Here is a 57,671-nt window from a genome sequence, read left to right on the forward strand (position 1 = left end):
ATTACGAATAGGTATTGAATCAGAACAGAAGTTTGAACAAGTAGTTCGTCGCGAAATAATTCAGATAGTTTCTACAGAATCAGATCTAGCTGATCTAGACTCAGAACATGCTAGATTAGAGCAGTTGTTGGAGTATCATTCTAATCGAAACAACAGAGAGACACTCCGAGATCAACTTAAAAGTAAATCCATTCAACTACAATTAATGGAACATGAGATTGAACAAACTAAGAAAGAGTTGTCTGTGATGACTTATAACGAGTTGATAGCGATCATTCAAAAGCGCAAGGATATGCTAGAGAGGATCAATTTCCTTGATACTTTTTTAAAGAATAGGAAAGAGGATTGGGAAGTTCTAGAGTCTAGAATAATAGTGTCTGATTCTTTGTTGGAAGGAGTAGTTCCGATCAGTACGTTTGATCCGCAGCAATTACCTGATAAAACTATTCTGTCAGAATCAGATTGGTCTGTAATTGTTAAGGAACCGCTCATTTATGTCTACCCTCAGTCTGGTCAAAGTCTTACACAAAGTACTATGACGTTTATTGATTTATATTTTTGTTTAAAACAAGAGTTTCAATTATTAAAAAAGTATCTGCCTATTGATTACCAGGCTCGTTTAGATGCTTTAGATAGGTTGAATAAGGAAATGTATCGACTGGAAAATGAAATCACTAAGTTAAATTCACTCATTAATGGACTACCGGAGCTCTTAGTGGAGGATGCGAATATATCTAGAGAAGATCTTTTAGAACAGATGGTGAGTTTATGGAAATTGACAGTGCAGCATAATTTGAAGGAAAGCCTTAGTATAAAAGGAAATCGAGTTCTGAAAAAGGACGATATGCAAAAAGCGTTGCAAGTGTTTGAGCAACTTATAGCACAAGGGGAGGAGTTACTTAAAAATAGTCGAAATAAAGTCATCTCTTTAAGTGGTGAGGTTAGAACAGCAATAAATATTTTAAGAAAAATCCCTCCACTGAGGGAGAGTATTGAACGTATATCCAAACAATCAGAGGTTCAGTTACTTGATTATCAAAGATTAATAAAAGAGCTAGAATTTTATTTGAAAGAAGGGCGCGGTGGTTTAGCGCGAAGTTCACCTCAGGTGCATCGTCAAATTGATGTTATTAAAAAACAATTAACCACTCCGGGGGCATTGAGAGAGGACGATACCACGTGGGTACGCAGCAGAAGTCTGCAAATCTGTATCGCTCAATATGCGGGGTTGATTGTACGAATTCAGGCGTTACTTGTTACCCATGATAATGATTCCGATCTAAGTCAATCCTTTTTCTGTACAGTCAAAGATGAATTACGAAAGATTGCTAAAAAGAGAAAACTGCTCAAGACTAATTTTGAGCGATATGTTGAAAACCAACTGTCGGAGAAGAAAATGGTGCAGTAACGGTAGGAGGGGTCAGTATGTTTAGGGAAAAAATGGACCTGCGAATCAAGACAATGCTCTTACCGTTTACTGAACTATCGTTTTATTGGCAGGATAGCATCAACGATTTGGCAAGAGGACATTCGACGATTGAATACCGCAATTGTCTGGAGAAACAGGTGTTACCAGCCGTTTATCCGATTCTTAACAAGACCAACCGAATTTACAACCTCGACGAGATCAAGCTGCTGATCCGTAAATTTTTCCCGCATGAGGAACTACAGCAACTCAGCTGTAGCGGTAGATTCATGTCACGCTTCTATTTCCGCTATCTGGCGAAGTTAAGCCAGTTTCTCTTGACTCATCGAAACGGCAAAGTTGCACTCAAGTATTGGGAGAGCGAGAGAGAGGCTGACTTGCTGGGACCGTATAAGGGAAGTAACAAGGTCGCGCTCTGGAGTTCTATGAACCGAATGTTCACCACGGATATTCTCGTGGTTTTGTATCTTCTACAAAACGGGATGGGCGAAGAGCAGTATCTGAAGAGCTATCATGGTTCGGTCAACCTGGCCGACACACAACTCGAACAGATTCTGAGCAAGGGCGTGGCGGAGACGCACTTGCATTTAAGCGCAGGTGAGAACTTTAACATGAATTGGCAACGGCTCATGTCACCAGAGTCCAATCATTACGATCCGACTTTGGATTGGTTGTTCGGGGACGAAGTCATGCGCAAGGAAGGTAAACTGCAAAAGTACGTACGGGCGATGGCAATCATTCGCATCCTGCTCGCTCATCATTTATCAACATCGGAACGGCGTTCCCAAGATGAGCGAGTGCTAACCTTGTTCCATCATTACCAACAAGACTCGGCCAAAGTCGCCAGCCTCTCTCCGATAGATATTCTCATGAGGGTTTATCATGGAAAGCGTCTGGAGCACTCAGAATTAGACTTTGACGGGATGTACCAATCCCTACTAATTCGATATCGCTTGGCTCCACAGGATTCCTGCCGTGAGGAAGATTGGAAAAGGGCGCTTGCCAAACAGGATGTCATTCATCGACTAACCAACCCTTCCGGCGAGGACGGCACGGTGGAACTCGTTTTCCTAATGAAGTGTATGCGCTATATGATGTCATCCGAGCCTGATGACTTTTTCAACCAGATTTTCTGGCAGTATTTACGTGTTAAAAATGAGATCTTCCAATTACACATTCAAGCAAATTCTACGCGAGGTTTGGAAAATTTCGTTTCCTATTTCGAAAGAGCTACCAAACAAGCGGATGTCGAATTGTCACTGCATCAGCAAATGGAGAACCCGTATTTGCGTAAACTGGAAGTCCGCATAGCTCCGGGGGGGCGGGACAGCGACGAGCGGAATATCAAGCAGGCTTTTGCCAAAAAGCTAAAAACACTCTTGAAGGCCTATCAGGAAAATATCTGCTCTCTGTATAACCGTGGGCAAATGATTCCGGAGATCGGCATCGTGGTACATTTCATCAAAAAAGAGGATGAGCATGATATCGAAAAATGCTGGCTCGATGCGAATCCCTTTACTCGGCAATTTGGTGAAACAGACCTCCATGTTGATTCCGCCAAGCTCTATTTTCGCAACTTACAAGAAAAATATATGGCGGAGATGAGAGTGGTGCGCGACCTACGTGAGGAGATTCCGGGCCTGTCTGATTATATCGTGGGCATCGATGCGGCAGGGGTGGAGTTTGCAACCGAGCCTTGGGTGTTCGCTCCAGTGTTTCGCGAGGCGCGTAACAGTGATACGCATCGGTCACTTCATCCGTCCGCACCGGACAAGCGGGTGCGCAACCTCGGATTAACGTATCATGCAGGGGAGGACTTCCGCCATTTGATGACTGGGGTTCGTAGGGTGCATGAAGTGGTGCAACATTTTCAGTTTCATGCGGGGGACCGCATTGGACACGGCATCGCCCTCGGGATTAACCCGAATCTGTGGATGCAGCGTAATCAGGTAGTCATGCTTCCGCGGATCGAACATCTGGAAAATTTGCTGTGGATCTGGGGGCTATACAAGGATGGGGTCGCTAAGGAAGTGGATTCTACGAACCTACAACAAGAGATCCTGACGTTGGCTAAGGAGATCTACGTGCAGATGGAAGGGATTACTGTTTTCTCCCTTTGGGAAGCGTACCAGAGCAAATTCAGAACTTTCGAGATGAGTAACTCGCTCCCTGGAAAGCGTGAAGCGAGTCGGGATACTTCGAGGCTTTTCTGCCACTACATAAACACGAATAACATTTGGACGGCTGAACGTTTGACCTTTGCGCAGCACTGTAAATGTTATCTCCACAAAATGGTGGAACCCATCCAAGTTGAGGTGCGGCGTGAAGATCTGAAAATGCTTAAGGAACTGCAGACGCTCATTCGGCAAAAGGTCAGTCGTGAAGGGATTGTCATCGAAACGAACCCGTCTTCCAACACAGCCATCGGCGAAGTCGAGAATATTTTTCAGCACTATATCCTTACATTGAACCAACGCGGATTTCAAGAGCAGCGGAACGTGGAGGACGGCGTGATGGTCACGATCAACTCAGATGATCCGATCGTCTTCAACACGAATATCAACAATGAGATAGCCTATTTGTTTTACTCCCTTTTGGAAAAGGGGCACGCAAGAGAAGACGTGCTCTCCTGGGTGGACAAAGTACGTGAGATAGGGGTTTACAGCAGTTTCATAGAGAGTCGAGGGATTCCGTTCCAACAACGAATGGAAGAAATATCAGAGATTTTGATTCAACTAGAATCATATTGTTAAAATTTTAAGGAGGAGAATGATGCTGTACTTTATTTCGGGTAGCAAGAGCAAGCAAAAAGAGATGGAACGATTGTGCGTATCACACGGAATTCAAATGGCTTCGACAAAAGTGGAGATTAACGAATTACAGACCAAAAACCTTGAGGAATTGGTTAGGGACAAAGTGAAGAAAGCGTTTGACACGTTGAAGCGGCCGCTGTTTGTCGAACATACTATGCTTCAATTGGAATTGGAAACTGGGGACATGAGCCACTTTCCTGGTGCGCTAACGAGTATCATCTGGGAGGAGCTAGGGGAAGTCCATTTTTCCGAATTGTTTGGTGGCAAGAAAGCGAAGGCGACTGCGATGATTGGCTATTGCGATGGAAAGAAGATCTATACATTCCAAGAATCGGTCTGCGGCTCGATCTCTCCAGTACCTCGAGGAGAAGGTGGGTTCGGATGGGATAGGATATTCGTCCCAAATGGCCAAGCAAGGAGGCAAGAGAGGACTTTTGCTGAGTTAGAGTTGGTAGGTAAGAAGGACGAATACTCAATGAGAAGTGCAGTATTGAAAAAGCTAGGGGAACATATTAAAAAGGAGCAGGTGCGAGAGCAGAAACAGGATTTTCGGGAACTGTGTAAGGCCATCAAAGACAGGCGCGTTATTCTCTTTGCGGGTGCTGGTGTTTCCATGAATTTAAAACTCCCTTCTTGGGGGAAATTGATCTCAACTATGGCCCAAGTGTGTTTCGCAACTGAAAAGTGCAGAGTATCGCGGCCATTTTGTGCATAGCACCGCCAACATCGAAATTCATGAATTTATGCTCGACAGAGCATGACGCAAGCGATAACTCTCGCCCGTAAAACTCAGGATGTGCGCGTGGTGAACTAAACGATCCACCAGCGCTTTCGTTAATCTAGTATCACCAAACACGCTGTTCCATTGCCCAAACTCCAGATTGGAGGTCACTATGAGACTTCGCTGCTCGTAGCATTCCGAGATAACGTGAAACAGAAGTTCAGCACCCGTTTGGTGAAACGGCACGAAGCCCACCTCATCCAAAATCAACAGATCGCACTTCATCAGTTCTTTTTGAAATCTCGTCAGCGTCCCGCTCGCATGTCTTTCCTGCAATTTGGCGACAAGCTCCGAGACGCGATAAAACCTCACATCAAGCCCCTGCCGACAGGCTTCCACCCCTAACGCAATTGCCAGATGGGTTTTCCCAGTTCCCACCTTTCCCAACATCAAGATGTTCTCTTTATGTTTCAGGAAGTTAAGCTCACGTAGAGACTGCTCCGTGCAATGATTCGGAAACGTGATCTCCTCAAAGTTGTATCCTTCGAACGTTTTCAATTGAGGGAATCCGGCGCGCTTCATCAATCTCTTCATTTTACTGGACTCACGTCCTTGGATCTCTGACTGCAGGATTGCCAGCAAGAAGTCAGTACGACTCTCGAACGGAACCGATTCGTAGTGGTTCATTACATGTGCCAGATGGAGCGTTTTGCACGCCTGCGCCAACATTTTTCGATTCATAATGTCACCCCCAACAGATCGTTGTAATTGGCCAAGTCACCTGGATGATAGCCTTGAATCTTCGATGGGGTGTGTACCTCTTGGAACGGTTCAGGATGAAACTCGGGATATCGTTGTTTGTACAAAGCGTGCTCCAACGCTGTTTCGACGCGAGAATCCCAAGGCATGAGTTCGTGCAGGCCTTTAGCGATCTCCCCCATCGTGTAGTTCTCCAACAAACGCCTCACAAGGGACAGGCGTGCCTTGCACGTCTCCGACTCAACTTCCCTCAGGAAGTGTTTCAGTGTTTCTGGCATCATCGACACAAAAGTCGAATATCTGACGGAGCGAGGGCGTCGCTTGAGTCCATCTAACACAGCTCTCCACTCGATCTCCATCGTCTTGTCCGTATAAGGCCGAGGGAACTCGAAGATTTTGCTGTACGACTCGTCCAATACCTCGATCAGATCCCACTTAATCTTGAGCAACACGCGCTGCTCTGCCTTGCATTGCGGGAGTGGGTACTTGATGTTCTCGAACGACAGTTCACGAAATTTGTTCAATCGACCTGTATCCAAACGAAATACCTCTAGCGGTTCAAGCGGCAGGGAATAGAGCATTTTCTGCTCCTGTCGCCATAGATCGTCCACTTTCTCCTTCTTCGAATAGTGAATGCGCTGACGATCCTCCAGTGCCTCCATTTCAAGATGTACTGCGAGTTCATCGAGCGATTGAATGACTGGGATCGGGACACACCAGTTCCGCCTTCCGTAACCAACCTTGTTCTCTACATTGCCTTTCTCGTTGCCTCTCGCCACATTACAAAAGACAGGCTCGAAGCAGTAATGAGCACAGAACCTTGTGAACGCATCAGTTTGCTTTCGTTCTCCGTTTTTCTCGATAGATGCAACCGCAGCCGCGAGGTTATCGAACCAGATGCGTCGCGGTACTCCGCCCATTTGTCCGAACAGCCGCTTCAAGGCTTCGAGAAAGCACTCGCCATTCTCAGATGGAACGGGGAAAGCGAAGGCCGCATTGCTAAATGGGAAGGACGCGGTAAGAATCTTACGTTCCACGAGCCTCCCGTTCTGCGCAACCTGTACGGTTCCAAAGTCTACCTGGGCTTCGCCACCTGGATGCTCCAGCCGTTCGTAGCTCTTCGCTCGGTCATGGGCGTAAGCCGCCCGCCATTTAGCCACGTACTCCTGTACCGTTCGTTCGCCACCAGTAAATTCATACTCCGCTTTGAGACGGTTAAAGATCCGCCGAGCGGTGTGGCGCTGTTTGCGGGGAAGAGCCTCGTCCTCCAATAGCCACGTATCTATGATTTCGAGAAACGGACCGAGAACTGGGTAACGACCGAATCGTTTTCCCACCGTCTCGTTCCAATCGTCTTTGTCCGCATATTTTTTGGCAGTTCGCCAATTCAAGTTCATTCGTTCTGCAATTTCGGTTATCGAACACCCTTCGTGTTCGCGCAAAAATTTGATATACTGTTGTTCAGGCACTTTCAACATCCTCTCGATCCCCCTTGGTCGTCGCAAACCGTAGGGTAAGTTAGTAGATCGATGTTGGCAAGTGCTTTTTTTATGCCAAAATGTCGCGGGCAAAGTCTGCACTTTTACGCCGCGACATTCTGCAATTTCATTATGCGATAAACACCCAAGAATTGGGCTATGATGAAAAGGTTTTTAACTCATACGGAGATTATCTGATGTTGGCCGAATACTATGTACTGAAAAAGGGGAAGGAGGAGCTGCAAAATTTGTTGGATGTGTTCCGTAAACCCCTAGAGGAAATGAGGGCAGGAGAGGTTCATGAATTGCTAGTCCAACTGCAGTTCCCGATCATTTATACTACTAATTACGATCACCTGTTAGAAAAAGCTCATGAGAAGTTTACTGGTGAAAAAACTCCTTCCATTGTGACGCTTAATGATATGTTGAAGGTTGGCAACAACATGAAGGTGCAGATCGTCAAATTCCACGGTGATCTCGACGATTTGGATTCAGTCGTACTGGATGAGACCAGCTACTTCGAACGGATGGATTTTGAGGCTGCGTTGGATATCAAGATGCGTGCCGACATGTTGGGACGTTCTGTTCTGTTTCTCGGTTATAGTTTAGGCGATTTCAATGTCCGCTACATGATGTACAAGTTGCATAAGCTATGGGATTCCGCTAAAGACCCACTGGCCAAGCCGAAGTCCTATATCTTCCTGACTACGCCGAATCCGTTGCTCAAGGAAGTATTGTTTGAGAAGCGAGGGATCACGACATTTACATCGGAGGTTTCTGACCATGGGGAAGGTTTGAAGAGGTTCTTACAAGCGTTGCTTAAGGGGGTCAATGATCTCGAGCCGCAGTGATAAATGTAGCAACCAATTGCTAAAAAAAAGATGACATCCATCTGAAATAACACTGAATGAGTTTCATTTTCAACTGTTGGATCTCGACCAGCTGTTTTTCACTCAGGCGGTGTAAGGACACCATGAAATTAGCGACCGAAATTTCATCCAGATCGTAAATCACATAATTCCCTTTTCGGGTGGATTTGACCAACCTGGATTCATACAAGGTTTGTTCTGTACCCACTGCATTTCAGGAACTTGTAGTTGTGTTTGTTCCTTCTGGAAAACCATTCGTGTAAGAACACAGGAAGAAGGCTAAGATTTCCGTTCGCCCAGCCAATCGTGTGCTGGCATGAGTCTTTGGTTCCGATCAAGATGTTCCGTTGGATGTGACGAAATGATCCGTATAAGTGCGACTCGCACAATTATACCCACAGGGGTATAATTGTGCTGAGGTGAAAGGACTCCCATGATACATGTGTCTGCTGATGCGATTGCAAAATTGAAGGAACTGATCGATGATCCCAGTCAAATAAAGATTCGACTTTATATCGCGGGGATGGGCTGAGGCGGCCCGAATTATGGATGGGCTCTGGAGGAGTCCACTGACGAGTTTGATCATCAAGTAGTGGTTGGCGATCTTGAATTCGTGTTTCTTGCTGCGCTAACGCCTTATCTGGAAGGGTTGAAAATTGAGTATCGAAATTCATGGTGGAGCAAGGGTTTTTTGTTAACGAGATAGCACCAAGACGATGAAGAAAGAGGTCGCTTACAGGGGTGACCTCTTTCTTCATACACGCGAGTAACGGAGTCGTGTGGGTGGAGAACACCAACCTCGTGCTCGGCTAAGATAACGGTTGGGACGGGCTGAGGACCGGTTTTACAGACGAAGCGGGTCTACTGCTTGGTCAACAATTTGACAAACAAATGGCGACGCGCGGATGCCCTGTTACTGGTCATAACGTTCGTTTGTGCTCAGGCTTCTGGCGTTTGTCCACACCATCGTGTGTTGTCAAACTAAGCACTGCTTCGTTCTCTACATTACGCTGATTAAATCCTGTCTTTCGAGGCGGTGTTAATGGTAAGATCATTCATCTGTTCCGGGGAGCTGTCGAGCGGCATGAAGGGAAATTGCTCAACAGTTTCTCGCATGTCATTCAGATCGTGGCACATAAAAACGCTAGCGAGAGGGAACAAAAAAATGAACTTTGATTTGATTGTAGATGCAACAAGACGGACTAGCCTGATGCCGATTGAAAAGCGAAGAGAGGCATCCACGCCCTGCAAACGGGTCAAGTGATGATACTGGAAATGACAGATAAAGGTACGATTTATGACTTCCAAGCGTGGGTCAAGTAAAAGAACGGCGAACTTGTCAACGTGGAAGCGGACAGCAGGTTGTTCCGCTTCTACGTGAAAAGCGTAATTTCGCATTCATTCCATGAGGAGGGCTGCTCGATGTTTCACTACACGGTAGAAACAACGAAAACAGTGGACGAAGCGGTACAAGCAATCGAAGCTAGTTTGAAAAACCACAAATTCGGTGTTCTTTGGCAACTAGATTTGCCAGCCAAACTTCAGGAAAAAGGCGTGGAATTCACCACGCCCTTCCGAGTCCTCGAAGTATGCAATCCAGTGGAGGCCAAGCGCGTTTTGGAGCAGAATCTGCTTGTGGGCTACTTCCTGCCGTGTAAGATCGTCATCTATCAGGAGGGCGGCACCACGAAAATCGGTTTGCCAAAACCAACTTCCCTGATGGGCGTGTTGCAAGACCCTGCGCTGGAGAGGATCGCTCAGGGCGTTGAACAGACGCTGATCGAAGCGATTGAAGCAGCAAAATAAGCAGTCAATCGGAACGCTCTGGAACGAGCAACACAGGTAGCAGCCATTCGAGGACGTGACAGAATGACAGGCTGGCAGTGGAAAACACGAGCGGACGATGAGGCGCTATCTGTCGCCTGGAGCAGGCATATCCACACCTTGAACATGATGGCGATGACCGTCATCTTCCGTCGTATAGAAATCGTAATAATGTACATGTCTGCCATTCCCAACCGGAATGGCCGTGCTGGAGTACGCACGGTAATGATGAGTATGGCCATCTTCGAACACCACATACCCCTCCGTGTAATGCACATGACTACCATCTGGCGTTGGGAGCGCCGGGTGCGTCACATCTAAACACTGATGGACGTGCCCATCCGCCAATCCTGTATAATCTACCGAACCATGCGTATGTCCGATGACCCGGCCATGTACAGCATCATCTTTGCCAATTGACATGCGTGGGGCCCCTTTCGTTTTTGTTATAGGGTATGGGCGATGACCCGGTTCGGTACCATCGACCTCGCATGCCGTTCTGGGTGGGAGGAAGCATTTTAACGACAAAAACGGAGTTGGACGCTGTATCGGTCCGACTCCGTTTTTCTATAGGAAGACTGGAACTCTGACTCCGTGCATGGAGCACCGTATCCCTTTGAATCGGTCGGTCGTAACTCAGATTGTCCATCCATTTGCTATCAGTGGTTAAATTTTACATCAACATCATGAGTTGTAATTTGTCATAACATTGTTGCGTTAAAGATTGGAAAGTGTTTCTATCAAGTGAGCATCTATAGAAATTTTATTTTTATATTAGTTCTTTTTCAGCTGATTTATAAAAAGGCCTGTTATTCCCTTATTGAACATGATAGAATTGTCAATGGTAAGTTTTTGCAAACTAATCCATTTTTAACTATGTAACCTCATAGTAAATAAAGGAGGCAGCAAGATGGATTCATCAAGCAAACAGAAGAGCTCACTCTGGAGCAACAAGATTTTTAACAAGATGTTCGTTTCTTACACCCTCTCCAGCGTCGGAGATTGGTTTGACATGATTGCCATCATGACTTTGTTCAGTTTTGTGTGGAAAGTGGAGCCGCTTTACGTTTCGCTCATTCCTTTGATGTACGCAATTCCGAGCATTTTCTTGGGGCAGATCGCTGGGGTGTTTGTGGACCGTTGGAACAAGGTCAATCTGATGATCATCACCGACGTCATCCGCGCCATCTTTACCGTAATGCTCATTTTTGCACCGAGCACCTGGTGGGTGTTGCCACTGCTGTTTTTCCGCGCCGCCGCAGGTACGTTTCACGCACCTGCTCAGCAAGCGCTCGTCCGCCACGTGGTGGACAAGGAACACCTGCTACAAGCTAGCACACTGATTGGTGTCGTCTTCCAGTTGGCCAAAGTGTTCGGACCTCTGGCTGGCGCGGCGTTGATCGCGTTCGGTTCGATTGAGCTCTGCTTGATCGTCAATGCGGTCAGCTATGGCATTTCGGCCATTTTGCTGCTGACGGTAGGCAAGGTCAAGGAACAGCAGGACGAGACGGAGCAGGACAAAGAGAAGCAAAGCTTCGCCGCTTCTTGGAAGGAAGGCTGGTCGGTCGTGTTGACCAATCGCCTCTTGTTCTCCAGTACCGTTTTCTTCTTGATCGGTTTCGCAGGTTTGCAGATCGTGGATGCGCAGCTCGGCGTTCTGTTGCGTGAAATTGACGCATCGCGCACCGAATTGCTCGGCTATATGATCGCGACGGTCGCTGTCGGCACGTTGTTGGTCGGTGCGACATTTGGCATTTTGAAGCGCACGGGGATCAGCTATGGCTGGCTGTTTGGCGGGGCGAGCGTGCTGATCGGGATCGCCTTCTACTTCATGGGCTCTTATGAAGCGGGAAGTTCGATCGCTTGGTTGCTCGTGCCTTCCTTTATCGGCGGCATGGGTGCAGGGGTTGCATTCATGGCCTACAACTATCTGCGGCAGGTTGAAACGCCCAAGGAAGCGATGGGGCGCGTGACGGGGATCACCAACTCGCTGACTAGCGTTGTGGTCGTGGTCGGGCCGCTTGGCGGCAGTTGGTTGGTGACCGCACTGGGCGTTTTCGATGCGTTTATCGTCGCCGGTTATGTGGTCGGTGCGATCGGTCTGTTCGGGATTCTGCTCCAACGCTTGATCTGGGGAGCGAAGCAGGCGTCAGGTAGCGATCAAGATTCTACCAACCGTCCGGCGGCCGTCTAATGCGGTCGCAGCTTGTATATTTCGGCTTTATATAACTTTGATTAGAAATGCAGTGGGGGGATACATGATGACACAGAATCAACGCTTGGCGATCAGTCACGGTCGCGAGTATGCAGTTGCTGATGGTTTTCCAAGCACGCTGGTTGAAGCGGTGCAACAGAGTGCTGCCCTGACGCCGAACAAAGGGGTCTTTCATATCAAAGCGGACGGTTCCGAATCGTTCCAATCCTATGCTGACTTGCTCCAGGAAGCGGAGCAAGTCTTAGCTGGGTTGCGTGCGCACGGGGGGCAAGCCGGGGACAAGGTCATGATCGAATTGAACGATTCGCGTGCTTTCCTCGCCGTTTTCTGGGGTTGCTTGCTCGGCGGTATGGTGGCCGTGCCGTTGCACGTGCCGGCCGCTTTTACTCCTGACGCCGAAGATTTTCGCAAGACGAAAAACGTCTGGGAACTGCTCGATCGGCCACTTCTGGTCGTCGAAAGCCATTTAGCTGACAAATACGACAAACTGAAGGAAACGGACGTTTTTGCCGAACTCCGCACGGTCACGGCAGACGATCTGCTCGCAAATGAGGCCGATCGCGCGCACTACCAGCCGAAGCAAAGCGACCTTGCCTTCATCCAGTTCTCTTCCGGCAGTACCGGCACGCCAAAAGGTGTGCAACTGACGCATGAGAACTTGGTGTGCAATGTCTGGCAGATCGCGGAAGGCACGGGGATCGACGAGCGCGACACCTACGTCAGTTGGATGCCCTATTTCCATGACATGGGCTTGATCGGCCTGCATTTGGTGCCTTTGTTCATTCGGATCAACCAGTGCAAAATGTCGCCGGAAACGTTCATTCGCAAGCCGGATTTGCTGTTGAAAAAAATCACCGAACACGGCGGCACCGTCACGGGCAGCCCGAACTTTGGTCTGGAGTGGATGACTTCGAAGATCAAAGACCGGGATCTCAAGGAGATCGACCTGTCTTCGTTGCGCATCCTTTACAACGGTGCAGAACCGATCTCGATCACGACGGCTGAGCAGTTCATGCAGCGCTTTGCGCCATGCGGCTTCCGTCGTCAAGCGATGTACTATGTCTACGGCATGGCGGAAGGATGCGTAGGTGTCACCATCCCGCCCAAGCACAGCGACCCGCTGGTGCACGAAGTCGATCAGGAGACGTTTACGACGTCTGGCATCGTGCAGGCGGTGGAATCGGAGGACGCTAAACGCTTGCTGATCGCCGACGAAGGTTATCCGGTCGTCGGGATGAGCCTGCGCATCGTCGATGATGCCGACCAAGTGCTGCCCGAGGGCCATGTCGGTCACATTCAGATGAAGGGACCGAACGTCACCCAAGGGTACTACAAGCTCCCAGAGGTCAACGCAACGTTGTTTGCTGACGGGTACTTGCGCACAGGTGACCTCGGGTTTATTAAGGACGGTCGTCTGACCATCACAGGCCGGAACAAGGACATCATTTTCATCAACGGTCAAAATTTCTACGCCCATGACATTGAAAGCCTCGTGACGCGCCGCACCGATGCCGAACTGGGCGGTGCGATCGCTTGCGGTTTGACCGATCCGGCGACCGGGCGTGAACAAGTCCTTATCTTCGTCAAATTTAAGCGAAAATTGCAAGATTTTCTCGCGCTCCACCAAGCGATCAAAACGACGATCAACAGCGAACTCGGCTTTGAGATCCATGCGGCGATCCCAGTTCCAGCCGTGCCGAAGACGACCAGCGGCAAATTGGCGCGCTTCAAAATGCGCGAACAATATCAGCAGGGTGCTTTCGACAGCCTATTGCAAGAGATCGACCAACTGCTCGCTCTGCAAGCGGAAACGCGCATCGACATCGTTCTGCCGCAGACCGAGACGGAGCGCAATTTGCATGACATCTGGGCGCGTCTCTTAAATCGTCCCGCGGAGCAGATCAGCATCCACGATCACTTTATGGAGCTGGGCGGCAACTCGCTTTCGGCGATCCAACTGCTACGCGAACTTGAATCGTGGTTTGGCTATGAAGGTTTCGACTTGACTCAACTTTTCGAGTACCAGACCATCGCACAGTTGGCCGCTTATATCGAGCATTTGAAAACGGAAATCGGTGGGCGCTTCGAAGTTGCCGCCACCAGCACACGCGACCGACTCCTAGTGACACCGCTGACCGAGCAGGACGACTACGATCTGGCCCGCGCACAAAATGGTCTCTGGTTCGATCAGCAAATGAATCCGGCCCAGACGGTCTACAATGAGCATTTCGCGTTCCACATGCATGGCGACGTGAACTTGGCTGCGCTCGAACAGGCCCTGCACACCGTCACGGCGCGCCATCAAGCACTGCGTACCGTCTTCATCGAACAAGACGGTGTGCCCAAGCAAGTTGTGCTTGCAGACAGCGCAGTCTTGCTACCCGTATACGACTTGAGCTCTTTGGCTCCGGAAGCACAGCAGGCGCAGTTGGCACACGCTGTTGACGAGGAGGTGTGCAAGCCGTTTGATCTGCAGAACGGACCGTTGGTTCGCTATCAACTGCACAAGTTGGGGGCGACCGACTATCATTTCCACATCGTCGGCCATCATATCGTCCTCGACGGAATGAGTTTCAGCGTGCTCTTCCAAGAAGTGTCCGCTCTTTACAGTGCGAGTGTCGAGGGCAAGACGGCAGATCTGCCGCAACTTCCCGTGCAGTTTGTCGATTTTGCCGCTTGGCAAAACCGCATTTTGCAAGAGGCGAAGGGCGCAGAGCTGGAAGCGTATTGGCTGAACCGTCTGGTCAAACCGTTGCCGTCTGTCGATCTGCCGAGCGATCATCTGCGCCCTGAGGTGCAGCACTATCGCGGCGCAGTCGCCCATTTCCCGTTCAGCGCAGAACGGATCGATCAACTGCGCGCGCTGTGCAAGCAGCACAAAGTTTCGCTGAACATGCTGATGCTGGCGGCGTACTTCACGTTCCTGCACCGTCTGACGCAGGAAGAGGACATCATCATCGGGGCGCCGCTCAGCGGCCGCACCACACCGGAAGTGGAAAACCTGATCGGCAACTTTGTCAATGTGATGCCGATCCGCGTCTCGTTTGCTGGTATCAACAGCTTTAGCGACCTGTTGCAACAGGTGAAAACTCGCGTGCTCGAAGCGCTGAACTATCAGGGCTATCCGTTTGACCTACTGGTCGAGAAACTCAACCCGAACCGAGAGCTCGGTCGTCCGATCCTGTTCTCGTCCGTTTTCAATATGCAGCCGGTGCCAAGCGTCAAACTGTCCAATCTGAAAGTCGAGTATGCGGAGATGACGAAGCACACCAGTCTCGTCGATCAGGCGTGGCTTTTGAAGGAGTACGACGAACGGCTGGTCCTGACCATCGAGTACAACACCGATCTGTTCAAGCGCGAGTCGGTGGAGCGCTTCGCGGCTCAGTATGCTCAAGTGGTAGCAACGGTGGCCGACAATCTACAGGCTGAGATTCAAGCCTTCGATCTGCTCACCGACGCTGACCTCGCCGTCTACCAAGCGAGCAATGATACGTTTGTGGACTACGACATGGAGCGGACGGTGCTCGAATCGTTCGTTCAAGTGGCGGAAGCGGAGCCGGAACGCGTCGCGGTGATCGACGGTGAGCGGACGATGACGTACGGCGAACTGCACGAACGTTCGAACCGACTGGCCCACTACCTGCGCGAACAAGGGGTGAGCCGAAACCAGCTCGTTGGCGTTCTGATGGAGCGCAGCGCGGAAGTGTATGTCGGGATCTACGCGATTCTCAAGGCTGGAGCAGCCTATGTACCGATCGATCCGGACTATCCGGAATGGCGCATCGAGTACATGCTGGCCGACTCGTCCGCCTCGGTGGTGCTGATCAAGGAACAGTGCCTGAGTATCTTGAACGGTCTCAAGGAACGTGGAAGTCTGGCGAGCATCGTCGTTTTGGATCGCGAAGAGGCGATCTTTGATGCGGTGGCTGGCCAAATCGTCCGCACTTGGAGCGACATCGCCGCCTACAGTGAGCAGATGCCAGCATGGATCAACGACCCGAGCGATCTGGCGTACATGATCTACACCTCCGGGTCCACCGGAAATCCGAAAGGTGTCAAAGTGGCACACCGCTCGCTTTTGAACAGCCTGTATTACACCGGGTCGATGCTTGGGTTCGGGAAGTCGGACGTCATCGCGCAGAAGACCTCGATCTGTTTTGACCCATCGATCTACGAGATCATCCTGCCGCAGTTCTGCGGTGCAAGCGCGGTGATCATTCCGAACGAAGTGGCCAAAGATCCGTATCGACTGCACCAGAGCTTCCAAGCGCATCGGGTCTCGTTCAGCATCCTCGTGCCGTCCTTGTTGACCGAATTCGTCTATGCGCTCGAAGCGATGGAGGAGCATGAACGCGCCCTGCCGCACCTGCGCTGGGTCATGCCGGGCGGTGAAGCGCTGCCCGTTCGCACGGTCAACCGCTGGTTCGAACTGCTGGGTGCGGACGCTTCGAAGATCGCTCATGAATACGGCCCGACCGAAGCGACGATCGGCGTAATCACGTCCGTTTTTGAAGGCAAGCAGGAGCGCATCGTGCTCGGCAAGCCGATCGCAAACGTCCAGATCTACATCCTCGACGAGACAGGACGCATCTGTCCCGTCGGCGTTGCAGGCGAACTGGTCATCGGCGGCATTCAAGTCGCAGAAGGCTACCACAACCTGCCGGAGAAAACGGCAGAAGTCTTCATTCCAAACCATCTGCCGGGCACGCCGGGCGACCGTCTCTACCGCTCTGGCGACTTGGCGCGCTTGCTTGCAGACGGCACGATCGAATACCTGGGCCGGATCGACAATCAGGTCAAGGTGCGCGGTTTCCGCATCGAGCTCGGTGAAGTCGAAGAGGCGCTCGGCCTGCATGAACAGGTGGGCGAGGCGGCAGTCATCGCCATTGCGAGCGCAAGCGGAGACAAGCAACTGGCCGCTTACTTCACATCGCGCCATGATGAACTGACCGCCAGCGACTTGCGCAACCATCTGCAGAAAAAACTGCCTGCCTATATGGTTCCGTCCTATTTTGTGCGCATGGACAAGATGCCGTTGTCGCCAAACGGCAAGATCGACCGCAAGAGCTTGCCGAGCGTAAGCGATGTCGATCGTCTGGAACTGCTCGACGACTACATCGCACCGCAAACGGCGACCGAAATCTGGACGGCCAACCTGTGGGCGGAAATCTTGCAGATCGACCGCGTCGGGCTGACGCACAACTTCTTCGATCTGGGCGGGCACTCGCTGATGGTCACCCGCATCGTCTCGCGCATCAAGAAGCAATATGGCTTGCAAGTTGTCGTGCGCGACCTGTTCGATCACCCGACCTTGCGCGAATTTGCGGCCCATCTCGATCAACTGCTCACAGGAAGTGCGGTCGCTTCGATGCAGGAGATCGTAGCGATCGGCAAGCAAGAGGCGTACGAGCTTTCGAACGAACAAAAGCGACTCTGGTTCCTGTACAAGCTCGAGCCGGAGAGCACGTTCTACAACATGTCCGGCACGATGATCTTCAAAGGGCCGATGGACATCGCCGCTTTCGAAGCGGCGTTGCAAAAGACGGTGGAGCGACACGCGATCTTGCGCACCCGCTTTATCGAGCGAGATGGCATTCCGCTACAGGTTGTGCAGGACGATGTGTCGGTCACACTGCCCTTCTATGATCTGACCGAGCTCGAGGAAACACAGCGTCTGGAGCAACTCGAAGCGATGATCGGGGCAGATCGTCAGCACGCCTTCGATCTTGCGCAAGCGCCGCTGTTGCGCACGATGATGATCAAGGTAGGCGAGCAGGAACACCATTTCTATCTGAACATGCACCACATTACGTCTGACGGTTGGAGTACCGGAATTTTTGCCAAAGAGATTTCCGATCTGTACTATGCGCTCTCGCATGGGAAGGATGCGGAACTCGCACCGCTCGACATTCAATATGTCGATTATGCCGCTTGGCAGAATGACCAATTGCAGTCCGGCCAATTTGATGAGCAGGAGCACTACTGGCTGAACACGCTCAGCAAGCCGTTGCCGGTGCTCAACCTGCCGACCGACTTCACGCGTCCGGAACGCCAATCGCTGCGTGGTAGCGAGTCCCGTTGGCAGATCGACAAGGCGCTGTATGCGCAGGTCACAGAACTTGCGAACAAGCTCGATGCGACCCCGTTCATGGTGCTGTTGTCGTCGTACGTCCTGATGCTGCACCGTCTGTCTGGTGATCAGGACATCATCGTGGGCACCCCGGTGGCGGGTCGGACCAGCGATACGCTCGAATCGCTGATCGGCTGTTTCTTGAACACGTTGTCGATCCGTACCAAATTTGATGGCGTGGCGACGTTCCGCGATTTGCTCAGCCAGATCAAGGAGCGCACGCTGGAAGCGTATGAGCATCAAGCGTATCCGTTCGACCTGCTCGTGGAAAAAGTCAATCCGGAACGCGACATGAGCCGTTCGGCGATCTTCTCGACCATGTTCGTCCTGCAAAACATGCCGTTCGAACTGCACTTCTCCGACCTTGAAGTGTCATTGGAAGAGGAAAAGCGCAGCACCAGCAAGTTCGATCTGACCGTCTATGCGATGGAGAACCAAGCTGGGCTTGAGCTCACCTTCGTCTACGGCACCGATCTGTTCAAGCTGGAAACGATCGAGTCGATGGCAGAGCAGTTCCAGAACATCCTCGCTGAAGTGAGTGTGAACGTTGACAGCAACCTCTATGCGGTCAATCTGCACACGGTCAAACAGCGCGCGATGTTGCGCGAATTGAACATTTTGCCAAGTGAAGAGGAGCGGGTGACCACTTCGGCGCTCGTCGAAGTTCCGTTCATTCACCGCGTCTTCGAATTGCAAGCGGAACAGACCCCCGATCTGACTGCGATCTCGCATCACGAACGTCAGGTGACGTACCGCGAACTGAACGAGCGGGCGAACCAACTGGCCCACTATCTCCGTGACAAGGGCATCGGTCGCGGGCAGCGCGTGGCGATCATGGTGAACCGCAGTGTCGCCATGCTCGAATCGATCCTCGGGATTCTCAAATCAGGTGCCGCCTTCGTGCCGCTCGACCCGAACTATCCACTCGAGCGTCTGGAGATGATCCTCTCCGAAGTGGAACCGACGTGGATCATCAGCCAAGCGTCCTATGCGCCCAAGCTGTCCGATCTATTGACGGCGGTGGGTGCGGCCGATTCCCAGCATCTGCTCTTCGTCGATCGTCCGGTCGCGGGGGAGTGGACGGCACACGCCTTTGCGGAAATTGAAAGTTTTGCGACCCGCAATCCTGAGCTGATCAGCGATCCGGATGACAATAACTACATCTATTACACGTCTGGTTCAACGGGACGACCAAAAGGGGTCATGGGTCGCCACCGCAGTCTCGTGCAATTTGTCCGTTGGGAGATCGAGACGTTTGCCATCGGAGCTGGTGATCGCGTCAGTCAGTTTGCGGCGCTGACCTTCGACCCGGCTCTGCGCGACATTTTCGTACCGCTGTGCTCGGGAGGCACCGTCTGCCTGCCAGATCAAGAGACGATTCTCGACCGCGAAGATATGGTGAAGTGGCTGATGAATCAGGACATCTCCGTCATTCACTGCGTGCCGAGCTTGTTCCGCCAGATTCTCGCGGAGGCGCAACATCTCGATCCTGCGCGCCGCGCCGAGCTTTTCCCGCACCTGCGCTACATTTTCCTCGGCGGTGAGGCGCTTGAGGTCAAATATGTAAAGCAATGGCGAGACATCTTTGGCGAGCGCATCCAACTTGTCAACTTCTACGGCCCGACCGAGACGACGATGGTCAAGCTGTTCAATGTCGTAAACGAACTGCCGACAGAAGGCAAAGTGATCCCGATCGGCAAAGGGATCGAGGCGGCGACCGCACTGCTGCTCAATCAAGAGCAAGCGCTGTGCGCAGTCGGTGAGATCGGTGAAATCTACATCCGTACCCCGTACCTGTCGCTCGGATACTTTAAGAACCCGGAATTGACGGCAGAAGTGTTTGTCAAAAATCCGCTCGATCCGCTCGACCCGGTACTCGTCTATCGCACGGGCGACCTTGGCCGCTACTTGGCGGACGGAAGGGTCCAATATGTTGGCCGTAAGGACTTCCAGATCAAGGTGCGCGGTTTCCGCGTCGAACTGAGCGAGATCGAAGCGGCGCTCAGCACGTTCCAAGGCATGCAGGAAGTGGCGGTCGTAGCGCGTGAAAACGCGGACGGTGACCACCAAGTCATCGCTTGCTTCACGGGGGATGACAACCTGAGTCTCGACGAGATTCAGACCTACCTGAAGCGCAAACTGCCGGAGTATATGGTTCCGTCTCAGATCAACTGGCTTGAGAAAATGCCGTTGAATCCGAACGGAAAGATCGACCGCAAAGCGTTGCGTGAAACGAGTGTCGCAAGCAAGCAACTGGTGAGCCAAGCCTATGTCGCCCCGGTCACCGCGACCGAGCAACAGCTGGCCGCGATCTGGTCTACCGTTTTGGGCGTCGAGCAGATCGGTCGCGCCGACAACTTCTTTGGCATCGGGGGCCACTCGCTCCTCGCGATGCAGGTGCTCGCCCGCATCAAAGAAGCGACGCACGCTAATGTCAAACTGAAGGATCTCTTCGCCTACCCGACCGTGCAGGAACTGGCCGCTTGCATCGACAGCCTGCTTTCTGCGGGTGAGACCGAAGCGGAAGCGACGATCCGACCGCTTCCGGCACAAGCGTCCTATGAACTCTCGCGCGTGCAGCAACGCACCTGGTTCCTGTATCGACTGGAGCCGGAAAACGTGGCCTACAGCATTCCGCAGAGCGTCACAATGAAGGGCGCAGTCAACCGCCAAGCGTTCGAACAAGCGCTGCAACTGATGATCGAGCGCCACGCGACCCTGCGCACCGTCTTCGTCGAGCACGAAGATCTGGCGAGACAGGTGATCCGCGACACGATCGACTTCGCGCTCCCCTTCTTCGACCTGCGGGAGCTGGAAGATTCGGAGCGTACTCACAAGTTGGAAGCCGCAATGTCTGAAGATGCGTTAACACCGTTCGATCTGACGCAAGGTCCGCTTCTGCGCGCGATGCTGTTCCAAGTGGCAGATGAGGAGTATCGTTTCTACCTGAACATGCACCACATCATCTCGGACGGTTGGAGTATGGGCGTCTTCGTCCGCGAGTTCGCTGAGTTCTACGCGGCGCTCTCGACCGGACAGAACATCGAGAAAGAAGCATTGCCGATCCAATATGTCAGCTATGCCGCGTGGCAGAACGAGCAGTTGGAATCGGGAGCTTTGGACAGCGAGGAGCAATACTGGCTGCAAACGCTGGCCAAGCCGTTGCCCGTGCTGGAACTGCCGCTCGATTCGGAGCGTCCCGCTTTGCAGACCTATGAAGGTCGTTCGCTGCGCTGGCAGCTCGATGCTGACCTGCTCAAGCGCACCCATGCGCTTGCCGAGCGTGAAGACACCAGTTTGTTCATGGTGCTGTTGGCCGCTTACAACTTGTTGTTGCACCGTCTCACAGGTGACGATGACATCATCGTCGGCACACCGATTGCGGGACGCACCAATTCCACGCTCGAATCGTTGATCGGCTACTTTGTCAACACGCTGGCGATCCGCACTCGATTCGAGGGGATGAGCAACTTCCACGAGCTGTTGCAACAAGTCAAGCAGCGCAGCCTCGAAGCGTTTGAGCACCAGTCCTATCCGTTCGACCTGCTGACCGAAAAGATCAACCCGGAGCGCGACCGGAGCCGCTCGCCGATCTTCTCGGCGATGTTCACCCTGCACAACGCGCCGCTCGACTTGCAGTTCCCGGGCCTCGACGTTGCGATCGATGAATTCGAACGCGGCACCAGCAAGTTCGACATGGAACTGGTCGTGGTAGAACATGAGCACGGTCTCGACCTGACCTATGAATACAACACCGGACTGTTGCGCGAAGAAACGGTGCGCAACTGGGCCGAGCAATATGAGATGGTGCTGAAGGCGGTCCTCGATGACGCCGAACAACATCTGTACAACATCAACATCATGACGGAGCGCGACCACCAAATTTTGGCGGGCGTGAACAACACAGACGTTGACTTCGACCTCAATCAACTTTTGCATGAAGCGTTTGTTAAGCAGGCGGAGGCTGATCCAGATCGCATCGCCCTGATCGACGGCGATCGGACGCTTACCTACCGCGAGATGAATGAACGCTCGAACCGATTGGCGCACTTCCTGCGCGCACAAGGTGTTCAGCGCAACCAACTGGTCGGCATCCAGATGGAGCGCAGTATCGAACTGCTCGTCGGGATGTATGGGATTCTCAAGGCGGGTGGCGCTTACGTGCCGATCGACCCGGAATATCCAGCGCAGCGCGTTCAGTACATGATGACCAACTCGGGAGCAGACGTCCTGCTCACCAAACAGGAGTACACGGAGCAGATCAAGGAGATCGCAGAAGGCATCGATCTAAAATGCGTCCTGTACATGGATGTCGAAGGTGACATCGAGCCGGTGCGCGAGGGAGTTCCGACGCACAGTTGGAGCGCACTCGATACCTATCCTGCGCACCTGCCAGAAAAGGTGAACGAGCCGAGCGACATCGCCTATACGATCTACACGTCCGGCTCGACAGGCAAACCGAAAGGCGTCGTGATCCGCCACAGCGCGATCATCAACCGCCTGCACTGGCACCAATCGGTGTTCGAGGCGACGCCGGAAGACTGCATGATTCAGCGGACGACGCACTGCTTCGACGACTCGATCATCGAGCTGTTCTGGCCGCTGCGCCACGGCGCAAAACTGCTGATTTTGCAACGCAACGTCTACGCAACGCCAGAACTGCTCGTCGAGCAGATGCTCGAGTACGACGTCACGTACATGCAGTTCGTCCCAGCTCTGTTCAGCATCTTTGTCGCCTATCTGCAGAGCTTGCCGGAAGCGGAGCGTCCGCAGTTGAAACTGCGCAACTTCATCGTCTCCGGGGAAGCGTTGCCGACCAAGCTCGTCAACCAGTGGTTTGAGATGTATCCGAATGGATCGCGCATCGGCAACCTCTATGGCCCGACCGAAGCGGCGGTCGATGTCACGGCCTTCTTGATCGAAGGCCCGATCGCCTACGTCCATATCGGTGGACCGATTTCCAATACGCAATGCTATGTCGTGGACCGTCACGGCAATCTCTGCCCGACGGGCGTGAAAGGCGAACTGCTCGTCGGCGGTGTTCAGCTTGCAGAAGGCTATCACAACCAGCCGGAAAAAACGGCAGAGGCGTTCATTCCCAATCACCTGCCAGGCACGCCTGGCGACCGACTCTACCGGACGGGCGACTTGGCGCGCATTCTGGCGGACGGCACGATCGATTACCTCGGCCGCATCGACAACCAAGTCAAAGTGCGCGGGTTCCGAATCGAGCTCGGTGAGATCGAGGAAGTATTCTCGCAACATCCGGATGTGGAGATGGCGATCGTCGTCGTGAAAAAGGCGGCAGACGGCAACAACATGCTGTTCGGCTTCTACACGTCACAATGTGACGATCTGGAACAATTTGAGCTCAAAGAGTTCATCGGACAGCAACTGACCGAGTACATGGTGCCGACGCGCATCGTCCGACTCCCAGAAATGCCGCTGACACCAAACGGCAAGGTCGATCGCAAAGCGCTAGAGCAATTGGCGGCGAGCGATGACTTTGAAGAGGCGCGCGAGTTTGTCGAGCCGTCCACAGCGCTTGAGCGGACGTTAGCCGACATTTGGGCATCGGTGCTCAACCGCGAGGCGGTCAGCGCGACCGACAACTTCTTTGACCTCGGTGGCCATTCGCTCTTGGCGATTCAAGTGCTCAACCGCATTCGCAAAGAACTGGCGACCAGCATGGAGCTCAAGGACCTGTTTGCCTACACGACCGTTCAAGACCTCGCCGCGCACATCGACCGACAGCTCGCGGCCGGTCAGACCACTGCGCACACCGAGATTGCCAAAGCACCGGAGCAGGAGCACTACCGCCTGTCCCATGCGCAAAACCGCCTGTGGTTCCTGTACAAATTGAACCCGACGAGCACCGTCTACAACATGCCGATGCACGCCAAGCTCAGTGGGCCGCTCGATCTCGCAGCGTTTGAACAAGCGTTGCAGATCCTGATTGAGCGTCACGACTCACTGCGCACCGTGTTCCGCGAAGTGGACGGCTTGCCGCGCCAAGTTGTACTGCCGACGAGCGATTTCCGCCTCGTCTACGAAGACCTGAGTGATCGTGCCGCGGCCGAGCAGCAAGCGTTCGTGCAAGCGAGCATCGACGAGAGCGGTGCGCTGCCATTCAATCTTGGCACCGGGCCATTGATGCGCGTCATGCTCTTCAAGCTCGGAGCGCAAGAGGCACAGTTGTACTTCAACATGCACCATATCATCTTTGACGGTTGGAGCAGCGGCGTCTTCCTGCGCGAATTCTCCGATCTCTATCGCACCCTGCACGCAGGAGCGCAACCGTCCCTCGCGCCGCTTTCGATCCAGTATACGGACTATGCGGAATGGCAAGCGGAGGGGATGGAAACCGAACGATTCCGCGAGAGTGAGAGCTACTGGCTGGAACAGCTCGCCAAACCGTTGCCGACGCTCGATCTGCCGACCGACTTCCCGCGTCCGGACGTGATGACGCACAGCGGGAACGCGGTGTGGACGCGGGTGCCGAAGGAGTTGACCGAACAGCTTCGCGCCTTGACCAAGCAAGAGGACGTTTCTTCCTTCATGCTGATGCTGTCCGCCTATACGATGCTCTTGCACAACTTGACGCACCAAGACGACCTCATCGTCGGTACGCCGATCGCCGGACGCACAGTCGAGTCGCTGGAGCCTTTGATCGGATTCTTCGTCAACACGCTCGCCATCCGCGTCCGTTTCGACGAGGTCGGTACGCTCAAAGACCTGCTGGGGCAAGTCAAGCAGCAAAGCCTCGATGCTTACCAGCACGAGTCGTACCCGTTCGATCTGCTCATTGAAAAATTGAACCCAGAGCGCGACACGAGCCGTTCCCCCGTCTTCTCGACCATGTTTGTCTACAACAAAGAAGGGGACGGAGCGCAAGACATCGCAGGTGGCGAAGGTCTGCACTTGCAGGCGCTGACCGATGCCAGCGAGCACACGGTCAGTAAATTTGACCTCACCGTCTCGATGAACGAAGGCGACGAGGACATCCAAGTGCGCTTCGAGTACAATACCGACCTGTTCCGCGAATCGACGATCCAGCACTTTGCGGCAAGCCTCGTGCAGACTTTGCAAGCGTTCGCGACCGCTCTCAACGACCCGATCGGCTCACTCGACCTGTTGAGCGAGATAGATCGCGCCGTCTATGCGAAGCTGAACGACACGGCGCTGCAGGCACCGACCGACCGCACGATCCACGAGCTGTTCTATGAAGTGGTGGCACGTCAGCCGGAACGGATCGCACTCAGCGATGACCGCGTACAGCTTACCTACCGTGAACTGAACGAGCGCTCGAACCAAGTCGCTCATCTCCTGCGCGGCCTGGGGGTGAAGGCGAACGATAACGTCGCCATCCTGATGGAGCGCGGCATCGAACCGATCATCGCCATGCTCGGCGTGCTCAAGGCGGGCGGTGCGTTCGTGCCGATCGATCCGGATTACCCGGAAGAGCGCAAAGGCTACATGCTTCAAGACAGCGCGGCGCAACTGATCCTGACCCAGCGCAGCCTTGGCGAGCAGATGTCTACGGGCGATGTGCAGACTCTGTTCATCGAAGAGATCCCAGCGGACACTTCGACTTCCGACCTTGCGAGCATCAACACGGCACAGGATCTCGCCTACATCATCTTCACGTCCGGCTCGACCGGGTTGCCCAAAGGGACGATGTTGCGTCACGTCGGCGTGCCGAACTTGGCACAGTGGAAGCATGAGCATTTCGATTACAACGAGCGAGACACCGTGCTGCAATTTGCATCGCTCAGCTTCGACGCATCGGTTGCAGAGATCTTCCCGGCCCTGCTCAACGGGGCTCGCCTGCACGTAGCTTCGAGCGGCGCGCGTCAGTCGTACGAAGAATTTGCGAACATGATCGCGACAGTCGGCGTGACGATCGCCGAACTGCCGACCGTCTTCTTCAAACTGCTCAGCACCTATCTGACCGACGAGCATGTCGGAAAACTGAAATCGTTGCAGACGATCTTCGTCGCTGGGGAAGCGTTGCAAGGAGAAGTCGTCCGCGCGTGGCATCGCCGATTTGGCACCGACATCACGATCATCAACGCCTACGGGCCGACCGAAGCGACCGTCTCCGCAACGGCGAACGCTATCGTCGGAGCATTGCCGTCCGATCAAGCCAACATCTCGATCGGACGACCGATGTCCAACGTGCAGATTTACATCGTGGATCGCAACCTGAAGCTCTGCCCGGTCAACGTCGTCGGGGAAATCTGCATCCAAAGCGTCGGGTTGGCAAAAGGCTACCTGAATCAGCCGGAGAAAACGGCGGAAGTGTTCGTCCCGAATCCGTTCAGCGACGAACCGGGGGCCCTGCTCTACAAAACGGGCGATCTGGCGCGCCTCTTGCCGAACGGCACGATCGAGTTTGTCGGACGCAACGACGCACAGGTCAAAATCCGGGGGTACCGGATCGAAATCGGCGAGATCGAAGACGTGCTGATCAAGTATCCGTCGATCGAAGTGGCGGCCGTTCTGCCGAAAAAAGACTCGGACGGCAACCAGATTCTCGTCGCGTACTACACGACGACCACAGCAACTGCCGAGATGGGAGACGTCAAATCCTTCCTCGCCGAAAAATTGCCTAACTACATGCTGCCGTCTGCGTACCACAATCTGGACAGCATGCCGCTCTCACCAAACGGCAAAGTGGATCGCAAGGCACTGGCCAAATTGGCCGAGCAAGCGGCGCACGCGGAGCAAACCTACGAAGCGCCGGCGACCTCGCTTGAAGAGACGATCGTCACGATCTGGGCAAGCGTCTTGCAAGTGGAACCGCAAAGCATCGGCATCCATGACAACTTCTTTGACATCGGTGGCCACTCGTTGTTGCTGGCCAAGGTGCATACCGAGTTGAAGCAGATCGGCATCGACATCCCGCTGACCGACCTGTTCAAATTCCCGACGGTCAAGATGCTGGCAGATGCGCTGGCCGCATCGCAACCCGAGGAGAAAAAGAAACCGACACCAGGCCGCAGAGCCAAGGTGCAGACGGACGAAGCGGAAGGGGTGGCGATCATCGGCATGGCGCTGCGCTTCCCGGATGCGAAGAACCCTTACGAATATTGGGAGAACCTGCGCACAGGTCACGAGTCGCTGCGTGAATTCCCGATCGAGGAGCTCGAACCGACGCCGTTCACGATGGACCCGGAAATTCGCGAACAATTGGTGCGCGTCGCAGGTCTGCTCGATAACATCGACATGTTCCAGCCCGACTTCTTCCAGATCACGGAGAAGGAAGCGACGCTGATGGACCCGCAGCACCGTTTGTTCCTCGAATGTGCGTGGGAAGCGATCGAGAACGCAGGTTACAACGTCGATACGATCGACCAGCCGGTTAGCGTTTACGGCGGTGCGGGCAGCAACATGTACATCCCGCCGAATATCTCCGTCGAATCGTTCTCGCGCGCCGATCTGTTCCAAGCGAGCTTGGCTTCGCAGCCGAAGTTCATGACCACCCGCGTCTCGTACAAGCTCAACCTCAAAGGGGAGAGCATGTACCTCGACACGGCCTGCTCGACATCGCTCGTCGCCGTGCACATGGCTTGTCAGTCCCTGTTGCAGGGACAGTCCGACTATGCGCTGGCAGGTGGGGTTTCGATCCAGATGCCGCAGAAGAAAGGCTACATCTACGAGCCTGGATTCATCAGTTCGCCAGACGGTCGTTGCCGCGCCTTTGACAAAGACGCCAACGGAACGGCGGTCGGCAGTGGTGTAGGCGTCGTCTTCCTGAAGCGCCTCTCCGACGCTGTTCGAGACGGCGACCCGATCTATGCGGTGCTCAAAGGGTCGGCGATCAACAACGATGGCAACCTGAAGATCGGCTACACCGCGCCAAGCCAGCAAGGTCAGACCGAAGTGGTCATGAAGGCGCTGGAAAATGCCGGACTGTCGCCAGATGACATTTCCTACATCGAGGCGCACGGCACTGGCACCAACCTCGGCGACCCGATCGAAGTCGCCGCGCTGACCGAAGCGTTCCGAGCAGGTACTGAACGCAAGCAATACTGCGGTCTGGGCTCGGTCAAGACCAACATGGGTCATCTCGACGCCGCAGCAGGCGTGGCCGGACTGATCAAAGTCGCACTCGCGCTGAAGAACCGCGAACTGCCGCCGAGCTTGCATTTCCATGAACCGAACCCGGCGATCGACTTTGATAACAGCCCGTTTTACGTCAACACCAAACTGAAAAAATGGACTTCAGAAAATGGAAAATTGCGCGCAGGCGTCAGTTCCTTTGGGATCGGCGGCACGAATGCGCACGTCATCCTCGAAGAAGCTCCGACTGACGAAGAATAAACGATTGATTATCGCCGCATCCGAGCGTGCTCGCGTTAGGATGCGGCTTTCTTCAAGCCAGAAAAGGAGGACCATGATGAGACTTGATGAGGACCGATTTGCTCAGGAACGCTCCTATCAACTGATCACCCTGTCGGCTCGCAGCAAACAGGCGGTGCGCCAAGCGGCTGCGCAACTCGCCGAGCATCTCGACCGGGAACCGAATCAAAAATTGGGGGACGTGGCGTACACCTTCCACATCGGACGTCGCCATTACGATCACCGTCTGACCTTGACCGCACAGAGCCGTGACCACCTGAAGGAGCTTAGCCTGCAGGCGGCCGCAAGCGAATGGCTGGAGGTCGAGGAGAGCGCAGGGGTTGGCTATTTTGACATAAGCGGAAAACAAGCGCCGAAAGTCGCCTTCATGTTTACGGGACAAGGCGCCCAATACTCCGGCATGGGGCAGGAACTCTACGCGAGTTCGAGCGTCTTTCGCGATGCGGTGGACGAGTGTGTCCACATCCTGAACCGCTATTTCCCAGTCCCGTTTCACGAATATCTCTTCAACGCATACTATCGAGCGGAGCTCGACCAGATCAACATCTGCACGCCAGCGACCTTCGTCCTCGAATATGCGGTCGCCAAGCTCTGGATGTCTTACGGCGTCCGTCCAGCGATGGTCATCGGGCACAGCCTCGGTGAATATGTCGCCGCTTGCATCGCCGGAGGGATTCGACTGGACGACGCACTTCCGCTCGTCGTCGAGCGGGGCCGTATCATGCATGAGCAGACGGAAAACGGCTCGATGATGTCGGTGCTGGCCAGCTTGGAAGCGGTGTCCGAACTGATCAAAGGCTTTGAGGCGGACGTTTCGATCGGCACCGTCAATGGCCCGCAGCAGATCGTCGTTAGCGGGCGCACCCATGCGATCGAGCAGATTGCAGCAAAACTGGCCGCTCAAGAGATCGTGCATAAAATTTTGCCGATCTCGATCGCGTCCCACTCTCCGCTGATGGAGCCGATCCTGCCCGAGTACAAGGCGTTTATGGGTCAGTTCCAATTTCAGCCGCTACACACACCGCTCGTTTCGAACCTGACGGGCGAGGTCATCCACAACCGCGTTCTCGACGCTGAGTATTGGTGCACACATCTGCGCGAAGCGGTGCAGTTCTCGCGGGGTCTGGAGACGCTGATGGCAGAAGGTGTCACCGCATTCCTAGAGATCAGTGCCCACCCGATCTTAAAGACGGCGGCCGAAGCGGTCGTGCCGACTGAGCACCTCACCTTGGCATCGCTCAACCGCAAGGAACCGCATTGGAAGACGATTCAAGAAAATCTTGGACAGCTCTGGTCGGCAGGCGCTGAGATCGATTGGCAGGCGTTCGACACCGATTACAAACGCCGCCGTGTCCATATGCCGACCTACCCCTTCGAGCGCAAATCCTACTGGTTGCAGGTTGAGCCGAACCAGACGACCGCTCAGGCTGTCATCACCGACCACGGGGGAGCAGGTGCGTCCGCTCAAGACGGGCAGACGGCGCAAAGCGAGCTTTCCACCGCCGAACTGGTCACCAAGTTCTGGAAAGATGTCCTCGGCAAAAGCGAGATTCAGCCCGAGGACACCTTCCTGCAACTGGGCGGCGAATCGCTGAACATGATCCAGGTGCAGACGCGCCTCAACAAAGCATTCCAGATCAAAACACAGCTCAAGGAACTGTTCGCCAGCCAAACTCTGCAAAAGACGATCGAGTACGTCGAGTCCCTGCGCGACGAGGGTCGCGAGCAGGAACGGCAGATTCCGCCTGCGCCCAAACGCGAGCACTACCCGGTCTCGCATACGCAAAAACGCCTGTGGATTCTGTACAAACTCGAACCGAACACCGTCGCCTACAACACGCCATTTGGTTTCATGATGACAGGCGAGGTCAACCTCGACGTGCTCCGCAGTGCGCTGCAACACCTGATCGAGCGTCATAGCGCCCTGCGCACCGTCTTCCTCGAGGTCGACGGCGTTCCGCGCCAGATCGTACACGAACAGATCGACGTCCCGCTCGTCTATGAAGATCTGAGCCACCTCGATCCGGACGTGCGGTACGCGACGGCGAAAGAGTTGGTCCGCACAGACATCGCCACTCCGTTCCAACTGACCGTCGGACCGCTGATTCGCACGATGCTGTTGAACCTCGGCACGGAATCCTACTTCTATCTCAACATGCCGCACATCATCACCGACGGCTGGAGCATGGACTTGTTGATGAAAGAGCTGGCCATTGCCTACAAAGCATTGTTGCAAGGCGCACGCCCGGCGCTCGGTGCGAAACCGGTGCAATACATCGACTATACCGAGTGGCAGGAGCAGGAGCTGGAACATGGCAAACTGGCGCAGGAAGAAGCGTACTGGTTGGAGACGCTGGCCAAACCATTGCCGACGCTCGAACTCCCGACCGATTTTCCGCGTCCAGAAATCCAGACCTTCAACGGCAACCTGTTGTCCTTCGAAATTCCGGAACTGCTGATCGAAAAGGTCCGCCACCTGATGGTCGCGCAGGACGTTTCGATGTTCCATGTGTTCTTGTCCACCTATTCCTTCTTGCTGCATCGCTTGACGCAGGGCGACGACATCATCGTCGGCAGTCCAGTGCTCGGTCGGACGGTGGAAGCGTTGGAAAATGTGCTCGGGTTCTTTGCCAACTCGGTCGCGATCCGCACGCAATTTGCAGGGATGGGCACGCTGCACGACGTGCTACAGCAAGTGAAGACACGCAGTCTGGAAGCGACGGAGAACCAGTCCTATCCGTTTGACCTGCAGATTGAAAAAATCAACCCGGAGCGCGACACCAGCCGTTCGCCGATCTTCTCGACGATGTTCGTCTACCGCAACGCTCCAACTGTGCAAGATCAGGGTGCGGAGATCTTCCGCAAACAGCAGTTGGAGTCGGGCGAGATCGAATACACGACCAGTAAATTCGATCTGATCCTGAACATCATCACAGGTGGAGAACGCCTGCAGGCAACGTTCGAGTACAACACCGATCTGTTCAAAAGTTCGTCGATCCGCCATTTTGCCGACCTGTTCCTCGAAGCTCTTGAAGCGTTCATCGAACAGCTCGACGCACCGCTTACGGCGGTCGAACTGCTGTCCACATCTGACCGCGCCGTCTATGCTGGCTTGCTCGATACGCAAGCGGAGCTTGTCGAGTCCAGCATCGGGCAGAAGTTCATTGAAGCGTCTGCACAGTTCCCAGACCGACTGGCCCTCACCTCCGATTCTGGCGAGTTCACCTATGCACAACTGAACGCCGCCTCGAACCGCATCGCCCATCTGTTGCTGGACAACGGGGTGAAAAAAGGTGATTTTGTCGCGATGTTCATGGAACGCAGCGTCGAGACGGTCGTCTCCCTGCTCGCGATCCTGAAAGCGGGAGGCGTCTACGTGCCGATCGATCCGGACTATCCGGAAGAGCGCGTGCAGTACATGCTGACCGACAGCGGGGCTCCGTTTGTGCTGACCAAGACACCTTTTGTCGAAAAACTGACCGGGCTGACGCAAGCGCAAGTGTTGCTGATCGACCAGCCGCACGACGACGTTTCAACAGCCGATCTGAAACTGGATGCGACGGCAGATGACCTCGCCTATGTCATTTACACATCCGGCTCCACCGGACAGCCCAAAGGTACCCTGCTGCCGCATCGAGGTGTGCTCAACCTCGTCGAATGGAAGCGCAGCCGCTATGGGTATGACGAAACGGAGACGGTGGCCGAATTCGCTTCCTACAGCTTTGATGCGTCCGTCTTTGAGACGTTCCCAGCCCTGCTGCTCGGCGGCCGCTTGCATCTGCTCTCAGCCAACGAGCGTCTCTCGATCGGCGAATTGGCGCAGGCGATCGAACGGACACAGGCGACCTCGCTGACGATCCCGACCGTCCTGTTCAAGCAGTTGGCAGCGTATCTCACCGATGAGCAGTACGCACAATTCGCCACGGTGAAGCGCATCTTCGTAGCGGGCGAAGCGATGCTCGGCGAAGTGATTCGCGCTTGGCAACGCCGCTTCGGGCTGGACATTCTGGTCGTCAACGCCTACGGGCCGACCGAGAGCACCGTCTGCGCTACTGCCTACGACATCACCGATTATGTGCCGGAGACGGCGGGCAACATTTCGATCGGCACAGCGGTCAGCAACTTCCAGATCTACATCCTGAACCCGCGTCTCCAGCTTTGCCCGGTCAACGTGCCCGGCGAGATCTACCTCGGTGGCGTGGCGCTGGCGCAGGGCTATCTCAACCAGCCGGATAAAACGGCCGAGGCGTTTCTGCAAAACCCGTTCAGCAACGAAGCGGGCGCTGTTCTCTACAAGACAGGTGACCTTGGCAAACTGCTTCCGGATGGCACGATCGAATGCTTGGGCCGCAAAGATAGCCAAGTCAAAGTGCGCGGCTTCCGCATCGAATTAAGCGAGATCGAACAGGTTCTCCTCCAGCATCCGGCCATCGAAGTCGGGGCTGTGCTCGCACATCAGCAACCGGACGGGGCTTACGTGCTTGCAGGCTACTATTCAACGACTGGAGAGCAGCTGGAAGCTTTTGATCTGCGCGTTTTCCTCGCGGGCATTTTGCCAGACTACATGGTGCCGAACCACTTCTTGCAGGTGTCTGCGATGCCGCTGTCGCCAAACGGCAAGGTGGACCGCAAAGCGCTCGAGCAACTGGTCGCGACCGAATCGTTCGAAACGCCACGCTCCTACGTGGCACCGCGCAACGAACTGGAAGCGAAAGTCATCGACATCTGGCAGCAGTGCATCCGTAGCGCACAGGTGGGCATCTACGACAACTTCTTCAGTTCGGGCGGTGATTCGATTGCGAACATGCAGGTCGTCTCGCGCATGAACCAAGCCGGATTTACCGTGAAGCCGACCGATATCTTCAAGCATCAGACGGTCGCAGAACTGGCCGCCTATATCGAAGCGAACGGTCTGTACGGTACAGGGGAAGCGTTGGGTGCGGATGAGCCGTTCGCAGGCGTTGCTCCGCTCTCACCGATCCAGCAATGGCTGTTTGCCAAGCGCGAGATCGAGTACGAAATGTATCTCATGCCGCTGATCCTCGACATCGCGAAGCCGGTCGATGCTGCGCTTATGCAGCAAGTCTTGCAGGAAATGGTCGATCATCACGACATGCTCCGCGCCACCTTCGACCTCGATGGCGAGGAGATCACGCAGACCATCCTGGCGCCGGAGGACGTGCGAGTCAACCTGCGCACCTACGACCTGTCGGCGCTGTCTGAAGCGGAGGCGCAGGCAGAGTGCGTGCGCATCGAAGCGGAGCTCAAGCATGGCATCCACTTTGCAAACGGCCTGCTGATGAGTACGGCACTGCTCACCTTTGCCGAGGACAGACATCGTCTGATCTGGGTCATGCACCATCTGCTCGATGACCTCGTCTCGATCCGCATTCTCGGACTCGACCTGATCGAGCTGTACGAAAAAGGGGCGGCAGGCGAAGCGTACCGTCTGCCGCGCCGCACCACGTCGTATGCGAAATGGGTCGAGCAAAGCGCCGCTTTCATCAATTCGGAGCACGGCCAAGACGTATTCGAGTTCTGGAAGCCGCTGCTTGAGCAAGGTGGTGGGATGGAGGTGCCGTATGACAATGCGGACGGCAGCAACCTGATTGCCGACCACGACATGATCCAGCTGCAACTCGATGAGGCGACGACCAGCGCCTTGCTGAACGAATTGACCGAACAGCACCACACCACGATCAAAGAGGTCATGCTGGCGGCACTGCTGCGGGCCGTCTCCAGATGGTCGCAACAGGAGCGGGTCGTGCTCGAAGTGGAAGGTCATGGTCGCGATGCGTTGCACGACGACTATCCTGTCGATGTCACCCGCACGGTCGGCTGGTTCACCAGCATCTATCCGTTCTTCGCAGACATCAAAGCGGGGCAGACGGCAGCCGAAACGATCAAGCAAGTGCATGACCGCGTCCAAGCCTTGCCGCACGGAGGTACATCTTTCGCCATGCTTCGCTACCTGAGCCAAGACGAGCAGATACAGGAATGGTTTGCACATTACCAGAAGACGGAGATCTCCTACAACTTCTTGGGCCAAATCGACAACGTCGCCGCCGCATCCAGCGATTGGAGTCAGGGCGAGCAGCTTGTGTCGAACCATTCTGATGAGAGCGAGCGACCGTTCAAGCTGATGATCAGCGGTTTTATCGGTGCTGGAAAGCTCCTGATGACGTTCGACTACTCTGTCCACCTGCATCATAAAGCGACGATTCAGCGTTTGGTGGACCTGTTCCACGAAGAGATCGAGCTGTTTGTCAGCACCAGCAAGCCGGAGTTGAGTGCAACGTAACACTGATCCGTTCGACGCTCAGCACACAGCGCGCTGACCAAATAGAAGCCTCGCTACACCAAGGCTAACCAAAAGACCCCTTGCGGTCGCCGTGATCAGAACTTCTGTCAGCAGGAGTTCGAGGTCACGGCCGATCGAAGGGGTTTTTGTTTTGAGCGAGGAATTGTGGAACGGTGCGCCAGAGGACACGGAAGATCGCAGACGACTGTGCGTGGAGGACGATTCTCCTCTGCACAGCGGAGTTGCGTCATTCGCGGGTATTTGTGGCACGAGTGCTACTGAGGTCTACTGAGGTCTACTGAGATCTACTGAGGTCTACTTAGGACTGCTGAGGACTGCTGAGGACTGCTGAGGACTGCTGAGGACTACTGAGGGGCTACTGAGGACTGCTGAGGACTGCTGAGTGCTACTGAGGTCTACTGAGGTCTACTGAGGTCTACTGAGGTCTACTGAGGTCTACTGAGGTCTACTGAGGTCTACTGAGGTCTATCTTTTCCGAAAAAGCAAAACGACCGTTTCCCGATCTTAGATCGAGAAGCGGTCGTTTCGTATGATGCATCTTCATTCAACAATGCGGTCTGCTTGGAGTCGAGCGACCCGTTATTGAGTCTAGGCAGTTACGCTCTTGCTTTGCTTGCTGCCGCTTCCAGCGGACAACTCTGCCTTCACGCGCTTGCGGTTGAGGATTTCAAACATGATCGGCACGATGAACAGCGTCAGGAATGTCGAGGTGATCAGACCGCCGATGACGGCAACGGCGAGACCTTGCGAGATCAGGATCGACTTGCCGAGGCCGAGAGCCAGCGGAACCAGCGCGAACATCGTCGCGAACGCAGTCATCAGGATCGGGCGCAGACGCACGCCGCCTGCTTCGAGCAGGGACTCGCGGATCGTCATGCCCTTCTTCATCTGTTGTTTCACACGGTCGAGGAGGACGATCGCGTTGGTGACGACGATCCCGATCAGCATCAGGATACCGATCAGTGTAGCCAGCGAGATCGGTTGCTGGGCGATGACGGTGGCGAGCAGTACGCCGATCAGCGCAAACGGAATCGAGAACAGGATCGCAAACGGTGCTTTACCTTCGTTGAAGGCGACGACCATGACGATGTAGACCATGCCGATCGCGATCAGGATCGCCATGCCCATGTCGGCCAGCATGTCATTGATCTGCTTGTTCGAGCCGCCGAGCGAGTAGGTGACATCGTCCGGCAGGGTCAGGCTTTTCAGTTTGGCTTGCAGTTCTTTGTTCACCTTCGCCTTGTCTGCGAGGGTGATCATACCAGTCACGCTCGCATATTCCTTGCTGTCGAGCAGCATGATCGTAGCCGGGCGGCTCGTTTCCTTCACGTCCGCAATGTCTTTGACTTGGATCGTCTTGTTTTGCGGCGTGATCAGTTCAAGTTTGGAAACGGCATCGACCGAATTCAGACCGTCTGCCGGCTTGACTTGCAGGTAAATTTTGTCCGTTTGGTTGCCGACGGTCATCTTGCCGATCGCCTGCTCGGTGAGGAACGGACGCAACAGCTGGGTGGCTTGCGCAGTGGTCAGACCATTCTTCAGCGCATCGTCGGTGCGGACTTGCAAGGTGACTTCTTTCAGGTCGTCTTGCAGGTTGTTCTTCACGTTGTCGGTGCCTTCGATGCTCTTGACCGCTTCGGTGATTTGCTCAGCACCTTGGCGGATCAGCTCTTTGCTCGGGCCGTTGACGGTGACGTTGATGTCGAGGACACCAGGACCTGCGATGATGTCAAACGGCGTGACGTCGAGCGTGGTGTCGGCCTCAGTCGGTTTGAGCTCGTCCTTCTTCTCGGTGATGAAGGCGTTCAGATCGGCATCTTGCTTGAGGAACAGCGTCCAGTTGGCAACGTTCGTTTCGGACAGCGACTTCGCGCCGCCTCTCGGGTTGCCGATGATGAGCTGGGTGTCGGAGACGCGCTGATCTTGCAGCAGTTTTTCATCGATCGACTTGGCGTACGTTTCCAGTGCCGCCATGTCGGTTCCTTTTGGCATCGTCAGTTTGAGGGCGACCATCTTCTCATCGCCGGAGGGCAGGAAGGTAACGCCTGCGACGCCTGCGAGTGGCAAGCTGCCGACGAGCAGCAGGATGGAGACAGCAATCGTGATGAATTTATGGTTCAAAGTCCAAGCCAGCGCTTTTTTGTAGCGTGCACCGCTCGCTTTTTGCTCATGATCTTTCGGCGTGAACTTGCGCATCAACAGGTACGACAGCATCGGTACGACAGTGACCGATACGAGGAGCGAAGAGAGCAGTGCGAACACGACGGTCAGCGCGAACGGACCGAAGATGCGACCGACAGGGCCGGAGAGCAGGCCGAGCGGTGCGAAGACGGCGATGGTCGTCAGCGTCGAAGAGGTGATCGCCTGCGCGACTTCCTTGACGGCGCTCAGGATCAGTTCTTGGCTGATCTTCTCCGTCTGCATGCGGCGGATGATGTTCTCGATGACGACGATCGAGTCATCGACCACGCGGCCGGTTGCGACCGCCATACCGCCCAGTGTCATGATGTTCAAGGTCAGGTTGAATTCTTTCATCAATACCATCGTGATCAGGATCGAGATCGGAATCGAGACGATCGCAATCAAGGTCACGCGGATGTTGCGCAGGAAGAACAGGATCAGCAGGGAAGCGAATACAGCCCCGAGCGCGCCTTCACGCACCATGCTGTCTACCGATTCTTTAATGTCTACAGCAGAATCGAAAATGATCTGCACGGAGATCTTGTCTGCATACTTCTCAAGTTCGTCCTTCACAGCATCGGTGACATCTGCTGTGTTCGCATCTTGCGTCTTCATGACGTTGAACGCGACAGCCGATTTGCCATTTGCACTTGTGATCGTATCGGAGGTCGAGGTCTTTTCCACTTTGCCGATATCTTTCAGTCGCAGCTCCGGATTGGGGCTGACCAGCAGGTTGCCAATCTGCTCCACAGAGGAGAAGGCACCGCTGATCGTGACCGCTTCATTGCGGTTGTTGATCGTGATCTCACCCAGCGGGTTGCTCATGTTCTGCGCTTGCAGAATCTGCACCACCTGTTGGTAGGTCAACTTCTGTTCCGACAGTTTCGCCGGGTCGAGCGTGATCGAAATCTTCGAATTGGTCAGACCGAGCACTTGCACGTTGCCGACACCTGGGAGACCTTTGACAGCAGGCAGGATCGTCTCGGAGATTTCCTTTTGGAATTGCTCAGCGCTCAGGCCGTCTTTGGCCAAGAGCGAGCTGATGAACACCGGATTTGTTTCCGGGCTGTTTTTGATTACGTTAGGACGTTGTACTTCGGTCGGAAACTGTACGGAGTTCGCAGCTTCCTCGATCTTCGATTTCTTTTCATTGAGATCATCTTTAAAGTCGAAATCGATGCGCGTGAAGGACATCGAGTTGGCAACGCTCGAAGTGACGTTCTGTACACCTTCCACATTGCGAATCGCCGTTTCAAGCGGATTGGTAACGGTGTTGAGCACCTCCTGCGCGGAGGCTCCCGGATAGACGACGTTCACAAAAATCGCTGGCGATGTCGTATCTACCATCAATTCTTGCTTCAGTTTTGTGCTGGAGTAGAGCCCGCCTGCAATCACCAATAAGATCAGAATGATGATCGCGATCGGGTTCCGTAATGAAAACTTTGAAAACAGTGTCATTGCGCTTCCCTCGTTTCTATCAAGTTCAATTTGTAACACTAGTTCAATTTGCAACATCCTAACAAACGGCAAATGCCATCGTAGTTGATTTAGTACCTTCCAATACACAGTAGCTAATCATATAGTATAATCAAACAGGTAACTTTTGCAAGGGCTGATAATTAAATTTTTGCGAACTTGTATAAGTCTCATCAAACTCATAATAAGCTGTGAAAAAATTTTTTGCAAGGTACTGTCCATTGCACAGTAGTTGGTGATATACTGTATCTCAAGAAGCAAACTTCGCGTGAAGAACAAAGCACGCTTGAGGAGCGGTAACAACTGAACACGAACGCTTTTAAGAAGGGAACTGGTTGGTTGGTATGAACATTCAATTTAAAAAAGGCGTCCTTGAGCTTTGTGTATTGGTTTTGGCCTCAAAGAAGGATTCATACGGTTACGAGTTGGTGCAATCGATCTCGGAGAGCATCGAGATCTCGGAGGGGACGATGTATCCGCTGTTGCGCCGACTGACCAGCGATGGATACTTTACGACCTACCTGGTCGAGTCGCCGGAAGGACCACCGCGCAAATACTACCATCTGACGGAGCAAGGGCATGCATACATGTTGGAGTTGATGCAAGAGTGGCGGGCGTTCGTGGCGGGCGTCAATCTGATCATAGAGAAGGAGAACGAAGCATGACCAGAGCAGCGTTTATGACAGAGCTAGATCGGTTGTTAAAAGGAGTTCCAGACAAGGAACGCAAAGAGCTTCTCGCCGATTATGAAGAGCATTTTTACTTGGCGACGGCGGAAGGCAAGACGGAGGAAGACATCGTCCGCGCCCTCGGCAGCCCGAAGCACATCGCGAGGGAACTGACGGCCACCTACCATGTGGAGCAGGCTGAAACTAAGTTCTCTCCCTCCACGATCCTGCGTGCGATCTTCGCGGTGGTAAGCCTCGGCTTTTTCAATTTGGTGTTCGTGCTTGGGCCGTTCTTCGCCCTCATCGCTGTACTGGTCAGCCTGTATGTGACAGCGTTCAGCCTGATCGTCGTACCGGTCGCCTCGCTGTTCGGGCAAGCAGGGCTCGGTGCCGGGCAGTTCTGGCTCACCTTTTTCGTCGCCCTTTCCTGTGCGGCGTTAGGGGTCCTGATGATGGTCGGCCTGCTGTATCTGACCAAATGGGCATATCGACTGCTGGTACGTTATCTGCAGTTCAACCTGCAATTTATCAAACAAAAAGGTGATGACAAATGAAACTTCGAACGATCAGCATCTATGCAGCGATCGCTCTGGCGATCGGCGTGACCGGTACAGGCGTTCTCTACTCCATGGGCGTCGGAACTCCGTTCTTCGCGTGGAACTCAGAAACGACCATGTATACCAATGATGACAAAACGATCGAGGCGGCGGACATCACCAGCATCGACCTGCAATTTCCGGCCGCAGACATCGCGTTTAAGCGATCGGAAGATGCGCAGATTCATGTCGTGCTCCGCAGCAACCTGAACGACGAACAACTGGGCAAACGATACGACTACACCGCCGAGCAAGATGGAGCGAAGCTGGCAGTCAAACTAGAAGGCAAACCGAGCATTTTCGGTTTTCAAAATGGCAACGAGAACATCCACATTGACATCCTGTTGCCGAAGCAGACGCTCGACGCTGTGAACGTTCAGTATGCGGCGGGGGATGTGAAATTCGAGTCGCTGCAAGCGAAACAGCTGCGAGTGGATACATCAGCGGGTGACATTGCGATCAAAGACTATCAGGGCAGTGAGCTTGAGGTGAGCACGAAGTTTGGCGCGGTCAAACTGGACACGATCACAGTGGATCGCACCAAGGTCGAGATCGCGGCGGGCTCCGTGAAAGTCAACGGCCTGACCGGAGAAACGTTCGAAGCCGAATCTTCGTCGGGGAACCTGACCTTGGCAGACGTCGCGGCGCAAGTCAAGGCACGCGTTTCCTCTGGGAATGCAGAGGTGCAAATGAAGGAACTTCGTCACAACCTCGACATCTCGGTCACCGCAGGCAATGTCAATCTGAAAGTTCCGAAGTCCGCTTCCTTCGCCTACGATCTGAGCGCCAAAGCGGGCAACTTGAAAAATAATCTTTCTGACAGCACGACCACCTCGGGCGAGAAACGGAATCAGAGTGGCACGATCGGCTCCGGCGGTCCCGAAGTTCGTGTAAGCACGATGGCGGGCAACATCACAGTCTCGGCCGAATAACGCGGCGTAAGTGAACCAGCAATCTAGCAATCTCCAACTCCTCGGTGCATGACCGAGGAGTTTTTGTTTTGTCTGCCACGATCGATCGGCTCGCTTCGTTTCATTTCGATCAAGGCCGAGCGGGAAACAAAACGTGAGCCTTTACGAAGTCAGTAACTTTGAGTATGGAAATAATCATTACTTTCAATGTCTTTTCAAATATTGCACATAGAATTAGTTATCTATATTTCTCATCGAGAAAAGTTTATTTACTAATTCCTTCCGTTTGTCTATAATAAAATTGATGGTATTTTTCAAAATCAGTATCATTATCGATGAATTATTAAGTTTAACGGGGCAGTGGTGACGAAGTGGGGGGATTAAACATGTTGGAAAAATTGAAGTCGGTCGCTCATATGATCGGTCATACTCCGCTGATGAAACTGGCGGATGAGCGCCTTGACCTGTATTGCAAGTTGGAATACCACAACTTGATGGGAAGCGTAAAGGTGCGTCCCGCCTACTATATTTTAAAAGAGGCGATCGAGCGCGGCGATGTCAATCAACACACGACAATCATCGAATCCTCCTCCGGCAACTTTGCCATTGCGCTCGCGACCTTGTGCAGGAAGATCGGCATCAAGTTTATTCCTGTCATCGATCCGAACATCAATCCATCGTATGAAAACCTATTGAAAACAATCTCATCAGACGTAGTCAAAGTGACAGAACGCGACGAGTCGGGTGGTTTCTTGTTAACGCGCATCGAGACTGTAAATCGGTTGTTGACAGAAATCGAGGATTCGTTCTGGACCAATCAGTATGGGAATCCGAACAATTACCGTGCGCACTATCATGGTCTGGGCACAGAATTGGCGGACAGTTTTGAGCAACTGGATTATGCGTTTATCGGCGTGAGTTCCGGTGGGACGATCACCGGCATTTCCAGACGGCTAAAGGAAAAATTCCCGAATGTCAAAATCATCGCGGTCGATAGCGACGGTTCGGTCATCTTTGGCGGTGAAGCGAAAAAACGCTACATTCCCGGCATCGGTTCCAGTATGCGCCCTTCGATTCTCGACAACGCCTTGATCGATGAAGTGATCTACGTTCCAGAAGTAGAGACGATCGACGGCTGCCATGAACTGTACTCGAAACATGGAATTTTTGCAGGCGGCTCCTCCGGAACCTCCTATCGGGCCGTGCAGCAATACTTTGCTGGCAAAATGCTCGGCAACCGGCCGACCGTTGCCTTTCTCTGTCCGGATGGCGGCATGGCGTACACCGATACGGTGTACAACCAAGAGTGGGTCGCATGGTTGCGTGCGCAAACGAAAGAGATGCAATTGCAAAATTCCTAATTCATTCCGCTATTTAGTAGAAGGACGGTGTTTGTAATGCTTTATCTGAATACGAAACATATCGAATCGCTTGGGATCAATTGGGGAGAGACGATCGACGTGATCGAGCAGGCGGTCGTTTCCTTGGATCAAAATGATGTCGCACAACCGATCAAACCGTATCTCCGGTTCCGCGACCCGGCCAACCGCATCATTGCGATGCCCGCTTTTATCGGCGGAGAGGTTGAGATGGCTGGGATCAAGTGGATCGCCAGCTTCCCGAAAAACATCGAGCAGGGCATTCAGCGTGCACACTCGATGACGATCCTAAACGATGCGGCCACAGGTAAGCCGGTATCCGCTTTCAACACCGCGCTGGTCAGCGGCATTCGAACCGCATCTGTGACCGGACTTTTGATCAAGCACTTCGAGAAGATTCGTCCGCTGGAAAACGTGACGGTCGGCATTCTCGGATTTGGTCCGATCGGCCAACTGCATCTGCAAATGGTGACCGACCAACTGGGCGATCGCATCTCCAAAGTGTTGCTGTGCGACATCAACGGGGTGCGCACTTCGTTCATCCCAGAAGCGATCAAAGACCGCGTGGAGATCGTGGAGTCCTGGGAAGAGGTCTACTCCGCCTCGGACGTCTTTATCACGTGTACGGTGTCTCCGAACGGATACATCGCTCAAAAACCGAAGGACGGCGCACTGCTGCTCAACGTCTCACTACGCGACTTCAAACCGGAAATTCTCGACTACACCAGTTCGATCATCGTGGATGAATGGGAAGAGGTCTGCCGTGAGAAGACGGACATCGAGACGATGCATCTCGCGCGTGGATTGCAAAAAGAAGACACCAAGTCGATCGCCGATGTCGTCTGTCGTCAGGCGATGGCAGGCTTCAAGGCGGGGGATGCCATCATGTTCAACCCGATGGGGATGGCGATCTTCGACATCGCGATTGCGACGTACTACTATCGTGCCGCGTTAGCAAATGGGGCTGGCGTACTGCTTGAGGACTGATTCACACGATATTCCTTATATGACTCCAGTGGGGGGAGGTCATTTCGAATGAATGATATTCTGGGTAATTTGCAACTAGTGGATGCTTCCGACATTCTTCTACATGAAACACATGAAGATGTGCGTTTGGCATCGCTCTGTCAATCGCTAGAGCAAGATGGCGTGCTGCGCAACCCGCCGATCGCCGTGCAGACGCAGGGCGGGCAGTATCTGATCATCGATGGTGCCCATCGCACGCAAGCCATGCAGATGCTAGGCTATGACAAGATTCTGATTCAGGTGGTCGATCGCAATCGGATCAGCATCGGGTGTTGGGAACATGTGGTGCCACTTGGGGAGTGGTGGAACAGCCTGCGGGAAGACCCGCTGTTTCGCTGGGAGACGGAGCTGTCATCCGAGCAGCCGATCGCCGAGTTTCTGGAGGCGGATGGCACGCGTCGCTGGCTGTATCCGATCGACGACGTCCGCCATCTGATGCAGCGTCTCGCGCTGTGGCATCGCGTGACCCAAGCCTACGCGACAACTGTGACTGTCAACCGTCAGCCGTTGGGGTGGGGCGGTCTCCCGCCAGCGAATACGGTCTTGGTGCGCTTTGAGCGTTGTACGCTGGAGGAGTTGGAGACGGTCGTAGCGGCAGGCGAGGTCATGCCTTCTGGCGTGACGCGTTTTGAGATCGATGACCGATTGCTGAACGTGTGTGTGCCGTTGCAGTATCTCAAGGAAATAGGCGGATCGAACGCATTGCATCAATTTCTGGACGACAAACGAAACAAACTGCGTTATTACTCGAAAAGCGTCTATTTTTGCGAGTGAGCGAGGAACGGTCGATGTTTCGTCTGTCGCTCAGATGCTGAAGAAGCCCCTTGGACTTAACGGTCCAGGGGGCTTTTTTCTGCAATCCCAGGCTGGCTTCTTACAGATGCTAGCCTTTTTGTTCTCACTACCAGGCGAGAACTACTGCGAATGGTAGTTTGCTAGATCGGACGAACGCAATCGTTGATCGGTTGAGGACATATGTCCTTCCCAAGATAGATGGAATCATCATTAAATATTAGGGAGATGTTAAAGGAGGGGTGAATCTATGAGAGGGATTTTTTTTGCGTTTCTCGGCGGGGCTTTTATCACGTTGCAAGGAGTAGCCAATGCTCGGATCAGTCAAGATATTGGTACTTGGCAGGCGGCGACGATTACCCAGTTGACCGGATTCAGTGCAGCTATGATCATCTTGTTGTTCGTCCGAGACGGAACATGGCAACAGGTTAAGCAAGTGAATCCGTTATATTTGACGGGGGTGCCTTAGCTGCGGTCATTATTTTCAGTAATGTCACGGCGATTCAGCAGATCGGTGTTACGCTTACGATCGCTGTTCTCCTCATCGCTCAGCTGGGCTTGACCTTTTTCATCGATCATTTCGGATGGTTTGGCGTGGAGAAGCAGAAGATGCGGTTGCCACAGTTTATTGGCATTGGGATGATGATCGCTGGCGTTGTGATTCTCAAATTTTGATCGTATGATGTTTTAAAATGTGCGAGTTGAAAGACCGGGGGGTGAAACCGAATCATGAAGGCAAGCAAAGATCGTGAGCAACTGCTTCATTATTTGCATGTTCATCAAATCGAATCCATTTTTAACGAACAGGTACTACCGCATTTGTCGCTGTATCAGTTTGAGCAAGGTGAACTCATCTGTTCGCAAGGTGAAGCTGCCCAGTATTTGTACGTGCTTGTGAAGGGGAAGGTGAAAATCTACACGACCTCGGCGGAAGGCAAAACGCTGATTCTCTCGTTCAAAACACAGCTTGAGGTGATCGGGGATATCGAATACGTACGTGACATTGACATTATCAATACGGTTGAAGCGGTATCGCCTGTCTGGATGATCGGTGTTCATCATCGCTGGTTGAAAAAATACGGACAAGATGATGCCCAGTTTCTGCAATTTTTACTAAGGATCATCACACAAAAATTTTTCATAAAATCTAACTCATTGAGCTTCAATTTGTTGCATCCAGTGGAAGTGCGATTGGCCAGTTATTTGTTGTCTGTTTCGTTTGATGAATCTGATTCGCACTTCAAAGGGCAGATCAGTACTGTCAGTTTAAAGGATGCGGCGCACCTGATTGGGACCAGCTATCGACATCTGAATCGGGTCATCCGCCAGTTCTGTCTTGCGGGCCTGATTGAGCGGAACAAAGGGTTCATCCTGGTTCAGGACAGAGAGGGATTACGCGCGCTGGCCAGTCAGAATATCTACGAATAGAGGAATAAATCGGCAAGAGGGGAGAGTGGAGGCTATGATACAAGGACTTGTTTTGGCGCTGCTTGCAGGTGCGCTGGTCGGTTTGCAAAACATTTTTAACAGTAAGCTGAACGCGCGCACAGGATTGTGGGCCACAACTACATTCGTATTAGGAATGGGATTCGTGGCCTCTTTGACGATCGGTCTACTCGTTGAAGGGAAGCAGCTGTTTACCTTGCACAATATGCAACCTTGGTACTGGATCAGCGGTTTGATCGGGGTAGGAGTGGTCAACTGTCTGGTACAAGGGATCAAGCGGCTAGGTCCTACGTTCGCGATCTCGATCGCTCTGACTTCACAGCTCGCGTTTGCTTTAGTGTGGGACTCACTGGGCTGGCTTGGTCTGGAGAAGGTCGCGTTCACTTGGAATCAGTTGATTGGTGTGCTGGTCATCTTCGGCGGCATTGTCGTATTTAAAGTAGGCGGTGGACGCGAGAAGCAAAGCTTGGCTAAGCTGAACTAGAAGGAGAGGTACGCGATAAATACTCGCTCCAGCCTCACGCAAGCTGAAAGTCATAAAGAAAAGGAAACAGGAAGTGGAGGAGTAATTTTGAAAAAGTACCAATTTTTATTTTTTGACGTCGATGACACACTGCTAGATTTTGGTGCAGCAGAAAAAACAGCGTTGCGCTTGCTGTTTGAGGATCAAAACATCCCCTTAACAAGCGAAATCGAAGCACACTATAAGCGAATCAATCAGGGTCTTTGGCAATCATTTGAGGAAGGTAAAATCGATCGGGATACCGTGATAAATACAAGGTTTTCAATGTTATTTAAGGAGTTTGATCGAGAAGTAGATGGTTGTTTGCTCGAAAATAAGTATCGGAACTATTTAGAGGAAGGCAATCAGCCTATTGAGGGAGCCATTGAATTAATAACAGGTCTACAAACTCAGTATGACTTATATATTGTTACGAATGGGGTTTCTAAGACTCAGGATAAACGTTTGCGCAATTCCGGCTTGCATCCGCTGTTTAAGAATATCTTTGTTTCTGAAGACACGGGCTATCAAAAGCCGATGAAAGAGTATTTTGAGTATGTCTTCGCACGGATTCCCAATTTCACGGTGGAAAGCGGCTTGATCATTGGAGACTCATTGAGCGCAGATATTAAAGGTGGGCAGATCGCGGGGCTAGACACCTGTTGGTTCAACCCTGGGCAGAAGCCGAATGACACTGGAATAGAACCAACCTATCAGATTCAAAAGCTGGAAGAGCTGTACCGAGTTTTCGCTTGAAAACGCGTAACCGAAGGGCCAGCAAACGGTAAGGTTCCGCAACCAAGCAGCACGCTTGGCCACTCGAGTGACCGCGGGGAACTGGCCCCGCGCTAGAGATCAAAATGACACCTGCAACCATCTACAGCCGAAGCGGAGACCAGCGGTCGCTTCGGTTTTTTGGCGTTGAATCATATTCGGAAAATAGTTTACGAATTTTCGAACTCCTTACAAAAATTTAACGTTATCGGCGTATTAATCCTTACAGATTTCAGCGCGCTCCATCTATAATTAATTTTAACTGAAACGTCCTTTACAGCCAGGTGTTTCTCATGATAGTATTCAATTATCGAAAAATTCATAACGCATCACCCTCATATTTACGACATGGAATTTTACAAACAAATAATTAACTATTCTCTTGATGGGTTCGAGTAGACCCGAACTCGTAAAGGAAAAATGGAGGTACGTATGATTCTTGATGTGCAGGGATTGACAAAAGTTTTTCGCAACAGGAAGTCTGAGTTTTATGCAAACGACAACATCAACTTCAGCATCAAAGAAGGTGAAATTTACGGGCTCTTAGGACACAATGGGGCCGGCAAAACCACCTTGGTCAACCAGATTCTCGGATCGACCAAACCGACGAGCGGGGACGTGTTCCTGCTGGGGGAATCGGTGCAGAAGAACCCGTTGCGGGCGCGCTCGCTCTGTTCGGTGCAACCGCAATCGCAGTTGCCGCTCGGGTTTCTCACACCGACCCAAGCGGTATCCACGATGGGGAAAATGCGACTCGGAAATAAGCATGACGTGAAGAAACGCATGGATATGCTCTTCGAAATGTTAGACATCGGAGCATGGGTCAATACGGAAGGGGTTAAACTTTCGGGCGGGATTCGTCGCTTGACATCCTTTTGTATGGCGGTGATCCAACCTGGGAAATTGGTCGTGCTTGATGAACCGACCAACGACGTGGACCCGATTCGCAGACGCTATCTGTGGGATGTGATTCGTGAGCTGACCAAAGACGGCACTTCGGTCATCTTGGTCACGCATAACGTGCTGGAAGCGGAAAAGGCTGTCGATCGGGTGGCCATTCTGCACAAAGGGAAATTTCTCACGCAAGGATCGCCAGCCGAAGTCAAGAGTTCGGTCAGCAATCAGATCCGTCTTGAGGTCGGCTTGTTGAAGGAATCGACCGAGTATGAGGTTCCGGCATGGGCGCAAAGCTCGAATTTCCACGCCGGGCGCATGTTTCTTTCGCTCAGCCCGGATTATGCGCCGGCTGCGATCGAATGGGCGAGAGATCATGTTGAACAGGGCAAGGTAATTGACTACACCCTGTCACCGACGACGCTTGAAGATGTGTACGTCGAATTGACAGGCGGAAGAGGGACGGAAGAAGGGGCGGGCGCAGTGAACTTGCACGCCGGTAAGGAGGGTGCCGCAGTATGACAGTATTGAGACAGTTTAACTATGTGTTTCAGATGCAGTTTCTTCGTAACTCCGGAAACTTGATGTTTTTCTCGATCATTCAAATCATGGTGTCGCTCGGTATTGTTATCGGATTTACCTATCTGTTCGACAATCCTGAAAAGAATACGATCCTCTTTTTGGCAACTGGCGCACCCACGCTGATTTTGATTATCACAGGGTTGGTCATCCTGCCGCAGCAGATCGCGAACCAGAAAACGGAGGGCTATATCGAGTTCATCCGCACCTGGCCGGTCAATCGTGGGCTCGTTCTGGCAGCAGACACGCTCTCTTGGCTGATCATCACAATTCCAGGGATCGCGATTTCTACATTGGTTGCGCACTACATGTTTGATCCGGGGTATGACATCTCGTGGACGATTCTTCCGGTCATCATTCTCATCGCCTTGACTTCGATCGGTGTTGGCTACGGATTCTCCTATGGTTTGTCTCCGTTAGCATCGATGGCTCTTTCTCAGGTCCTGATCTTCGGCGCGTTGATGTTTTCTCCGATCAACTTCCCGATGGAGCGTCTTCCTGAGTGGCTTCAGACTCTGCACCATATCTTGCCGTTGTATTCAATGGCAGAAGTGATGCGTGCTTCGATGGCGCAGGGCGCATTTACCGCCGGCATAGAACATTACATCACTTTGATCATCTGGGGAATTTTGGGCTTCGGTGGCGCGATCCTCATTCTCAACAGAAAATAAGCAGATTGCGACATGACAGCTGTTTTTGTAGGAGATGATCAACCACCTCTTACGACAGCTGTTTTTGTTTGGGGGATCGTGCAGTGGTTACATTCGTTCCACTTTCATCGCCCATGCACCGCAGCGTAACGGGAAGAGATTCGAGTGGATCGAATCTTCCCTCCGTCTTTTGATAATTGAATGTTTCATGAATTAATAACAATCTACGCATATGAACTAATGATTTCTTAACAAGATTATCAGAAGCGGATTGCTTGATCGCAAGACGAGGTGCGGGATCAGCAGATCGATCAAGTTCGAAACAGGAGAACGGGTGAGGTGCTGTGCAAGCAAGCAAAAGCGTAGGATGGGTGTTCGACTCTGCAGTGTGGTCGTCCCGTGCGTCTGGAAGTTTGCCAATCCGTGAGGGGGCCGCTCACGTACAGCACGCGCAGACTACGCATCAGCGCTTGGGAAAATACGATATGCAAACAGTGTAAATGAAGTGTGGGGGGTATGGTGGTGCAGAACTATCAATCATTGGTCGAAGCTTTGATGGAGAATGCCGCAACAGGGAAAGGCATCCGGTTTCTCAACAATTCTACGAGTGAAGAGGTTTTGTCGTACGAAGGGCTCTTAGCAGGAGCAAGCCGATATTTAGCCACCTATCAGGAGATCGGTGTGGAAAAAGGGGACGAGCTGGTCCTGCAATTTACTTCGTCACGGGCGTTTCTAACCGCCTACTGGGCTTGTCTGCTAGGCGGTATCATCCCGATACCACTCTCCTATGCTGACAATCAGGTCAATACGACGAAGGTGTTCAACGTCTGGGAGGTCCTGAAATCACCTTGGATCGCCACAGACTGTGACAAGATACCAGGCAAATTGGAGGCATACGCGGCCCAAAATCGGAGTGTTGACGTTGGGAACGCCATGTCGGCGCGTCTGTTTTATCCGGAGCGGGTGGACGTGCTGGACCGGGAGCCGCGCTTCCACAAGCCAGGTCCCCAAGATATCGCTTTTATCCAATTTTCATCAGGCTCGACCGGGCAACCCAAAGGGGTCGTGCTCACTCATCAAAACTTACTTGCGAACATCAAGGACCTGCTGGAGATTTTCGAAATCGAGCAGACCGATACGTTTTTAAGTTGGATGCCGTTGACCCACGATTTTGGGATGATCTTTTTCCATCTGGCGCCGATCGTCCTCGGTGTCGATCAAAACATCATGCCGACAAACACCTTTATTTGGAATCCTACCTACTGGATTAGCTCGGTTCACAAGTATCAGGCCAACGTGCTGGGCTCACCGAATTTTGGGTATCGCCATTTCCTCAAACGCTTCAAATCGAAAGTCGCGCAGGCTGAGGCGTGGGACTTGCGGTGTGTGAAGGTGATCATCAATGGTGCGGAACCTATCTCCGCCTCGATTTGCGAAGATTTCACCCAAACGTTAAGCGCATGGGGGTTGGCCGACTCGACGATCAGGCCGGGTTACGGTCTGGCTGAAGCGACGCTGGTGGTATCAGCCTGCAAAAGAGAGCAAGGCATCCAATCCTATACGGTGGATCGAACTCAACTTGCGATCGGGCAGGAGATCCGATTTGTTGCACCAGGTTCTCCCGAGTCGATGGAGATCGTCGATTGCGGCTATCCGGTCACGCAAACCGAAGTGCGCATTACAGACGCTGAGCGCAGACCGCTTGGGGAAGGCATCGTAGGAAATATTGAGATCAGAGGTGCTAGCATCACTTCCGGCTACCATCACAATCTCGAAGCGACCCGAAACGTTTTGTCGGCGGACGGCTGGCTGAATACGCAAGATTTAGGCTTCATGCATGATGGCAGGTTGGTGTTTGTTGGACGTGTCAAAGAGGTCATCATCATCGGGGGCGTCAATTATTTCCCCTATGATATTGAGAATGTGATCTTACAGGGTATCGGGGAGGAAGAGTTAAACAAATATATCGCCTGCGGTGTCCCGAATCCTGAGACGGGGACGGAAGATTTGGTCGTGTTCGTCTATTACAAAAAGCAGTTGGATGGTTTTCTACCCATCATCGAGACGGTTAGCCAACTTGTGCTAAATGGCGTCGGATTGCGAGTCGCACACGTTCTTCCGGTCAGTTCGATCCCGAAGACGACCAGCGGAAAAGTCCAGCGTTTCAATCTGATTCAAGACTATCGGAATGGTAAATTCGACGCCCTGATCCAACAGATCAAAGGCAGCACGGTCGATGAAGAGATGCCGGAACAGCGCACAGACGAGACGGTCAAGGAAGCGCAAACGGGATTGGCGGCGTCGCACCGCGCCGATGAATTGCTGACGATCGTGCGCACAGAAGTGGAGAGTTTACTAGGTACGGCTGTCGTCGATGTGGAAACTGGCTTTTTCGATCTTGGCCTCAGCTCCGTCCAACTGCTCATGTTGCAGGAACGGCTGGAGAAACGGGTCGGGGTCGCGTTGACCAGTACGGCAGCGTTAGATTACCCGAGCATCCGCGTGTTTGCCGAACTTTTGCAGCAGAAAGAAGAAGCGGCGCTTGAACCGAAAGCGGCAGAAAAGCGCAAGGTGGATTCGACGAACGGAGATGTCGCGATTGTCGGGATGGCATGCCGTTTTCCGGGCGGTGCCAATTCGCCCGATGCGTACTGGAAGTTGCTCGACGAAAGCATCGATCCGGTCCGGGAAATTCCGCAAGGTCGCTGGAAAAACGACCGCTCGGCTTCGGCTAAACTATCGACACAAATGGGTGGCTATCTCGACCAAGTCGATCAGTTCGACTCCTTGTTCTTTGGAATCTCAGCTAAGGAGGCGGAAGCGTTAGACCCGCAACAGCGTCTCTTGCTTGAGCTGTCCTGGGAAGCGTTAGAAGACTCAGGACGTGATCCAAAGTCTTTGGCGGGCAGTCAGACGGGCGTGTTTATCGGGATCGCAGGTAGCGATTATCTACAGGTTGGGCGCGATTTAGGTCATCCACCCGGTCCGTACATTTTTACTGGCAATATGTTGAACAGCGCGGCAGGGCGCCTCTCTTATACATTCGGATTCCAAGGTCCCAGTATGGCGGTCGATACGGCCTGCTCCTCCTCGTTGGTCGCCCTTCATCAAGGGATGATGCAACTGCGGGCAGGTGCTTGTGATCTGGCCTTGGCAGGTGCGGTGAACATCATTTTGCGAGCGGAAGCACATGCAAGTTTCACCAGTCTACAGGCGCTAGCAGAATCGGGGCGCTGCCGTAGCTTTGACGAAGCGGCAGATGGCTACATCCGCAGTGAGGGCAGTGCGGTCCTCATCCTGAAGCGCTTGGAAGATGCCAAGCGGGATGGCGATCAAATTTGGGGCGTGATTCGCGGCGGAGCGGTCAACCACAATGGTCATAGCGGCGGTCTGACCGTGCCGAACGGTCTGGCTCAACAAAAGGTGATTCGTCAGGCGCTAACCGACGCCGGGTTGGAGCCGCATGATATCGATTATGTGGAAGGTCACGGTTCTGGCACCAAAATTGGTGATCCGCAGGAGGTTAACGCCTTAGCGGAAGTGTTCGCAGGTCGCAACCGTCCGCTCTATTTAGGAAGCGTCAAATCAAACCTCGGCCATTTGGAGACGGCAGCCGGAATGGCTGGGATCTGTAAAATTTTACTCGCGATGCGTCATGGTCGGATTCCGGCCAACCTGCACTTCCGCAAAGGGAACCCGTTGATCGCCTGGGGCAAACATCAGGTGGAGGTCGTCGATCGTTCGATCGAATGGGAACCGAGAGAGGGTGTCTACCGGGCCGGAATCAGTGGCTTCAGCATCAGCGGCACCAACGCGCATCTGATCGTGGAGGGCACGGCGGCACATCAAGCTCAGACCGTTGTCCCGTCCAACCGCGAGGCGCATCTGATCACCCTTTCCACCCGCACAGAAGCTTCTTTGCGCCAGTACGTGCGCGATCTGGAAGCATGGTCGCAACATCCTACAGCAAGCATCGAGGAGCTTAGCCAACAGCTGAACACAGGACGGGCCTCCTTGCAGCGTCGACTGGCGCTGTCGGTAACCGATTACGAGGAGCTGAAAAAGCGCCTGCAGAGCTTGGCGAATTCGAATGACCCTGTCGGCGTGGACGCTGTGACTGGGCGCCGCCCCTTGGTCTTCCTGTTCACCGGGCAAGGGTCACACTATCACGGCATGGCGCGCGGCCTGTTCGAAGAAGCTCCCGTTTTCAGAACGAAGCTTCAAGAGTTAGACGCGGCATTCCGTCCAGCAATCGGTGCATCGATACTCGATCTGCTCTATGGGAACGAAGAGATCGATCTTCAGCGTCCGCTGTACAGTCAGCCTTTGATCTTTTCGATCCAGATCGCCTTGGCTCATTTCTGGGAATCGCTCGGCTTGACTCCTGACCTGCTGATCGGTCATAGCATCGGTGAATATGCGGCCGCTTGTGTAGACGGAGTGATGAGCCTTGAAGATGCGGTACACATGGTCGCCGCTCGGGCGAATGTGATGGATCGCACCCCCGCCGTCGGGCGGATGATCGGGATCTTGGCGGGTGAGGATCAAGTTCGCGAACTGATCAAAGAGTTTGACGATGTGTCGGTCGCGGCGGTCAATGCACCGCATAATGTGACCGTCTCAGGCGGGAAAGACAGCATCGATCAGTTGGTTACCAAGGCACGCAACGCACGCTGCTTTGTCGAACAGCTCGCCGTGTCGCACCCGTTCCACTCCGTGCTGATGCGAGATCAGGCGCGACAATTTGAAGCTGAAATTTCCAAGCTCCAGCTGAACGCTCCGTCAAAGCGATTTATCTCGTCCGTCTTTGGCGACTTTGTTCCAGAGGGGAAACGATTGGACGCTGCCTACTGGGCGGCCCATCTCGTCGAGACCGTTCAATTTTCCACCGCTTTGAAAGTGGCGGCAGATGCCGGAGCACAGGTGTTTGTGGAACTCGGAGGCATGGCCACGCTTTGCGGATTGGCCGCCCAAAACTACGAGCAGGAAGACATGCTGTTCCTACCAAGCTTGCGGAAAACCCAGCCAGCTTGGAAACCATTCTATGAAAGCATCGGACGCTTGTGGGAGCGCGGCGTGACTGTACGCTTGGAAGCTCTGTACGGCCAAGAAACGGTGCGGATCAAAGATTTGCCGCATACGTCTTATGACCGCAAGCGCGTCTGGTTCCCCGACACTCCGGTCGTTTCGCAGGTGTTCGAGGAGGTTGCCGTCACGGTGGAGGCCGAGGCCGTTTTGGTCGAACAGCCTGTACAGATCGATCAAGTTGCAGGTGATGACAGCGGTGGCATCGTTGACCAACTCAAGAGGAAGATTGGCGAAGTGACAGGCGTCGCTACTGACGAAATCCCCGATGCACAGAGTTTGTTCTCGCTGGGGATCGACTCGCTGATGCTTGTCGAGATCAGAAAATTCATCGCAAAAGAGTACAGCGTCGATATCACGCTTAACACATTCTTTAGCGAACTGAACACCGTTGAAAAAGCGGCCGACTACATCGCGGTCCATCAGGTTGTCGCTCCGGCTCCGACCGCTGCTATCGTTCCGGCCCCGACCACTGCTGTCGTTCCGGCTCTGACAGCTGAAGTCGTTGCTTCGGAAGGGGTACTGGAGGACATTTACCGCAAGTTGGCCCAGCTTGAAAATCTTTTGCTTGCCCTCGGCGCGGACCCGTCCGTTTTGGAACGCCAAGCGGTCGCGACACCAGAGCCGCAAGCTGAGTTGCCCGAGCAGTTCGAACTTGCTTCCGATGAGCGCAGAATGTACTTTATGTCCTTTCTCGAAGGTGGAAATGAGGCCCACCAAATTCGCGGCACGTTCGATCTGGATGGGGCGGTAGACCTGGAGCGCCTGAAAAACGCCTTCCGTGTGGTCGCAAGCCACCACGAAATGCTGCGCAGTGCGTATCGGGTAGAAGGTGCGCAGGTGGTGCATCAGATTGCTGACCATGTCGAAGCGGAACACATCTGCGTAGATCTGCGAGTCGAGGGCGATCAGGAACGGTTCGACGCTTTCTTCAGACGCCCGTTCGATCTCTCGAAAGCACCGCTCTGGCGGTTTGGACTGGCCACCGATCGCGAAGGACGTCAGCAATTTACGCTGAGCATTCACCACATCATCGCAGACGGCGTATCGTTGAATCTTTTGCTGAAAGACGTATCGGATGTATACAAACAAGGCAGTATCCAAAGCGCACCTTCGCTGTCATATCGGGATTTTGTGCGCCGGGAACAAACGTTTTTGACGAGTCGAGAAGCTGAGGTACAGCGCGAGTGGTGGCTCAACCAATTACAGCCGTTGCCACCCGCTTTGAACTTCCCGCATGATGCGGCCCGGCCGGAAGTAAACGAATTTACAGGAGCCACCAGCTACTTCACGGTGGGTGCCGATCTGCTTTCGAAAGTCAAAGCGGTGGCAAAGGGACATGAGAGCACGACCTTTATGGTGCTGATCTCCGCTTGGACAGCATTTTTGGGACGCCTCGCCCATCAATCGGATCTATGCATCGGTGTCCCGTGGAATCGTCGTGCGATCGGAGACTTTAACCAAACGCTCGGGATGTGCACCCAGACGCTCGTGCTGAGAATGAAGCCGGAGCGATCCCGTTCCTTCGTCGATTATCTAGCCAATACGAAGGACGTATGCCTAGGTACGTACGCTCATTCTGACTATCCGCTCGATCTGCTGTTAGACGGACTGAAGCTGGAACGGGATTTGAGCCGCAACCCGCTGTTCGATGTGATGTTCAATTATGAAAATGATGAGCAGCGCATGATCGACTTCGGAGACGTCCGCGGAGTCATCGGGAGATTTCCGATCCGACACGCTCAATTCGATCTGTATCTCGATATGTTCGAGAATGATGGGAAACTACAATGCCGCTTGAACTATGCGTCGCCGTTATTCTCCCAATCGCGCGTGGAAGACTGGGCTGAGCGTTTTCAGGACTTCCTGCAGCAACTTCTAAGCGATCCGCGTCGCCCCTTGGGAAGCTATACCCTGCTTCGCGAGGCAGAAGAGCGCGAATTGTTGACGCTGGGACGTGGTCCGCAGGGCAGTGATGCGGGAGAAACGGCACATGCACGATTAGCTGAATCGATGAAACAGCATTTCGATCAACCGGCCATCTGGTATCAGGGGCAAGAGATCACGTTCGCAGGACTGGAAGAACGGGCGCAGGTGGTAGCGAGTCACATGGTCAAGCTGGGCTTGAAGCCGGGCGATCGCTTTGGGCTGTTGCTCCCGCGCAATCCAGACTTGATCGCGTCGATGCTCGCCGCCTTGCGCATCGGCTGTGCATGGGTGCCGCTCGACCCGACCTTCCCCGAAGATCGACTGCGCTATATGGTCGAGCACAGTGGAGCCAAGCTGATCGTAGGCGAAGCGGAACACATCGGGCGCTTTGAGTTCGGCTTGCCGATTCTTGATCCTGCCACGATCGACACCGTTGCTGTGGGCGAGACGCTCCCCGAAGCGGTTGAGCCGCATCACCTCGCCTATGTGATCTTTACGTCCGGTTCGACGGGGCGACCGAAAGGGGTCGAGTTGGAACAAGGAGCGTTGGCCAACTTTATTCGGGGGATGGCACAGGCGCTCGATTGGCCGGCGGGGCAAAGAACTGCGTGCCTCACCACTCCTTCGTTCGACATCTTTTTGCTGGAAACGCTGTTGTGCCTCGCACAGGGCGGTTGCATCGTGCTGGCTGATGAAAGCGATATGGCCAATCCGGCCAGCATCTTGCGCTTGGTGCGCGAAGGGCGGGTCGAATGCCTCCAGATGACGCCGACGCGCTTGCGCTTGCTGTGCGCCGATCAGGAGGCCGCCAAGGAAACGCTCGCCGCCCTACACATGCTGATCGTGGGCGGAGAAGCGTTCCCGGTCCACCTGTTACCGCTGTTGCAATCGCATGAGTCGTTGCGAATTTTCAACGTGTACGGGCCGACCGAAACGTGCATCTGGTCGACTTGCAAGGAGTTGACCGCTTCCAAGGAGGTCACGATCGGCCTGCCGATCTGCGGGACGAACGTCTATGTGCTCGATCCGTTCGGGCAGTTAGCCCCGCCGGGGATTGAAGGAGATCTCTGGATCGGCGGAGCGGGAGTTGCGCGCGGATATGTTGCCAATCCGGGACTGACGAGCGAACGGTTTGTCACCGACCTGTTCTCCGGAGGCAGAATGTATCACACTGGCGATCGGGCAAGGTGGAAAAACGGTGAGTTGGAATGTTTGGGACGTGGCGATGATCAGATCAAGCTGCGTGGATTCCGCATCGAACTGGGCGAGATCGAAGAGGTGCTGCGCCTGCACCCGGCAGTCATGAATGCGGCCGTGGCCATCCGCGAGCTAAGTCCGGGCAACCAGGTTTTAGTCTCTTATTATCAGCGCACCCCTGACGTGTCTGTCACGGAGAGCGAGCTAAAAGCTTGGTTGGCTGATCGCTTGCCCGTTTATATGGTCTCTGAGTTCTTGGTCGAACTCCCCGCCATTCCGCTCACGCTGAATGGGAAAGTCAACCGTCAGGCCCTGCCCGCTTTACAGATCGGACTTGCGGAAGCGCCAGTTCGAGAAGCGGGTGGAGAACTCGATCTGATCCTGCTGAACATTTGGAAAAAGCTGCTCGGGGATCGTCCGATCGGATTCCATGACCGATTCTTTGATGTCGGAGGCAACTCGTTCAGCCTGGTGCTGTTGTACGCAGAACTGGAAAAAGAGTTCCCCGGCGTGCTGACCGTACCCGATCTGTTCGCACTGCCGACCATCGCGAAGCTGAAGGCGTTCATCGAAGGGGCGACCCGTGACGACTCGGCCGAAAGCATCGGTTTGCTGCCGCTCTCTGACGCTTGGTTCGATGCGGAACAGGATGAGAAAAAACTGA

Annotated in this window: 24 protein-coding genes and 1 pseudogene (2 of these 25 cut by a window edge); 21 read left to right on the forward strand and 4 right to left on the reverse strand. The window is 53.5% G+C overall.

From position 1 onward, the window contains the following. The 3 genes in view from CIG75_RS02630 to CIG75_RS02640 are tightly spaced (at most 17 nt apart) and all read left to right on the forward strand, a layout consistent with a single transcriptional unit that may run on beyond the window. On the forward strand, positions 1 to 1,408 hold the 3' portion of the coding sequence (locus CIG75_RS02630) for a hypothetical protein (RefSeq protein ID WP_094235245.1). Its footprint begins 2,036 nt before the window's first position; the window shows 1,408 of its 3,444 coding nt (coding positions 2,037-3,444); its start codon lies off the left edge, out of view; the stop codon is at positions 1,406 to 1,408. 17 nt (positions 1,409 to 1,425) lie between these two features. Beyond that, positions 1,426 to 4,179, forward strand: a complete 2,754-nt coding sequence (locus tag CIG75_RS02635; RefSeq protein WP_094235246.1) for an amidohydrolase family protein — start codon at positions 1,426 to 1,428, stop codon at positions 4,177 to 4,179. Positions 4,180 to 4,195: 16 nt separating this feature from the next. Beyond that, positions 4,196 to 4,954, forward strand: coding sequence for a non-canonical purine NTP pyrophosphatase (locus tag CIG75_RS02640; protein ID WP_094235247.1), 759 nt, complete (start codon positions 4,196 to 4,198; stop codon positions 4,952 to 4,954). Positions 4,955 to 4,972: 18 nt separating this feature from the next. Here the strand turns inward: CIG75_RS02640 and istB are convergent, their stop codons facing one another. Beyond that, a complete protein-coding gene (gene istB / locus CIG75_RS02645; RefSeq protein ID WP_094234918.1) occupies positions 4,973 to 5,701 on the reverse strand; it encodes an IS21-like element helper ATPase IstB in 729 nt (242 codons plus the stop codon). After that, entirely contained in the window at positions 5,698 to 7,197 is a 1,500-nt protein-coding gene (gene istA, locus CIG75_RS02650; protein WP_094235248.1) for an IS21 family transposase, read from the reverse strand. The genes istB and istA overlap by 4 nt, the downstream gene beginning before the upstream one ends. 197 nt (positions 7,198 to 7,394) lie before the next feature. Between istA and CIG75_RS02655 the strand changes: the two genes are divergently transcribed. Both CIG75_RS02655 and CIG75_RS02670 read left to right on the forward strand, forming a co-directional pair. Beyond that, positions 7,395 to 8,048, forward strand: coding sequence for an SIR2 family NAD-dependent protein deacylase (locus CIG75_RS02655; RefSeq protein ID WP_157729348.1), 654 nt, complete (start codon positions 7,395 to 7,397; stop codon positions 8,046 to 8,048). Positions 8,049 to 9,488: 1,440 nt separating this feature from the next. Next, positions 9,489 to 9,872 (forward strand): DUF302 domain-containing protein, encoded by a 384-nt coding sequence (locus CIG75_RS02670; protein WP_094238309.1) that lies wholly within the window; start codon positions 9,489 to 9,491, stop codon positions 9,870 to 9,872. A 105-nt stretch (positions 9,873 to 9,977) separates the two neighbouring features. On the opposite strand, the gene CIG75_RS02675 is transcribed toward CIG75_RS02670, so the two are convergent. Then, positions 9,978 to 10,313, reverse strand: a complete 336-nt coding sequence (locus CIG75_RS02675) for a YmaF family protein (protein ID WP_094235251.1) — start codon at positions 10,311 to 10,313, stop codon at positions 9,978 to 9,980. A 487-nt stretch (positions 10,314 to 10,800) separates the two neighbouring features. Here CIG75_RS02675 and CIG75_RS02680 point away from each other — a divergent pair, with 487 nt between their 5' ends. The 3 genes from CIG75_RS02680 (at position 10,801) to CIG75_RS20555 (ending at position 34,901) form a co-directional block, all read left to right on the forward strand. Then, positions 10,801 to 12,084: an MFS transporter gene (locus tag CIG75_RS02680; protein WP_094235252.1), complete on the forward strand. Its 1,284-nt coding sequence runs from the start codon at positions 10,801 to 10,803 to the stop codon at positions 12,082 to 12,084. A gap of 64 nt (positions 12,085 to 12,148) precedes the next feature. Further along, complete coding sequence (locus CIG75_RS02685; RefSeq protein WP_094235253.1) at positions 12,149 to 28,561, forward strand: non-ribosomal peptide synthetase; 16,413 nt, start codon at positions 12,149 to 12,151, stop codon at positions 28,559 to 28,561. A gap of 73 nt (positions 28,562 to 28,634) precedes the next feature. Further along, complete coding sequence (locus CIG75_RS20555) at positions 28,635 to 34,901, forward strand: non-ribosomal peptide synthetase (protein WP_172844396.1); 6,267 nt, start codon at positions 28,635 to 28,637, stop codon at positions 34,899 to 34,901. A gap of 609 nt (positions 34,902 to 35,510) precedes the next feature. Here CIG75_RS20555 and CIG75_RS02720 read toward each other — a convergent pair. Beyond that, positions 35,511 to 38,561, reverse strand: a complete 3,051-nt coding sequence (locus CIG75_RS02720) for an efflux RND transporter permease subunit (RefSeq protein WP_094235257.1) — start codon at positions 38,559 to 38,561, stop codon at positions 35,511 to 35,513. A gap of 362 nt (positions 38,562 to 38,923) precedes the next feature. On the opposite strand from CIG75_RS02720, the gene CIG75_RS02725 reads away from it, so the two are divergent. The 13 genes and pseudogenes from CIG75_RS02725 to CIG75_RS02785 all read left to right on the forward strand — a co-directional run. Then, positions 38,924 to 39,244, forward strand: coding sequence for a PadR family transcriptional regulator (locus CIG75_RS02725; protein ID WP_094235258.1), 321 nt, complete (start codon positions 38,924 to 38,926; stop codon positions 39,242 to 39,244). Beyond that, positions 39,241 to 39,801: an HAAS signaling domain-containing protein gene (locus CIG75_RS02730; RefSeq protein WP_094235259.1), complete on the forward strand. Its 561-nt coding sequence runs from the start codon at positions 39,241 to 39,243 to the stop codon at positions 39,799 to 39,801. The genes CIG75_RS02725 and CIG75_RS02730 overlap by 4 nt, the downstream gene beginning before the upstream one ends. Beyond that, positions 39,798 to 40,775, forward strand: coding sequence for a DUF4097 family beta strand repeat-containing protein (locus CIG75_RS02735; RefSeq protein ID WP_094235260.1), 978 nt, complete (start codon positions 39,798 to 39,800; stop codon positions 40,773 to 40,775). Before CIG75_RS02730 ends, CIG75_RS02735 begins: the two co-directional genes overlap by 4 nt. Before the next feature lie 365 nt (positions 40,776 to 41,140). Continuing rightward, positions 41,141 to 42,115, forward strand: a complete 975-nt coding sequence (sbnA, locus tag CIG75_RS02740) for a 2,3-diaminopropionate biosynthesis protein SbnA (protein ID WP_094235261.1) — start codon at positions 41,141 to 41,143, stop codon at positions 42,113 to 42,115. Between the two features lie 36 nt (positions 42,116 to 42,151). Then, positions 42,152 to 43,120: a 2,3-diaminopropionate biosynthesis protein SbnB gene (gene sbnB, locus CIG75_RS02745; protein WP_094235262.1), complete on the forward strand. Its 969-nt coding sequence runs from the start codon at positions 42,152 to 42,154 to the stop codon at positions 43,118 to 43,120. Positions 43,121 to 43,168: 48 nt separating this feature from the next. Beyond that, positions 43,169 to 43,933: a ParB N-terminal domain-containing protein gene (locus CIG75_RS02750; protein ID WP_094235263.1), complete on the forward strand. Its 765-nt coding sequence runs from the start codon at positions 43,169 to 43,171 to the stop codon at positions 43,931 to 43,933. 268 nt (positions 43,934 to 44,201) lie between these two features. Beyond that, a pseudogene (locus tag CIG75_RS02755) lies at positions 44,202 to 44,626 on the forward strand (DMT family transporter). Positions 44,627 to 44,680: 54 nt separating this feature from the next. Continuing rightward, on the forward strand, positions 44,681 to 45,379 hold the full coding sequence (locus CIG75_RS02760) for a Crp/Fnr family transcriptional regulator (RefSeq protein ID WP_094235264.1): 699 nt from the start codon (positions 44,681 to 44,683) through the stop codon (positions 45,377 to 45,379). Positions 45,380 to 45,413: 34 nt separating this feature from the next. Further along, positions 45,414 to 45,881, forward strand: coding sequence for a DMT family transporter (locus CIG75_RS02765; protein ID WP_094235265.1), 468 nt, complete (start codon positions 45,414 to 45,416; stop codon positions 45,879 to 45,881). Positions 45,882 to 45,968: 87 nt separating this feature from the next. Continuing rightward, positions 45,969 to 46,655 (forward strand): YjjG family noncanonical pyrimidine nucleotidase, encoded by a 687-nt coding sequence (locus CIG75_RS02770; protein ID WP_094235266.1) that lies wholly within the window; start codon positions 45,969 to 45,971, stop codon positions 46,653 to 46,655. A gap of 450 nt (positions 46,656 to 47,105) precedes the next feature. Next, positions 47,106 to 48,089 (forward strand): ABC transporter ATP-binding protein, encoded by a 984-nt coding sequence (locus tag CIG75_RS02775; protein WP_094235267.1) that lies wholly within the window; start codon positions 47,106 to 47,108, stop codon positions 48,087 to 48,089. Next, a complete protein-coding gene (locus tag CIG75_RS02780; protein ID WP_094235268.1) occupies positions 48,086 to 48,817 on the forward strand; it encodes an ABC transporter permease in 732 nt (243 codons plus the stop codon). The genes CIG75_RS02775 and CIG75_RS02780 overlap by 4 nt, the downstream gene beginning before the upstream one ends. A gap of 501 nt (positions 48,818 to 49,318) precedes the next feature. Next, positions 49,319 to 57,671 carry the 5' portion of a non-ribosomal peptide synthetase/type I polyketide synthase gene (locus CIG75_RS02785; RefSeq protein ID WP_172844397.1) on the forward strand. The gene runs 500 nt beyond the window's last position, so only the first 8,353 of its 8,853 coding nucleotides appear in the window; its start codon is at positions 49,319 to 49,321; its stop codon lies beyond the right edge, outside the window.

Origin of the sequence: Tumebacillus algifaecis, from assembly GCF_002243515.1 — a bacterium.
GTDB classification, from domain to species: domain Bacteria; phylum Bacillota; class Bacilli; order Tumebacillales; family Tumebacillaceae; genus Tumebacillus_A; species Tumebacillus_A algifaecis.

Excerpts from the sequence above, each read along its gene's own strand:
- CIG75_RS02750 (WP_094235263.1), top strand. The coding sequence starts at position 43,169 with ATGAATGATATTCTGGGTAATTTGCAACTAGTGGATGCTTCCGACATT.
- CIG75_RS02675 (WP_094235251.1), bottom strand. The coding sequence starts at position 10,313 with ATGTCAATTGGCAAAGATGATGCTGTACATGGCCGGGTCATCGGACAT.
- CIG75_RS02765 (WP_094235265.1), top strand. The coding sequence starts at position 45,414 with ATGATACAAGGACTTGTTTTGGCGCTGCTTGCAGGTGCGCTGGTCGGT.
- CIG75_RS02670 (WP_094238309.1), top strand. The coding sequence starts at position 9,489 with ATGTTTCACTACACGGTAGAAACAACGAAAACAGTGGACGAAGCGGTA.
- istA (WP_094235248.1), bottom strand. The coding sequence starts at position 7,197 with ATGTTGAAAGTGCCTGAACAACAGTATATCAAATTTTTGCGCGAACAC.
- CIG75_RS20555 (WP_172844396.1), top strand. The coding sequence starts at position 28,635 with ATGATGAGACTTGATGAGGACCGATTTGCTCAGGAACGCTCCTATCAA.
- CIG75_RS02640 (WP_094235247.1), top strand. The coding sequence starts at position 4,196 with ATGATGCTGTACTTTATTTCGGGTAGCAAGAGCAAGCAAAAAGAGATG.
- sbnA (WP_094235261.1), top strand. The coding sequence starts at position 41,141 with ATGTTGGAAAAATTGAAGTCGGTCGCTCATATGATCGGTCATACTCCG.
- CIG75_RS02720 (WP_094235257.1), bottom strand. The coding sequence starts at position 38,561 with ATGACACTGTTTTCAAAGTTTTCATTACGGAACCCGATCGCGATCATC.
- istB (WP_094234918.1), bottom strand. The coding sequence starts at position 5,701 with ATGAATCGAAAAATGTTGGCGCAGGCGTGCAAAACGCTCCATCTGGCA.
- CIG75_RS02635 (WP_094235246.1), top strand. The coding sequence starts at position 1,426 with ATGTTTAGGGAAAAAATGGACCTGCGAATCAAGACAATGCTCTTACCG.
- CIG75_RS02775 (WP_094235267.1), top strand. The coding sequence starts at position 47,106 with ATGATTCTTGATGTGCAGGGATTGACAAAAGTTTTTCGCAACAGGAAG.
- CIG75_RS02655 (WP_157729348.1), top strand. The coding sequence starts at position 7,395 with ATGTTGGCCGAATACTATGTACTGAAAAAGGGGAAGGAGGAGCTGCAA.
- CIG75_RS02735 (WP_094235260.1), top strand. The coding sequence starts at position 39,798 with ATGAAACTTCGAACGATCAGCATCTATGCAGCGATCGCTCTGGCGATC.
- sbnB (WP_094235262.1), top strand. The coding sequence starts at position 42,152 with ATGCTTTATCTGAATACGAAACATATCGAATCGCTTGGGATCAATTGG.
- CIG75_RS02725 (WP_094235258.1), top strand. The coding sequence starts at position 38,924 with ATGAACATTCAATTTAAAAAAGGCGTCCTTGAGCTTTGTGTATTGGTT.
- CIG75_RS02680 (WP_094235252.1), top strand. The coding sequence starts at position 10,801 with ATGGATTCATCAAGCAAACAGAAGAGCTCACTCTGGAGCAACAAGATT.
- CIG75_RS02780 (WP_094235268.1), top strand. The coding sequence starts at position 48,086 with ATGACAGTATTGAGACAGTTTAACTATGTGTTTCAGATGCAGTTTCTT.
- CIG75_RS02685 (WP_094235253.1), top strand. The coding sequence starts at position 12,149 with ATGATGACACAGAATCAACGCTTGGCGATCAGTCACGGTCGCGAGTAT.
- CIG75_RS02760 (WP_094235264.1), top strand. The coding sequence starts at position 44,681 with ATGAAGGCAAGCAAAGATCGTGAGCAACTGCTTCATTATTTGCATGTT.
- CIG75_RS02730 (WP_094235259.1), top strand. The coding sequence starts at position 39,241 with ATGACCAGAGCAGCGTTTATGACAGAGCTAGATCGGTTGTTAAAAGGA.